The organism is Micromonospora sp. NPDC047620, assembly GCF_043205005.1.
Classification (GTDB): Bacteria; Actinomycetota; Actinomycetes; order Mycobacteriales; family Micromonosporaceae; genus Micromonospora.
The window spans coordinates 1-56,610 of the sequence record NZ_JBIDDG010000009.1 but is presented as its reverse complement, the minus strand read 5'-3'; the positions used below and the strand labels follow the sequence as shown (position 1 = coordinate 56,610).

At 74.1% G+C, this 56,610-nt stretch carries 49 protein-coding genes and 1 pseudogene (1 of these 50 only partly in view); 28 read left to right on the top strand and 22 right to left on the bottom strand.

Features of this window, described 5'->3' with window-relative positions:
* Positions 1-789 carry the 3' portion of a biotin-dependent carboxyltransferase family protein gene (locus tag ACGF5C_RS12880; RefSeq protein WP_393300596.1) on the top strand. 72 nt of this gene lie to the left of the window's left edge, so only the last 789 of its 861 coding nucleotides appear in the window; its start codon lies beyond the left edge, outside the window; the stop codon is at positions 787-789.
* On the top strand, positions 773-1,522 hold the full coding sequence (locus ACGF5C_RS12875; protein WP_393300593.1) for a LamB/YcsF family protein: 750 nt from the start codon (positions 773-775) through the stop codon (positions 1,520-1,522). The genes ACGF5C_RS12880 and ACGF5C_RS12875 overlap by 17 nt, the downstream gene beginning before the upstream one ends.
* Positions 1,523-1,608: 86 nt before the next feature.
* Here ACGF5C_RS12875 and ACGF5C_RS12870 read toward each other — a convergent pair whose 3' ends face one another.
* From ACGF5C_RS12870 to ACGF5C_RS12840, 7 genes are all read right to left on the bottom strand, one after another.
* Positions 1,609-3,441 carry an NHL domain-containing thioredoxin family protein gene (locus ACGF5C_RS12870; protein ID WP_393300590.1) on the bottom strand — a complete coding sequence of 611 codons (1,833 nt, stop codon included), beginning with the start codon at positions 3,439-3,441 and terminating at the stop codon, positions 1,609-1,611.
* 124 nt (positions 3,442-3,565) lie between these two features.
* Positions 3,566-6,133: a hypothetical protein gene (locus ACGF5C_RS12865; protein ID WP_393300587.1), complete on the bottom strand. Its 2,568-nt coding sequence runs from the start codon at positions 6,131-6,133 to the stop codon at positions 3,566-3,568.
* Between the two features lie 344 nt (positions 6,134-6,477).
* Positions 6,478-6,615: a hypothetical protein gene (locus ACGF5C_RS12860; protein WP_165947779.1), complete on the bottom strand. Its 138-nt coding sequence runs from the start codon at positions 6,613-6,615 to the stop codon at positions 6,478-6,480.
* 222 nt (positions 6,616-6,837) lie between these two features.
* Positions 6,838-8,316, bottom strand: a complete 1,479-nt coding sequence (locus ACGF5C_RS12855) for a dihydrolipoamide acetyltransferase family protein (RefSeq protein WP_393301071.1) — start codon at positions 8,314-8,316, stop codon at positions 6,838-6,840.
* Between the two features lie 5 nt (positions 8,317-8,321).
* Positions 8,322-9,311 (bottom strand): alpha-ketoacid dehydrogenase subunit beta, encoded by a 990-nt coding sequence (locus tag ACGF5C_RS12850; protein WP_393300584.1) that lies wholly within the window; start codon positions 9,309-9,311, stop codon positions 8,322-8,324.
* Positions 9,311-10,486 carry a pyruvate dehydrogenase (acetyl-transferring) E1 component subunit alpha gene (pdhA, locus tag ACGF5C_RS12845; protein ID WP_393259716.1) on the bottom strand — a complete coding sequence of 392 codons (1,176 nt, stop codon included), beginning with the start codon at positions 10,484-10,486 and terminating at the stop codon, positions 9,311-9,313. Before pdhA ends, ACGF5C_RS12850 begins: the two co-directional genes overlap by 1 nt.
* A 793-nt stretch (positions 10,487-11,279) precedes the next feature.
* A complete protein-coding gene (locus tag ACGF5C_RS12840) occupies positions 11,280-11,813 on the bottom strand; it encodes a hypothetical protein (RefSeq protein WP_393300581.1) in 534 nt (177 codons plus the stop codon).
* Positions 11,814-12,073: 260 nt separating this feature from the next.
* Between ACGF5C_RS12840 and ACGF5C_RS12835 the strand changes: the two genes are divergently transcribed.
* Positions 12,074-12,664, top strand: a complete 591-nt coding sequence (locus ACGF5C_RS12835; protein WP_393300578.1) for a phosphatase PAP2 family protein — start codon at positions 12,074-12,076, stop codon at positions 12,662-12,664.
* A 41-nt stretch (positions 12,665-12,705) separates the two neighbouring features.
* On the opposite strand, the gene ACGF5C_RS12830 is transcribed toward ACGF5C_RS12835, so the two are convergent.
* From ACGF5C_RS12830 to ACGF5C_RS12820, 3 genes are all read right to left on the bottom strand, one after another.
* Positions 12,706-13,929, bottom strand: a complete 1,224-nt coding sequence (locus tag ACGF5C_RS12830) for a hypothetical protein (protein ID WP_393300575.1) — start codon at positions 13,927-13,929, stop codon at positions 12,706-12,708.
* 112 nt (positions 13,930-14,041) lie between these two features.
* A complete protein-coding gene (locus ACGF5C_RS12825; protein ID WP_393300572.1) occupies positions 14,042-15,727 on the bottom strand; it encodes a GTPase in 1,686 nt (561 codons plus the stop codon).
* Positions 15,724-17,565 carry an ABC transporter gene (locus ACGF5C_RS12820; protein WP_393300569.1) on the bottom strand — a complete coding sequence of 614 codons (1,842 nt, stop codon included), beginning with the start codon at positions 17,563-17,565 and terminating at the stop codon, positions 15,724-15,726. Before ACGF5C_RS12820 ends, ACGF5C_RS12825 begins: the two co-directional genes overlap by 4 nt.
* A 221-nt stretch (positions 17,566-17,786) precedes the next feature.
* Between ACGF5C_RS12820 and dnaK the strand changes: the two genes are divergently transcribed.
* From dnaK to ACGF5C_RS12795, 5 genes are all read left to right on the top strand, one after another.
* Entirely contained in the window at positions 17,787-19,649 is a 1,863-nt protein-coding gene (gene dnaK / locus ACGF5C_RS12815; RefSeq protein WP_350702240.1) for a molecular chaperone DnaK, read from the top strand.
* A 47-nt stretch (positions 19,650-19,696) separates the two neighbouring features.
* On the top strand, positions 19,697-20,425 hold the full coding sequence (grpE, locus tag ACGF5C_RS12810; protein ID WP_393300565.1) for a nucleotide exchange factor GrpE: 729 nt from the start codon (positions 19,697-19,699) through the stop codon (positions 20,423-20,425).
* A gap of 83 nt (positions 20,426-20,508) precedes the next feature.
* Complete coding sequence (gene dnaJ / locus ACGF5C_RS12805; RefSeq protein ID WP_393300562.1) at positions 20,509-21,702, top strand: molecular chaperone DnaJ; 1,194 nt, start codon at positions 20,509-20,511, stop codon at positions 21,700-21,702.
* A 46-nt stretch (positions 21,703-21,748) separates the two neighbouring features.
* Complete coding sequence (locus ACGF5C_RS12800; RefSeq protein ID WP_357693427.1) at positions 21,749-22,189, top strand: heat shock protein transcriptional repressor HspR; 441 nt, start codon at positions 21,749-21,751, stop codon at positions 22,187-22,189.
* 193 nt (positions 22,190-22,382) lie between these two features.
* Positions 22,383-22,592, top strand: coding sequence for a hypothetical protein (locus ACGF5C_RS12795; protein WP_393300558.1), 210 nt, complete (start codon positions 22,383-22,385; stop codon positions 22,590-22,592).
* 338 nt (positions 22,593-22,930) lie between these two features.
* Here ACGF5C_RS12795 and ACGF5C_RS12790 read toward each other — a convergent pair whose 3' ends face one another.
* The 3 genes from ACGF5C_RS12790 to ACGF5C_RS12780 form a co-directional block, all read right to left on the bottom strand.
* Entirely contained in the window at positions 22,931-23,362 is a 432-nt protein-coding gene (locus ACGF5C_RS12790) for a hypothetical protein (RefSeq protein ID WP_393300556.1), read from the bottom strand.
* 178 nt (positions 23,363-23,540) lie between these two features.
* A complete protein-coding gene (locus ACGF5C_RS12785; RefSeq protein WP_393300553.1) occupies positions 23,541-24,746 on the bottom strand; it encodes a cation:proton antiporter in 1,206 nt (401 codons plus the stop codon).
* Positions 24,747-24,753: 7 nt separating this feature from the next.
* On the bottom strand, positions 24,754-25,254 hold the full coding sequence (locus tag ACGF5C_RS12780; RefSeq protein WP_350702229.1) for a TrkA C-terminal domain-containing protein: 501 nt from the start codon (positions 25,252-25,254) through the stop codon (positions 24,754-24,756).
* A 233-nt stretch (positions 25,255-25,487) separates the two neighbouring features.
* Here ACGF5C_RS12780 and clpB point away from each other — a divergent pair, with 233 nt between their 5' ends.
* The 9 genes from clpB to ACGF5C_RS12735 all read left to right on the top strand — a co-directional run bounded on the left by clpB (position 25,488) and on the right by ACGF5C_RS12735 (position 34,114).
* Positions 25,488-28,079, top strand: a complete 2,592-nt coding sequence (gene clpB / locus ACGF5C_RS12775; protein WP_393300550.1) for an ATP-dependent chaperone ClpB — start codon at positions 25,488-25,490, stop codon at positions 28,077-28,079.
* 112 nt (positions 28,080-28,191) lie between these two features.
* A complete protein-coding gene (locus tag ACGF5C_RS12770; protein ID WP_393300548.1) occupies positions 28,192-28,572 on the top strand; it encodes a hypothetical protein in 381 nt (126 codons plus the stop codon).
* Positions 28,573-28,641: 69 nt separating this feature from the next.
* Entirely contained in the window at positions 28,642-29,607 is a 966-nt protein-coding gene (locus tag ACGF5C_RS12765; protein ID WP_393300546.1) for a hypothetical protein, read from the top strand.
* Positions 29,608-29,712: 105 nt separating this feature from the next.
* Complete coding sequence (locus ACGF5C_RS12760) at positions 29,713-30,336, top strand: DUF4178 domain-containing protein (protein ID WP_393300544.1); 624 nt, start codon at positions 29,713-29,715, stop codon at positions 30,334-30,336.
* On the top strand, positions 30,336-30,842 hold the full coding sequence (locus ACGF5C_RS12755; protein WP_357693443.1) for a DUF2617 family protein: 507 nt from the start codon (positions 30,336-30,338) through the stop codon (positions 30,840-30,842). Before ACGF5C_RS12760 ends, ACGF5C_RS12755 begins: the two co-directional genes overlap by 1 nt.
* Positions 30,839-31,264 (top strand): DUF4247 domain-containing protein, encoded by a 426-nt coding sequence (locus ACGF5C_RS12750; RefSeq protein ID WP_393300541.1) that lies wholly within the window; start codon positions 30,839-30,841, stop codon positions 31,262-31,264. Before ACGF5C_RS12755 ends, ACGF5C_RS12750 begins: the two co-directional genes overlap by 4 nt.
* Before the next feature lie 35 nt (positions 31,265-31,299).
* Entirely contained in the window at positions 31,300-31,722 is a 423-nt protein-coding gene (locus ACGF5C_RS12745; protein ID WP_393300539.1) for a DUF350 domain-containing protein, read from the top strand.
* Positions 31,722-32,546, top strand: a complete 825-nt coding sequence (locus ACGF5C_RS12740; protein ID WP_393300536.1) for a hypothetical protein — start codon at positions 31,722-31,724, stop codon at positions 32,544-32,546. The genes ACGF5C_RS12745 and ACGF5C_RS12740 overlap by 1 nt, the downstream gene beginning before the upstream one ends.
* Positions 32,543-34,114 carry a polyamine aminopropyltransferase gene (locus tag ACGF5C_RS12735; RefSeq protein ID WP_393300533.1) on the top strand — a complete coding sequence of 524 codons (1,572 nt, stop codon included), beginning with the start codon at positions 32,543-32,545 and terminating at the stop codon, positions 34,112-34,114. The genes ACGF5C_RS12740 and ACGF5C_RS12735 overlap by 4 nt, the downstream gene beginning before the upstream one ends.
* Positions 34,115-34,263: 149 nt before the next feature.
* Here the strand turns inward: ACGF5C_RS12735 and ACGF5C_RS12730 are convergent, their stop codons facing one another.
* Positions 34,264-34,557: a hypothetical protein gene (locus ACGF5C_RS12730; protein ID WP_393300530.1), complete on the bottom strand. Its 294-nt coding sequence runs from the start codon at positions 34,555-34,557 to the stop codon at positions 34,264-34,266.
* A gap of 348 nt (positions 34,558-34,905) precedes the next feature.
* On the opposite strand from ACGF5C_RS12730, the gene ACGF5C_RS12725 reads away from it, so the two are divergent.
* The 5 genes from ACGF5C_RS12725 (at position 34,906) to ACGF5C_RS12705 (ending at position 38,471) form a co-directional block, all read left to right on the top strand.
* Complete coding sequence (locus ACGF5C_RS12725) at positions 34,906-35,745, top strand: hypothetical protein (RefSeq protein ID WP_393300527.1); 840 nt, start codon at positions 34,906-34,908, stop codon at positions 35,743-35,745.
* Between the two features lie 72 nt (positions 35,746-35,817).
* The gene (locus ACGF5C_RS12720) at positions 35,818-36,522 is read left to right on the top strand and encodes a hypothetical protein (RefSeq protein ID WP_393300524.1); all 705 of its coding nucleotides are present in this window, start codon (positions 35,818-35,820) and stop codon (positions 36,520-36,522) included.
* Positions 36,519-37,328, top strand: a complete 810-nt coding sequence (locus tag ACGF5C_RS12715; RefSeq protein ID WP_393300521.1) for an SDR family NAD(P)-dependent oxidoreductase — start codon at positions 36,519-36,521, stop codon at positions 37,326-37,328. Before ACGF5C_RS12720 ends, ACGF5C_RS12715 begins: the two co-directional genes overlap by 4 nt.
* A 168-nt stretch (positions 37,329-37,496) precedes the next feature.
* The gene (locus ACGF5C_RS12710) at positions 37,497-38,036 is read left to right on the top strand and encodes an orotate phosphoribosyltransferase (protein ID WP_393300519.1); all 540 of its coding nucleotides are present in this window, start codon (positions 37,497-37,499) and stop codon (positions 38,034-38,036) included.
* Positions 38,037-38,093: 57 nt separating this feature from the next.
* Positions 38,094-38,471: a helix-turn-helix transcriptional regulator gene (locus tag ACGF5C_RS12705; RefSeq protein ID WP_007073957.1), complete on the top strand. Its 378-nt coding sequence runs from the start codon at positions 38,094-38,096 to the stop codon at positions 38,469-38,471.
* A 58-nt stretch (positions 38,472-38,529) separates the two neighbouring features.
* On the opposite strand, the gene ACGF5C_RS12700 is transcribed toward ACGF5C_RS12705, so the two are convergent.
* The 4 genes from ACGF5C_RS12700 to ACGF5C_RS12685 all read right to left on the bottom strand — a co-directional run bounded on the left by ACGF5C_RS12700 (position 38,530) and on the right by ACGF5C_RS12685 (position 45,200).
* A complete protein-coding gene (locus ACGF5C_RS12700; RefSeq protein ID WP_393300516.1) occupies positions 38,530-39,243 on the bottom strand; it encodes a DedA family protein in 714 nt (237 codons plus the stop codon).
* 138 nt (positions 39,244-39,381) lie between these two features.
* Positions 39,382-41,907 carry a polynucleotide kinase-phosphatase gene (locus tag ACGF5C_RS12695; protein ID WP_393300512.1) on the bottom strand — a complete coding sequence of 842 codons (2,526 nt, stop codon included), beginning with the start codon at positions 41,905-41,907 and terminating at the stop codon, positions 39,382-39,384.
* A complete protein-coding gene (locus ACGF5C_RS12690) occupies positions 41,904-43,334 on the bottom strand; it encodes a 3' terminal RNA ribose 2'-O-methyltransferase Hen1 (protein WP_393300509.1) in 1,431 nt (476 codons plus the stop codon). Before ACGF5C_RS12690 ends, ACGF5C_RS12695 begins: the two co-directional genes overlap by 4 nt.
* A gap of 318 nt (positions 43,335-43,652) precedes the next feature.
* Entirely contained in the window at positions 43,653-45,200 is a 1,548-nt protein-coding gene (locus ACGF5C_RS12685; protein ID WP_393300507.1) for an LPXTG cell wall anchor domain-containing protein, read from the bottom strand.
* A gap of 180 nt (positions 45,201-45,380) precedes the next feature.
* On the opposite strand from ACGF5C_RS12685, the gene ACGF5C_RS12680 reads away from it, so the two are divergent.
* Both ACGF5C_RS12680 and ACGF5C_RS12675 read left to right on the top strand, forming a co-directional pair.
* Positions 45,381-45,866, top strand: coding sequence for a SigE family RNA polymerase sigma factor (locus ACGF5C_RS12680; protein WP_350702198.1), 486 nt, complete (start codon positions 45,381-45,383; stop codon positions 45,864-45,866).
* On the top strand, positions 45,863-46,924 hold the full coding sequence (locus tag ACGF5C_RS12675) for an LCP family protein (RefSeq protein WP_393300504.1): 1,062 nt from the start codon (positions 45,863-45,865) through the stop codon (positions 46,922-46,924). The genes ACGF5C_RS12680 and ACGF5C_RS12675 overlap by 4 nt, the downstream gene beginning before the upstream one ends.
* 4 nt (positions 46,925-46,928) lie before the next feature.
* Here ACGF5C_RS12675 and ACGF5C_RS12670 read toward each other — a convergent pair whose 3' ends face one another.
* Complete coding sequence (locus ACGF5C_RS12670; protein ID WP_393300501.1) at positions 46,929-47,141, bottom strand: hypothetical protein; 213 nt, start codon at positions 47,139-47,141, stop codon at positions 46,929-46,931.
* A gap of 127 nt (positions 47,142-47,268) precedes the next feature.
* Here ACGF5C_RS12670 and ACGF5C_RS12665 point away from each other — a divergent pair, with 127 nt between their 5' ends.
* Entirely contained in the window at positions 47,269-47,652 is a 384-nt protein-coding gene (locus ACGF5C_RS12665; RefSeq protein ID WP_393300498.1) for a phage holin family protein, read from the top strand.
* Between the two features lie 152 nt (positions 47,653-47,804).
* Positions 47,805-48,830, top strand: coding sequence for a class II fructose-bisphosphate aldolase (gene fbaA, locus ACGF5C_RS12660; protein ID WP_393300495.1), 1,026 nt, complete (start codon positions 47,805-47,807; stop codon positions 48,828-48,830).
* Between the two features lie 66 nt (positions 48,831-48,896).
* Here the strand turns inward: fbaA and ACGF5C_RS12655 are convergent, their stop codons facing one another.
* Positions 48,897-50,153, bottom strand: a complete 1,257-nt coding sequence (locus tag ACGF5C_RS12655; RefSeq protein ID WP_393300492.1) for an LOG family protein — start codon at positions 50,151-50,153, stop codon at positions 48,897-48,899.
* A gap of 364 nt (positions 50,154-50,517) precedes the next feature.
* On the opposite strand from ACGF5C_RS12655, the gene ACGF5C_RS12650 reads away from it, so the two are divergent.
* Entirely contained in the window at positions 50,518-50,946 is a 429-nt protein-coding gene (locus ACGF5C_RS12650) for a DUF3151 domain-containing protein (protein WP_350702186.1), read from the top strand.
* Between the two features lie 58 nt (positions 50,947-51,004).
* Here ACGF5C_RS12650 and ACGF5C_RS12645 read toward each other — a convergent pair whose 3' ends face one another.
* Both ACGF5C_RS12645 and ACGF5C_RS12640 read right to left on the bottom strand, forming a co-directional pair.
* Complete coding sequence (locus tag ACGF5C_RS12645; protein ID WP_393301068.1) at positions 51,005-52,882, bottom strand: chromosome partitioning protein; 1,878 nt, start codon at positions 52,880-52,882, stop codon at positions 51,005-51,007.
* Positions 52,883-53,737: 855 nt separating this feature from the next.
* Positions 53,738-54,655 (bottom strand): annotated as a pseudogene (locus tag ACGF5C_RS12640) (hypothetical protein); the annotation flags it as partial.
* Positions 54,656-55,153: 498 nt separating this feature from the next.
* Here ACGF5C_RS12640 and ACGF5C_RS12635 point away from each other — a divergent pair.
* Complete coding sequence (locus ACGF5C_RS12635) at positions 55,154-56,443, top strand: adenylosuccinate synthase (RefSeq protein WP_357449811.1); 1,290 nt, start codon at positions 55,154-55,156, stop codon at positions 56,441-56,443.
* Positions 56,444-56,610: the final 167 nt, after the last annotated feature.

Genomic DNA, 56,610 nt, shown 5'->3' with positions numbered 1-56,610 from the left:
TGGGCGCACCTGGGCGTGCCCCGGTCGGGCGCGCTCGACCCGGCCGCGCTGCGGCTGGCCAACCGCCTCGTCGGCAACCCGGAGTCCGCCGCCGGCCTGGAGATCACGTTGACCGGCTGCGACCTGCGGTTCCCCCGCGCCGCGACGGTCGCGGTGACGGGAACGGCCACCGCCGTCCGGGTCGGCCGCCGGTTCGGTGACGTGGGACGGCCGCTGTCGGTGCCGGCGGGCGCCGTGCTGCGGATCGACCCGCCCCGCGACGGCCTGCGCAACTGGCTCGCGGTCGGCGGCGGGATCGCCGTCGAGCCGGTGCTCGGCAGCCGGGCCACCGACACGCTCTCCGGGCTCGGCCCGCCGCCGCTGCGCGACGGCGACCTGCTGCCCCTGGGCGCGCCGACCGGGCCACCCGCCCCGGTCGACACCACCGTCGTGGCGCCGACGCCGACCGAGCTGCGGCTGACGCTGCGCCTCGGCCCCCGCGACGACTGGTTCACCCCGGCGGCGCTGGACCGTCTGCTCGGCACCACGTACGCGGTGAGCCCGGTGAGCAACCGGGTCGGCGCCCGACTCACCGGCGCGGTGCTGCCCCGCGCGGTGGCCGGGGAACTGCCCAGCGAGGGAATCGTGCTCGGCGCGGTGCAGGTGCCGGCGGACGGCCAGCCGCTGATCTTCCTCGCCGACCATCCGACCACCGGCGGGTACCCCGTCGTCGGGGTGGTGGACGACGTGACCCCCCTCGCGCAGGCGCGCCCAGGGACTACGGTCACGTTCCATGGACCTCAACGCTGACCTCGGCGAGGGATTCGGCATCTGGCGGCTCGGCGACGACACCGCGCTGCTGGACCTGGTCACCTCCGCCAACGTCGCCTGCGGATTCCACGCCGGCGACGCGTCCACGATGCGCCGGGTCTGCGAGGCCGCCACCGGACGCGGGGTCGCCGTCGGCGCCCAGGTCGGCTACCGCGACCTCGCCGGCTTCGGCCGGCGACACATCGCGTACGCCTTCGCGGAGCTGCGCGACGAGGTCACCTACCAGCTCGGCGCCCTCGACGCGTTCTGCCGGCTGTTCCGCAGCCGGGTCCGCTACCTCAAGCCGCACGGGGCGCTCTACCACGCCGCCGCCTGCGACGAGGCCCAGGCGGCGGCGCTGGTCGCGGCGGTCGGCGACTACGACGACCGGTTGCCGCTGCTCTGCTCGCCCGGCTCGGTCCTCGCCCAGCTCGCCGCCGGGGCGGGCCTGCGGGTGGTCGCCGAGGGCTTCGCCGACCGGGGCTACCTGCCCAACGGCTCGCTGGTGCCGCGCACCGCCCCCGGCGCGCTGGTCACCGACCCGGAGGAGGTGGCGGCCCGGGCCGTCCGGATGGCCACCGAGCGGACCGTCGTCGCCGTCGACGGCAGCGTCGTCCCGTGCCCGGTCGAGTCCATCTGCCTGCACGGCGACGCCCCCGGCGCGGTCCGCTGCGCCGAACTGGTCCGCGCCGCCCTGGTCGACGCGGGTGTCACGCTCACTCCGTTCGCGTGAAAGGAAGGGCACCTTCCTAACGCTTTTTGTAGAGGAAGGTGCCCTTCCTAACGCGAGCAGCGCGGCGGGCAGCGGCCGGGTGGCCGTCAGGCGTCGAGGCCGCGGAGGACCAGCGGGAGCCGGGCGGCGGCGCCGTCGACCACCCGGACCGGGACACCCCAGTCCTGGCGGGTCAGGTGGCAGGCCGCGTGCTCGACGTCCGCGTCGCAGGTCGCCGCCTGGGCGGTCACCTGGAGCACGCCGCCGGCCACGTCGCCGTTCACCACCAGGCGGCGGGACAGCTCCGTGCCGGTGCCGGCGCCCTCCAACAGCAGTTCGGGCGGGGACGCGGAGACCACCAGCCGCGTCGACGGGCCGTACGTCTCGTCCAGCTTCTGCCCCGGCGCGGGGGTGAAGACGACGTCCAGCGTCACCTCGCCGGCGGCCAGGTCGGTGGGCTTGCGCTCGGTGCGGTGCCGAGGGCCGTCCACAGTGCTCGCCCCCGCGGCGGAGAGCGCGCCCGGCGCCAGCCGGGTCAACCGGTGCGCGGCGGACTCCACCACCAGCACCTCGCCGGCCGGCGTCAGCACGAGGTCGCTCGGCTCGGCGAGCCCGTCGGCGACCGTCGAAACCCGGTCGCCCTCCGGGTCGTAGCGGCGGACCGCCCCGTTGTACGTGTCGGCGATCAGCACGGAGCCGTCCGGCAGCGCGCACACCCCCAGCGGGTGCTGGAGCAGCGCCGAGGACGCCGGCCCGTCCACGTGGCCGAAGTCGAAGAGCCCCTGCCCGACGGCGGTGCCCATGACGTCGTTCTCGACGTACCGGATCGCGCTGGTCTCGCTGTCGGCGACCCAGAGCCGCGCGCCGTCGGCCGAGACCGAGAGGCCGGACGGCTGCGCCATCCACGCCTCGGCCAGCGGGCCGTCGCGCAGCGCCTCCACCGTCGTGCCCGCGTACATGCCGGCGGTGCGCTTCACCGGGTCGAACCACCAGAGCTGGTGGATGCCGGCCATCGCGATGACGATCCGGTCGTCGTACCAGGCCAGGTCCCAGGGGGAGGAGAGATCGACCGAGAGCGCGTCGTGCGCGTGGTCGTCGACCGTGGAGCGCCACTGCCGACCGGTGCCCGCGACCGTGACCACCTCCCCGTCCGCCAGGCGTACGCCCCGCAGCAGGTGGTTGACCGTGTCGGCGACGACCAGGTCGTAGCCGGCCACCTCGGCGGCGTGCGCGGGCAGCAGGCAGAGCCCCTGCGGTTCGGAGAAGGTGGCCGCCCCGGCCGGACCGTCGACCCGCCCCCGGGTGCCGGCGCCGATCCGGCGGACCAGCGTCTCCCCGTCCGGGGCCAGCTCGGCCAGCGAGTGCCGGGCCGAGTCCGACACCAGCAGGTTGCCGTTCTCCAGCAGCACCGCCTTGCCGGGGAAGCGCAGCGTGGTCACCGGCTCGGCCGGCGGCACGTACGGGCCGTCGCCCCGGTGCAGGGTGCCCTTCGCCTCGTGGGTGGCGATCAGGTCGTCGACGAGACGCGCGAGCCCCTCGGCGTGGCCCTCGCCGGCCATGGTCGCCACCACGTAGCCCTCGGGGTCGATCACCGACAGGGTGGGCCAGGCGCGGGCCGCGTACTGCTGCCACATGTCCAGCTCGGGGTCGTCGAGCACCGGGTGGTGGACGCCGTACCGCTCCACGGCGGCGGCCAGCGCGTCCGGGTCCTTCTCGTGCTCGAACTTGGGCGAGTGCACGCCGATCACGACGAGCACGTCGCCGTACTTCTCCTCGAGCGGGCGCAACTCGTCGAGCACGTGCAGGCAGTTGACGCAGCAGAAGGTCCAGAAGTCGGCAATCACGATCTTGCCGCGCAGATCGGACAGCCTCAGGTCCCGCCCGCCGGTGTTCAGCCAGCCTCGACCGCGCAGCTCGGGGGCCCGTACTCGTGCGCTCATGAGCCCAGTCTGCCGGACGCGGCGGGTCGGGCCGGGCGGCACCCCGCGCGGGCTCGATCACATCCCACTGGCGAAACGGGGGCGGGGCCCACGGTCTCCCGTGGGCCCCGCCCCCGTGCTGTGGCTACTTGCCGGCCGGCTTCAGGCAGAGCACCCGGTTCGCCCCGTCGCCGGGGAGCACCACGTGCGGCTGGGCCGGGTCGGCGCACTTGTCCTTCGCGTCCACCTTGGAGACCACGGTGAAGGCACCCGCCTCACCGCAGTTCGCCGCCGCCGCGCCCTCGCCCGACTGCTTGACGCAGCTGCCGACCGCCGGATCGAAGGCCGGGGCCTCCTCCGTGCCGCCGACCTTGCCGAGCAGCATGAGCAGGCCCAGCGGCACCGCCAGGATCAGCACCGCGGCGACGAGTACCGCGGCGAGCACCCGCCCGTTGCGCACCTTGGGCGTGGGCGCCTCGGTCTTCGGCTCCGCGATGGGCTTGAACGAGTCGAACCGGCCCTGGTCCTGTTCCGGAGCGCCCTGGTCCCAGGAGGACGGGCCGGGCTGCTGCCCGGGCGGCGGGAACGCCGGCGGGAAGGCGCCGCCCGGTGCGGGGTCGGCCATCGGGGCAGACCCGTAGCCGGGTGCCGCGCCGCCGGCGGCCGGGGCGCCGAAGCGCTCGGCGGGGCGGTCCGCGCCATCGTGCGGCCGGACCCCGTTGACGGGCCGGCCGTTGGCCGGCGCGTCGACGAAGGACGGCACGCCCGGCGGGAAGGCCGGGGGCGCGGCCGGCGACGCGGGCGCGACCGGAGCGGCGGCGCCGAAGGCGGCCGCTCCCCGGTCCCGGTCGTCGAAGCGGGGCTCCGGCCCCTGGTCGAAGTGCGGCTCGGGAGCCCGGTCGAACCGCGTGTCCTGGTCGAACCGGGCGTCCGGGCCCTGGGCGAACCGCGTGTCCTGGTCGAACCGCGTCTCGGGCCCTTGGTCGAACCGGGCGTCCGGGCCCTGGGCGAACCGCGTGTCCTGGTCGAACCGCGTCTCGGGCCCCTGGTCGAACCGCGGCGGTGGCGCGTGGTCCGGCCAGTGCCCGTGGGGCTCGTCCTGGGCGGGTTCGTCCGCTGGCTCCGGGCGGGCCGGCCGGCCGTACACCCGGGGCTGCGGCGCGGGGGTGCCACCCGGCTGCAGGGCCTGGTCGGCCGGCGGCATCACCCGGCTGGCCAGCGGCACCGCGGCGCTCGCCGAGACGCTGCCGGCCGCCTCGGCACCCTCCGGCGAGGTACGCGGAGCGGGCACCACCGGCCCGGCGGTGGACTGCGGCTCCTCGTGCAGGGAGCCGGCCTGCGCCCAGCCCGGCTGCTCCTGCCCGTACGCCGGCACACCGCCCTCCCGGGCGGACTGCTCGGGCGCGAACTGGGCCGGCGGTACGTAGTCGGCCGGCGGGGCGGCGGCCAGGCTGGCGCCGGGCACCCGCTGCTCCTGGGGCGGCAGCGGCATCGCGTTGGCCGGCGAGATGCCGGGGCCCGGGGCGGGCTGGTAGATGGGCGGCTCCTCGGCGCGGTCCGCCTCCCAGCCGTTGCCGGCCCGGTTCGCGGCGGGCTCGCCCGCCCCGGCGCGGCCCCACGCCTCGTCCGCCGACCACGGCTCGACGTCCGGTACGGCCGGCCCGCCGACCCGCTGCGGCAGGCTCTCGGCCGCGGGGCCCCACGGCGGCGGCCCGCCGTCGCCGGACGCGGGAACGGCCGCCCGGCCGGGCGGGGTGGAGGTCGGTGCATGGTTCGGGTCGTCCTGCTGCCCGGCAGCGGTCCAGCCGCCGGAGCGGGTGGGGTCCTGCGGGGGCTCGGTGTTCCAGCCGCCGGAGCGGGCGGGGTCGTCCTGGGCGGGCCAGGGCTGCGGGGCCGGGGCGGCCTGCGGGACCTGGGCGGCGCCGCGCGCGGCGGGCTCGGGCTGCGCCCACGCCGGGGACGCCTGCTCGGGCTGCTCGTCCTGCTGGGCGCCGCCGACCCAGCCACCGGAACGGTTCGGGTCGTCCTGCTGGGCGGCCCAGCCGTCCTGTCGGGGCCGGTCGTCCGGGGCGGCGTCGCTGGAGCGGGCCGGGTCGTTCTGCTGTCCGGCCGTCCAGCCGCCGGAGTGGTTCGGGTCGTCCTGCTGCCCGGCAGCGGTCCAGCCGCCGGAGCGGGTGGGGTCCTGCGGGGGCTCGGTGTTCCAGCCGCCGGAGCGGGCGGGGTCGTCCTGGGCGGGCCAGGGCTGCGGGGCCGGGGCGGCCTGCGGGACCTGGGCGGCGCCGCGCGCGGCGGGCTCGGGCTGCGCCCACGCCGGGGCGGGCTGCTCGGCCTGGGCCCAGGCGGGCTGGTCGGGGGCGGCGTGCGGCGGGGCGGCGGCGGCCCATGCGGGACCGGGCTGCTCTCCCGGCGCGCCGGCCCACGCCGGCTGTGGGGACCCGCCGGGGGGTCCCCAGGAGGCGGGCGGGGCGGGGTCGGCCTGCTGCGGAGCCTGGCCGGTGCCCCAGGCGGGGGCCGCCTGCTGCTCGTTCTGGTTGGCCCAGGCGGGAGGGTTCGGCTGCCCGGACGGTGGCGGGGGCGCCCAGCCCAGGTCGGGGGCGCCGCCGTAGCCGTTGCCCTGCTGCGCCGGGCGGTCGCCGTACGGCGCCGGTCCGCCGGCGCCCGGCGACACCTCGTCCGGCTGCTGGCCGGGGTGGTGTGTGCCCTCGGACGTCATGCGTGCGCCTCCTCCATCACCTGTCGGCCGCCGCTGCCGATCGGTCTGCTCGGCAGGGTGGCCGGCGTCGCCGGTGTACCGACCGTGCCGGCTCCCCGCACCGTATCCGGTGACTGCCCGAGGGCTTCCGGGGAGCACCGGCCGTCACTCCCTGTGGCCGGGTGGTGTCGAGCGGCTTCTATCGACTCGACCTGCTCCCGGTCGGCGGGCGACGACCGAAGCCCACCGTACCGGGCGCTGCGGCGGGGTGGAATCCCGGTGTCAATGGGTGTGAAACGCCGATGGCCCGCCCGGGCGGACCGGGCGGGCCATCGATCTGGAGGAGGTGAGGAACGATCTGGGCGTCAGCTCATGTGACGCTGGGCGATGGCGAGGATCTCTTCGCGGACCGCGGGCGAGTTGGCGGAGCGCAGCGCGTGCTCGATGGCACGGGCGCGGCGGTTGGCGTCGCGGCGGTTACGGATTCGCTCGATCATGCTCATGGTGGTCTCTCCTCCTGGCTATTCGGTTGTCAGCCCCTTGATGTCTCTATTGAACCGCAGAACGGCCCCAACTTCCATCGATTATTAGGTGAGCTGGGACACGAGCCGAATAATCGAAGGTCAAACCGGCCCGGGAGCCGATGTTTCTGTATCCCAACGGACACGGCCGGTGTGCCGGGCGTTCACCCGAGGCACACCGGCCGTGGCTGGTGTCGAGACCCGTCAGGTCCAGGCGAGCAGCGCCGCCTCCGGGTCGGCCAGGAAGTCCCCGATGTCGCGCAGGAACTTCGAGCCCAGCTCGCCGTCGATGATCCGGTGGTCGAACGACAGGCCCAGCGTGGTGACCTGGCGCGGGCGGACCTTGCCCTTGTGCACCCAGGGCATCTCGCGTACGGCGCCGAAGGCCAGGATCGCCGACTCGCCCGGGGGCAGGATCGGCGTGCCCGTGTCCACGCCGAAGACACCCACGTTGGTGATCGTCAGCGTGCCGCCGGACATGTCGGCCGGCGAGGTCTTCCCCGCCTTGGCCGTCTGCACCAGGTCGGTCATCGCGTCCGCCAACTCGCGCAGCGAGAGCCGGCCGGCGTCCTTGATGTTCGGCACGATCAGGCCCCGCTCGGTGGCCGCCGCGATGCCCAGGTTGACGTAGTCCTTGACCACGATCTCGTCGCCGGCCCAGGTCGAGTTGACCATCGGGTGGCGCCGGACCGCCAGCAGCACCGCCTTGGCGACCAGCAGCAGCGGCGAGACACGCACGTCGCGCCACTCCCGCCGGCCGCGGAGCCGGTCCAGGGCCTTCATCGCCCGGGTCACGTCGACGGTCAGGAACTCCGTCACGTGCGGGGCGGTGAACGCCGAGCGGGACATGTTCTCGGCGGTGAGCTTGCGTACCCCCTTGACCGGGATGCGCTGCTCGCGGTCCGCGCCGAAGCTCGCCGCCGCCGTGGCCGGGGCGGCCACCGTCAGCGGCTCGGCCGCCGCCGGGGTCCCACTCGCCGCCCGCTGCACGTCCTCCCGGGTGATCGAGCCCAGCGGGCCCGAGCCGGTCAGCGTGGACAGGTCGACGCCGAGGTCCTTGGCGAGCTTGCGGACCGGAGGCTTGGCCAGCACCGGGCCGCCGGCCCGGCCGTGGCCGTTCGACGGCGCGCTCGGCACCGGCGCGACCGGGGCCGCCGAGGCTGGCGGAGCCGCCGGAGCCGCCGGAGCCGCCGGAGCCGCCGCCTGCGCCGGCACCGCGGCGCCGCCCTTGCGCGGGCGCCGCTTGGCGGCCGTGGTCCGCGGGCCGTAGCCCACCAGCACGGCGGTACGCCCACCCGGGGCCGGACCGCCGATCAGGCCCGGCTCGACCGCGCCCTCGGCCGGCGCCACCTCGACCGCGGCCAGCGACGCCGCCGACGGGGCGGGCAGGCCGGCGGCCGGCGTACCGGTCGTCGACGCCTCGATCGGCCCGGCGCCCGGGTCGGTGTCGATCGCGATGATCGGCGTGCCGACCTCGACCGTGGTCCCCTCCGGGTGGAAGATCGCCTGCACCTGGCCGGCCCACTTCGCCGGGATCTCGACGGCCGCCTTGGCCGTCTCCACCTCGACGATCGGCTGGTTCAGCTCGATGACGTCGCCGACCTTGACCAGCCAGGCGAGGATCTCGCCCTCGGTCAGGCCCTCGCCCAGGTCGGGAAGGTTGAACTCCTTGATCCGCGACATGCCGCTCACCAGCCGAAGGTGCGGTCGACGGCGTCGAGCACCCGGTCGAGGTCGGGAAGGTACTCCTCCTCCACCCGGGAGGCCGGGTAGGGAGTGTCGAAGCCCGTCACCCGCAACACCGGCGACTCCAGGGAGTAGAAGCACTCCTCGGTGACCCGGGCCGCGATCTCCGAGCCCAGGCCCAGGTTGCCCGGGGCCTCGTGCACGACCACGCAGCGGCCCGTGCGCTTCACCGACTCGTACGCGGCGGTCAGGTCCAGCGGGGAGAGCGTGCGCAGGTCGATGACCTCCAGCTCGCGGCCGTCCTCGGCCGCGGCCGTCGCCGCGTCCAGGCAGGTCCGCACCATCGGCCCGTACGCCAGCAGGGTGGCGTCGGCGCCGGCCCGGGCGACCCGGGCGGAGTGCAGCGGGTACGCCTCGGACAGCGGGGCGTCCAGCTCGACCGAACCCTTCTCCCAGTAGCGCCGCTTCGGCTCCATGAACACGATCGGGTCGTCCGAGGCGATGGCCTGCTGGATCATCGTGTACGCGTCCTGCGGGCTGGCGCAGCTCACCACCTTGAGGCCGGCGGTGTGGGCGAAGTACGCCTCCGGCGACTCCGAGTGGTGCTCGACCGCGCCGATGCCGCCGCCGAAGGGGATCCGGATGACCATCGGGATCTTGACCTTGCCCTGCGAGCGGTAGTGCATCTTCGCCACCTGCGACACGATCTGGTCGTACGCGGGGTAGACGAAGCCGTCGAACTGGATCTCGCAGATCGGGCGGTAGCCGCGGATGGCGAGGCCGACGGCGGTGCCGATGATGCCGGACTCGGCGAGCGGGGTGTCGATCACCCGCTGGTCGCCGAAGTCCTTCTGGAGGCCGTCGGTGATCCGGAAGACGCCGCCGAGCTTGCCGACGTCCTCGCCCATGATGACGACCTTCGGGTCGTTCTCCAGGGCCTTGCGCAGGCCGATGTTGAGGGCCTTGCCGAGGGTGAGCGTCTCCGTGGCCATCAGTGCGCGCTCCCCTCGAACGACTCCATGTACCTGCTGAACTGCGCCCGCTGCTCGTCGAGCTCGGGGGACCCGGTCGGGTAGACGTGGTCGAACATCGTCACCGGCTCCGGGTTGGGCATGGCGAGCACCCGCTCGCGCAGGTGCACCGACTCGGTGCGGGCCTGCTCGTCGACGTCGGCGAAGAAGTCCGCGTCGGCGATCTGCTGCCTGGTCAGGAACGCCTTCATCCGGGCGATCGGGTCCTTGGCCTGCCAGGCCTCGACCTCGCTGGCGATCCGGTAGCGGGTCGGGTCGTCGGAGGTGGTGTGCGCGCCCATCCGGTAGGTGTAGGCCTCGATCAGGCTGGGGCCCTGGCCGAGCCGGGCGTTGTCCAGCGCGTGCCGGGTCACCGCGTACGACGCGAGCACGTCGTTGCCGTCCACCCGCACCCCGGGGAAGCCGAAGCCGCCCGCCCGCTGGTAGAGCGGGACACGGGTCTGCCGCTCCAGCGGCTCCGAGATGGCGTACTGGTTGTTCTGGCAGAAGAACACCAGCGGGGCGTTGAAGACGCTGGCCCAGACGAACGCCTCGTTGACGTCGCCCTGGCTGGTGGCGCCGTCGCCGAAGTAGGCGATCACCGCCTCGCCGTCCTCGGTCCCGGTCTTGCCGTCCATGCTGACGCCCATGGCGTACCCGGTCGCGTGCAGGGTCTGTGCCCCGATCACGATCGTGTACATGTTGAACTTGAACTCGTTCGGGTCCCAGCCGCCCTGGTCGACGCCCCGGAACAGGCCGAGCGGCATGATCGGGTCGATGCCCCGGCAGTAGAGGACGCCGTGCTCCCGGTAGGTCGGGAAGGCCATGTCCTGGGTGCGCAGCGCACGCCCCGAGCCGACCTGCGCGGCCTCCTGGCCCAGCAGGCTGGCCCACAGGCCCAGCTCGCCCTGGCGCTGCAGCGCGGTGGCCTCGGCGTCGAGCTTGCGGACCAGCACGAGGTCGCGGTAGAGCCCGCGGTACTCCTCGTCGGTGAAGTCGACGCGGTACTCCGTCCCGTCCGGGCCGGTCGCGCTCTCGATCCGCTCACCCTCCGGGGTGAGCAACTGCACCAGCTGCGGGTCGCCGGTCGCGCCCTTCCTGGAGCGGGGTGCGGCCCGCCGGCCGCGGCTGGAGACCCCGGGGTCGCCCTTTGCCATCCGTCTCTCCCTGTCTGTCTGCGTCGGCACCGGGGGGTCACCCGGCCGCGCAACTCGTGCGCCTGTCCGGCTGGTGCCGGACCGGTTCCTGGCGGCCGCGCCTAGCCCCGGTGGGGGTTGCCGCGCGGCGTGAAGCCGGATTCTTGGCCGAACCCGGTTCGGGAGCGCCGGCGCCCAGCCGCGCCTGCCGCGGGGGTGCGCGGAGGTCGAGGCTGCGTTGCCGTCGTGGTCCATATTCGCATCACACGTGAGCGCGCCCACAGTACGCCCGCCCCGCACCGGGAGGACGGCCCGCTTCGTTACACGAAGCGCCGGGTGCCCGCTACATCGACGCGCGGCCGATCCGGCGATGGTTCGTCACCGTTCGGGCAGATACGCGTGTCGACACGCGGTAGGGGGTTGGCTGACGGAGCGTCACTGGGCAGGCTGATTGCCGGGGGGATGGCCAGGTCGAGCGATTTGCCGCTTCCTCGCGGCGATCCGGGTGCCGCCGGGCGGTTCGGGTCGGACGCTGTCGCGGTGTCCCGCTGATCGTCGGGCCGGCGAACGGTCGCGAAGCCGACGGTCGTCCGGCAGGTCGTCGTGGTGCCGGAGTCGACGATGCGGCCGTGGTCGCGGGCGGAGTCGGGCGACCGCTGCCCGGCCGGCGGGAGACCAACGAGGAGGAGTGCGCGGTGTCCGATCCAGGAGAAGGCCCCGGTGCCCCGTTCCTCGGTCGGCACCGTGCGGCTGGTGGCTACCGCCGACTGGTGGGCGCGCACCGGGCGCCCGGGTCCGGCGGGCCGCCCCGGGGCTACCTGTTCACCGTGGCGCTGCTCGCCGGCACCGCGTCGATGCCGATCCTCGCGGCGATCAGCACCGGCTCCGCCACGGTCGGCAGCACCGCCCTGCCCGACAGCGGCACCCCGTTCCTGCCCACGCCCTCCGTGGGCCCGGTGGTGATCCCGGTGCCGGCGACGAACCAGCCGGCGGTCGCCCCGTCGACCCCGTCCCCCGCCGTGGCGACCCCGAGCACCTGGCGGCCCGCCGCGCCGGCCCCGCGTACGCCGGTCGTGGCGGCGCCGGGCCCGGGGTCGGTGGTGCGGCCCGCGCCCCCGCCCGCGGTGGTCCCGTCGCGCCCGCCGGGCGGCCGGCCGGTTCCGCTGCCCTCACCCAGCCCTTCCCCGTCCCCTTCCCCGTCCCCGTCGCCCTCGCCCGAGCCGACCCTCTCGCCGAGTCCGTCCCCGGTGATCACGGCGACCGGCTCGCCGACCCCGGGACCGTCGGCGGAGCCCACGAGCACGGGCTCGCCGCCGCCCGCCAACCCCACGCCGAGCGTCGACCCCACGCCGACCTCGTCGCCGACCGGCCCACGGCCCGCCGAGGCTTCCCGCCTTACGGTCGAGCCCGCCGGAGTGCGGGCCGGCGCCGGGCGGCCACGGGTACGGTGACGGCCGACGGCAGACGAGCCGCCCAACGGCGCAGCGCGGGTCGGGCCGCCGGTGGGTGGACAGGGGTGGCTCCGGGCGCGGCCCGGGGCGGAGCAGAGGCGGAGCGCTGAGCGGAGCGGACGGCACGGGCGCAGGGCCCTCGACCCGCCCGGACGCCGTGCCGCGTCCCGGTCCCACGCTGCGGCTCGCCCGGCTCGTCACCGAGCTGACCGCACCCGCGGTGCTGGTCTCCCTGCTGACCGTGGCGGTCGGCTGGCACAGCACCCGGGGCGCGCACGGGCTGGCCTGGGGGCTGCTCGCCACGCTCTTCGTCAGCGGCATCCCGTTCGCGTACATCGTCGGCGGGGTGCGCCGGGGCCGGTTCACCGACCACCACGTGGGCGTCCGCGAGCAGCGCCGCGTCCCGCTGCTGTTCGGCCTCTGCTCGGTGGCCGCCGGCCTGGCCCTGCTCGCGGCCCTCGGCGCGCCCCGCCCGGTGCTGGCCCTGGCCGCCGCCGGGCTGCTCGGCCTGGTGGTCGCCGTGGCCGTCAGTCACTGGTGGAAGATGTCGATCCACTCGGCGGTGGCCGCCGGCACGGTGGTGGTGCTGGTGCTGACGTTCGGCGCCGCGCTGCTGGCGACCGCGCCGCTGCTCGCGCTCGTCGGCTGGTCCCGGGTCCGCCTGGGCGACCACACCGTGCCCCAGGTGGTCGCGGGAGCCCTGCTCGGCGCCCTGATCGCGGGCGTCGTCTTCGCCACCCTCCGCTGAAACCGCCCCGCGCCCGTCCTCCGCCCACCGCCCCGGGTGGGTCAGGCGCCCTCGTCGGCCAGGCGGTGGCGGTTGGCCTCGATCCAGGCGTCCAGGGCGGCCGGGTCGTCCGGGTCGACGCCGTCGGCCATCAACTGCGCCACGGCGGCGGTGGCGGGGCTGCGCCGCTCCCCCGTGCTGTAGAGGCGGGCGAACTCCGGCACCATCTCCTCGATCGCCGTGTCGGTCTGCGCCGCCGCCCGCTCCGGCAGCCCGCGCTTGCGGGCGGCGTACGCGGCCCAGCCGCGCAGCACCCGGGGCAGCAGGGCGGCGTCGTCCATGTCCAGCACCGCCCGCCGGTGCACCCAGTCCAGCAGGAACAGCCCGGACACGGTCGGGCTCCACCGCATCGGGTCGGCGTCGGGGAAGCTGGCCGCGTGGTCCAGCAGCAGGCTGAGGCAGAAGTGCAGCGAGGCCAACTCCGCCCCGTCGACGGCGTCCAGGCCGAACCGGGCCGCCTCCGGCGAGGCGAGGAACCGGCGGACCAGCTCCGTACGCTCGGCGGCGGAGAGCGGCTCGACGGCGGGCGCGGGCACGGTGCGGGTGGGGTGGGGCAACCGCGCCAGCCGGGCACCGAGCAGGGCCCGGTCGGTGGCCAGCGAGCCCTCCCCGGGCAGCTCACTCAGGCCGTCGGTGATCGTCAGGTGCCGGCCCACCTCGGCGTGCATCCGGGCCGGCTCCTCGTCGCGGAACCAGGTCAGCTCGTCCCCGGCGCACATCTGCCGCACCTGGTCGAGGATCCGGTCGGGCGGCCCGCCGACGAAGACGTCCTTGGTGATGCCGATGTTGTGGTCGAGCAGCGTCACCACCGCGTGCGCCGGCCCGCCGGCCGGGTCGTCGTACGCGAAGGTCGCCAGGTAGGAGGTCTGGTCGCCGTACACGTCGCCGTAGGACCAGCAGCCGGTGAGGTGGACCCGGCCGAGGTGGGCGGCCCAGGCGGGGGTGGCGGCGCCGGGGCGGACCCGGGCGGCACCCTCGGCGTCGGGCACCAGCGCGGCGAAGACCGAGCGGACGGTGGTCGCGGCGGCCGAGCGGCGACGGGAGGTGGCGGCCAGGAAGCCGGCCACGAATTCCCGCACCGCGCTGTCACGGTCGGTCTCCGCGACCGCGTAGACGCTGCCGAGCAGGGCCGCGCCGAGCATCTCCGCGTCGAGGGCGTTCTCCAGCTTGGCCACGTCGCGGGCGGCGTGCAGCACCGCGTCGTACGGGGTCTGAGGCGTTCCCATCCACCGACCCTACGCTGCCGCCCGGCTCCGGACGGCACGAGCGGCCCGAGCATCGCCCGCGTCGCGGGCACCCACCACCGCCGACCTGCGGCTGCCGCCGACGAGTGCCCGGTCAGCGGCCGGCGGCGTCCCGCAGGGCGGCCCGGGCCTCGGCGTAGGAGGCGAGCACCGCCCGCACCGGGGCCAGCACCTGCTCCTCGCCGACCGTCGTCACCCGCTCGGTGAGCCGGTGCTCGGCGCGGCGGCGGGCGCGGCGGGCCGCCCACCGGACGGCCGGCCTGGTCAGGGCCGCCACCAGCAGCCCGGCGAGCAGGCCGCCGAGGAGCAGCAGGGTGGGCAGCGGCACCTCGCCGACGGCCGGGTCGGCCAACTCCGGCAGGCCCAGCGCGCGCAGCCCGTAGCCGAGCGCCAGCCAGGCGAGCCCGGCCAGCGCGGCCAGGGTCACCAGCCACTGGAGGCCGCCGACGATCCGCCACCAGAGCGGCCGCCGGTCCATGCCGAGGTCGGTGCCGGCGACCGCGCGGTCCAGCGCGTCCGGCAGGTCGCCGAGGCGGGACCGGGCGGCGGCGGTCACCGCGGCGGGCCAGGAGGCGGGCAGTTCCGCCCCGGCCCGGTCGGCCACGGACCGGATCGCCAGCCCGAGCGCGGAGCGTTGCGCGGCGGTGGGGTCGGGCACCGAGGTCGCGGCGACCAGGCTCTCCGCCGGGTCGTCGCGCTCGCCGGCCGGGCCGGGCAGGTGCAGCCGGCGCAGCGGGTCGGGCCGCAGCCGCCGCCAGCCCCGGACCAGCGGCCAGCCGGTGGCGGCGGCGCCCCGGTGCCGGTACGCCTGCTCGACCGCCTCGGCGACCGTCGGCACCCCGGCGGCGCCGGCCAGCGCCCGGTGCAGCGCGGCGACGGCGGCGTCGTCCGGCCCGGCGGCCGGCGACCCGCCCCCGACCAGCTCGTCGAGCCCGGCCACCACCGTGTCCACGTCACCCTGGAGCCGGCGCAGCGCGGCCTGCCGCCCGGCCACCGTCCGTTCCAGCGCCTCCCGGAGCCCGACCATGCCCGCCGGGTCCACGGCGGTGGTGGCCTGTAGCGGCACGCCGGCCAGGCCGTCCGCGTCGAGCAGGCGGCGCAGGTCGGCCAGCACCCGGGGCAGCTCGGCCGGGGGCAGCCGGTCGGCCTGGTTGAGCACGACCAGCGTGACGTCCCTGTGCCGGTGGAACTCGCGCAGGTAGCTGGTGTGGATGACGCGGTCGGCGTACTTCTGCGGATCGACCACCCAGACCACGAGGTCGACCAGGCCGAGCAGCCGGTCCACCTCCAGCCGGTGGGACCGCTGCACCGAGTCGAAGTCGGGCAGGTCGAGCAGGATCAGCCCGTGCAGGGCTGACTCGTCGTCGCCGTCGAGCACACTCTCCCGGACGAACCGGTGCCGGGGCAGCACGCCGACCCAGTCGAGCAGCCGGTTGCCGCCGTCGAGCGGCCCCCAGACGCAGGCGTGGGTGACGCCGGTGGTGGGGCGGCGCACCCCGACCGGGGAGAGCTCCATCCGGGCGAGCGCGTTGAACAGGCTGGACTTGCCGCTGCCGGTCGCGCCGGCGAGGGCCACCACGGTGTGGTCGCGGGAGAGCGCCAGCCGGGCGCCGGCCCGCTCGACCAGGGTGTGCGCCGGCACGAGTCGCGAATCCGGCAGGTGACCGTCGACGACCGCGAGGAACCGGCGTACGGCGTCGAGGCGGGCGATCAGCGCGTCGGCGTCCACCCGTCGGTCACCACGGAACGCCTCGCGCATCCGCCCGACGATGTTCGTCATGATCCCCCGCCCTCGGTGCCGGGGAGGCGCGCGGCGTCCGCGTCGGCGAGGCCGCTGCGGTGCCGGGCCATCTCCACCCCGTTGCCGGCCCCGCGCAGGGCCTCCGCGGTGTCCGGGGCGGGCCGGGCCTCCGCCGTCCTGGCCAGGTAGCGGGCGGCCTCGTCGTCCAGCAGGGCCCGCACCCGGTCCAGCAGGTCGGCCCGGGCCTTGGCGGCGAGCGTACGCACGGCCTGGTCGCCGAAGACCGCCTGGAGCACGGTCTGCGCGGCGACCGTGGTGCCGGCCCCGGTGGCGACCTCCAGCCCGGTCGGGATGAACGCGGTCGAGGCGAACACGGCGATCATCACGGCGAGCCCGGTGGCGTTGACGGCGTACGCGGCCGTGCGCGCCACGAAGCGCCGGTCGCCGCCTTCGACCCGTACCAGCTCCAGCACGCCGCGCTGCCACTCCCGGACCAGGCGCTCGGCCCGCTCGGGCAGGTCGCCGGCGGGGTGGGCGAGCCCCGGTTCGAGCAGCGCCGCCCCGGCGGGATGGGCCTTCCACCCGGTGTACGCGTTCTCCGCCGCCTCGGCGGCGACGCCGCGCAGCAGGGTCACCAGCTGGGATTCGATCGCCTCGCGCAGCTCCGAGGCGGGCGCGGGACGGCCGGTGACGGCGGCCACCATCCGGTCGCGGAGCCGCCCGATCCGGGCCTCCAGCGTGCGGAAGAACTCCCCGGTGCCGACGAACTCCTGCCAGCGGGCGAGCACCTCGCCACGGAGCAGCCGACCGTCCTTCAGCCCCTGCTCGACGGTCCGGTGCGCCCCCCGGTACGCCGCCCGCACCCGCTCGTCGAGCGCGTCCGCGGCGGTCACCTGCTCGTCGGCGGCGTCGGCGAGCCCCTCGACCGCCGGGCGCAGCGCGGCGAGTGCGCCGTCGAGGGTCTGCCGGACCACGGCCGCCCGGGCGTCGGCGTCGGCGGCCAGCCGGGCGAACCAGGCGGAGAGCGGCGCGGTCACCCGGTCGGGCAGCAGGCCCTGCCCGTCGACCGAGGTCTCCGGCAGCACGAACAGCGGGGCCGCGCCGAGATCCTGCGCGGCGAGCATCTCCGACAGGTGGGCGGCGATCTCGTCGGCCGCCTCCGGGGGCACCCGGTCCAGCACCATGGCGATCACCGCGCCCCGGGCCCGGGCGCCGCGCAGCAGCTCCCAGGGGACCGCGTCGGCGTAGCGGGCGGCGGTGGTGACGAAGAGCCAGAGGTCGGCGGCGGCCAGAAGCTGGCCGGCCAGGGCCCGGTTGGCGTCGACCACCGAGTCGATGTCGGGGGCGTCGAGGAAGGCCAACCCGGGCGGCAGGGCGGGGGCGGTGACCAGTTGCAGGGTGTGCGGGTCCTCGCTGGGCTCGTTGCTGCGGGTGAGGCCGGGCAGCAGCTCGCCCTGGCGGAACCAGCCGGAGTCGGCCGGGCTGCACACCAGCACCGGGGAGCGGGTGGTGGGCCGGAGCACCCCGGCCGCGCTCACCCGCGCCTGCACCAGGCTGTTGACCAGGGTGGACTTGCCCGCGCCGGTGGACCCGCCGACCACCACGAGCAGCGGCGCGTCGAGCCGGCGCAGCCGGGGCAGCAGGTAGTCGTCGAGCTGGTCGGTGAGGCTCCCGGCGGCCCGTCGGGCGGGCTCGGCGGAGGGCAGCGCCAGCGGGAACCGGGCCGCCCCGATCGCGGCGCGCAGGCCGGCCAGCGCGGCGGGCAGGCTGTCGTCCCCGGTGGTGGCGGGCCGGTCCTCCCCGGCGTCCGTGGAGCCGGTGCGGGCTGCGACGGTGGGCGCGTCGGCCTGGGTGGCGGAGTCGCCGTGCGTCGTCACCGCTAAAGCGTGCCCGACCGACGCAAGGGAAGACAACCGGCCGGTAGTATCCGTGACTTGCGTCGGGTCGGCTCAACCTCGACTTGACGATTTCCGGGGGCGTGGCACTATTGAGTCAAGTTCACTCAACTTGTGGTGGGGTCGCTGCGGGCGACGCCCGCCACGCAGCTCAGGGCGGTGCCCACGAGCGGCTCACAACGTCACGAAGCGAGGAAGCGAAGATGGCACGTGCGGTCGGTATCGACCTCGGCACGACGAACTCCTGCGTCAGCGTCCTGGAGGGCGGTGAGCCCACCGTCATCGCCAACGCTGAGGGCTCGCGGACGACCCCGTCGATCGTCGCGTTCGCCCGCAACGGCGAGGTGCTCGTCGGTGAGGTCGCCAAGCGCCAGGCGGTGACCAACCCGGACCGGACGATCCGCTCGGTCAAGCGGGAGGTCGGCACCAACTGGTCCGTCGACATCGACGGCAAGAAGTACACCCCGCAGGAGATCTCGGCCCGCACGCTGATGAAGCTCAAGCGGGACGCCGAGGCGTACCTGGGCGAGCAGATCACCGACGCGGTGATCACCGTCCCGGCCTACTTCAACGACAGCCAGCGCCAGGCCACCAAGGAGGCCGGCGAGATCGCCGGCTTCAACGTGCTGCGGATCGTGAACGAGCCGACCGCGGCGGCCCTGGCGTACGGGCTGGACAAGGGCTCCAAGGAGCAGACCGTCCTGGTCTTCGACCTCGGCGGCGGCACCTTCGACGTGTCGCTGCTCGAGCTGGCCGAGGGCGTCATCGAGGTCAAGTCGACCAGCGGTGACAACGACCTCGGTGGTGACGACTGGGACCAGCGCATCATCGACCACCTGGTGAAGACCTTCCGGGGCGAGCACGGCATCGACCTGGCCCAGGACAAGATGGCCCTGCAGCGGCTCCGCGAGGCGGCCGAGAAGGCCAAGATCGAGCTGTCCGCCGCCACCACCACCAACATCAACCTGCCGTACATCACGGCCGGCGCGGCGGGCCCGCTGCACCTGGACGTGACGCTCAGCCGGGCCGAGTTCCAGCGGATGACGCAGGACCTGCTGGACCGCTGCAAGGGCCCGTTCGAGCAGGCCGTGAAGGACGCCGGCATCAAGGTCTCCGACGTCGAGCACGTCATCCTGGTCGGCGGCTCGACCCGCATGCCGGCCGTGACCGACCTGGTCAAGCAGCTCACCGGCAAGGAGCCCAACAAGGGCGTCAACCCTGACGAGGTCGTCGCCGTCGGCGCCGCCCTGCAGGCCGGTGTGCTCAAGGGCGAGGTCAAGGACGTCCTGCTGCTCGACGTGACCCCGCTGAGCCTGGGCATCGAGACCAAGGGCGGCATCTTCACCAAGCTGATCGAGCGCAACACCACCATCCCGACCAAGCGCTCCGAGGTCTTCACCACGGCGGACGACAACCAGCCGTCGGTGCTGATCCAGGTGTTCCAGGGCGAGCGGGAGATCGCGGCCTACAACAAGAAGCTCGGCACCTTCGAGCTGACCGGCCTCCCGCCGGCGCCGCGCGGCGTGCCGCAGATCGAGGTCACCTTCGACATCGACGCCAACGGCATCGTCAACGTCCACGCCAAGGACCTCGGCACCGGCAAGGAGCAGAAGATGACGATCACCGGCGGCTCCTCGCTGCCGAAGGACGACATCGAGCGCATGCGCCGCGACGCCGAGGAGCACGCCGAGGACGACAAGCGTCGCCGCGACGAGGCCGAGACCCGCAACCTGGCCGAGGCGCTCCAGTGGCAGACCGAGAAGTTCCTGGCCGAGAGCGGCGACAAGCTGCCGTCGGAGTCCCGTGACCAGATCAACGAGGCGCTCGGCGAGCTGCGCGGCGCCCTCGGTGGTCAGGACATCGAAAAGATCAAGTCGGCGCACGAGCGGCTGGCGCAGGTCTCCCAGCAGGCCGGTTCGCTGCTCTACAGCCAGCAGGGCGAGCAGCCGGGCGAGGCCGGTCCAGGTGCGGCGGGCGCGGCGGGCGCCGGGGCGACCGGTGGCGCGCAGGCCGGTGGCGCGGACGACGTGGTCGACGCGGAGATCGTGGACGAGGACAAGAAGTGACGGCCCGTCCCGGACACGGCACCACGGCAGAGGGATGAGGTAACCCCATGACGGAGAAGCCACGAGCCGCCGACCCGGGTGCGACCGGGTCGACGCCGGGTGGCTCCGCGCCCGCCGAGCAGGCCGGCGACGGGCCGCGGGTCGTCATCCGCAACAACCGCAAGATCAGCGAGACCAACGAGCCGGCCGCCGCCGACGCCGGGTCGGACGCCCCGGCCGAGGGGCTGGTCGAGGAGGCCGAGGTCGTGGTCGACGAGATCGAGGTCGAGGCGGCCGAGGTGGCCGGCCCGCCGGTGGTGGACGCCCCGGCACAGCCGGCCGACGGCGCCGGGACCGCGCTCGGCGCCGAACTGGAGGCGCTGCGCAAGGACCTCGACGAGCGGACCCGGGACCTGCAGCGGGTGACGGCGGAGTACGCCAACTACCGCAAGCGGGTGGACCGGGACAAGGGCCTGGTCACCGAGCAGGCGACCGGGGCGATGCTCGCCGCGCTGCTGCCGATCCTCGACGACCTGGACCGGGCCCGCGAGCACGGCGACCTGGTCGGGCCGTTCGGCACGATGGCCGAGCAGCTCACGGCGGCGCTCGGCAAGTTCGGGCTGACGGCGTTCGGCGAGCAGGGCGACCCGTTCGACCCGACCCGGCACGAGGCGGTGGCCCACCAGACCTCGGCCGACGTCACCGAGCCGACCTGCGTGCAGGTGATGCGTCGGGGCTACCAGGTCGGGGAGCGGCTGCTGCGACCCGCCATGGTCGCGGTCGCCGACCCGGAGTAGTGCGCAACGACAACCGGATCGTCCCGCCCACCCCGAACGGGTGGGCGGGACGGTCGGTCCCCAGGTAGGGAGGGGGTGGACCGGTGAGTTCCAAGGACTGGATCGAGAAGGACTTCTACGCCGTGCTGGGCGTGGACAAGGCCGCCTCCGGCGACGACATCAAGAAGGCGTACCGGAAGCTGGCGCGGGATTCGCACCCGGACCACAACCCCGGTGACCCGAAGGCCGAGGAGCGGTTCAAGGCCGCCTCCGAGGCGTACGCGGTGCTCGGCGACGACGCCAAGCGCCGCGAGTACGACGAGCTGCGCTCGCTGTTCGGCTCGGGCGCGTTCCGGCGCAACGCCCGTGGCGCCGGCCAGCCCGGCGGCATGCCGTTCGACGTCTCCGACCTGTTCGGGGGCGCGGCCGGTGGGGGTGGCGACCGCCGCTTCGGCGGGGCCGGCTTCCAGGACCTGTTCAGTTCGATCTTCTCCGGCGGCGCCGCTGGTCCCGGCGGCGGGCCGGCGACGCGTGGCCCGGCGCGGGGCCGGGACGTCGAGGCCGAGGTGGCCCTCGACTTCGACGACGCCGTACGCGGGGTGACCGTCCCGTTGACGCTGCGCGCGCCGGGGGTCTGCGACACCTGCCACGGCAACGGGGCCAAGCCCGGCACCCAGCCGCGCACCTGCCCGGTGTGCCACGGAGCCGGGGTCACCACCCGCAACCAGGGGTCGTTCAGCTTCTCCGAGCCGTGCCGCAACTGCCAGGGCGTGGGCACGATCGTGGAGGAGAAGTGCCCGGAGTGCCAGGGTACCGGCGGGGTCACCAAGACCCGCACGCTGAACGTCCGCTTCCCGGCCGGGGTGGCCGACGGCCAGAAGATCCGGCTGGCGGGGCGGGGCGAGCCCGGCGCGCGGGGCGGCCCGGCCGGCGACCTCTTCGTACACGTCAAGGTGCGACCGGACGAGCTGTTCGGGCGTACGGGCGACGACCTCACGCTGACCGTGCCGATCACGTTCGCGGAGGCCGTGCTCGGCACGGACCTGCGGGTGCCCACCCTCGACGGCGCGGTGACCCTGCGGGTGCCGCCGGGCACGCCGAGCGGCCGGATCCTGCGGGCCCGCGGCAAGGGGGTGGTCCGCCGTGACGGGCAGGCGGGTGACCTGCTGGTGACCCTCGACGTGGTGGTGCCCGCGCGGGTGTCCGACGAGGCGCGTACGGCGTTGGAGAGCTTCGCCGCGCAGACCCCGCCGGCCGCTCGGGAACATCTCGACGCGCGGGTGCGTCGATTCAGTTGACCCGGTGTTCAGTCGGCTCGGTGGAGTGCACGCGGAGGTGAGCGGGATGTCGGACGAGTTCGTCGGTTCGGGTGACCCTGCCTACGAGGCCAAGGTGCTGATGATCTCGGTGGCGGCGCGGATGGCGGGGATGCACCCGCAGACCCTGCGCCAGTACGACCGGCTGGGCCTGGTCCAGCCGGGTCGGGCGGCCGGCGGTGGCCGCCGCTACAGCGTGCGGGACGTGGTGCTGCTGCGCGAGGTGCAGCGGCTCAGCCAGGACGACGGCATCAACCTGGCGGGGGTCAAGCGCATCATCGGGCTGGAGCGGCTGCTGGAGCAGGCCCAGCAGCGGGTGGCCCGGCTGGAGGCGGAGCTGGACGCCGCGTACCGCCGGATTGCCGAGTTGGAGGCCTTGGCCCGCTTCCCGGGCAGCGACCTCGTCCCGACCAACCGCACCTCCACCGCGCTGGTGGTCTGGCGTCCCCGGCGGGGCCCCGACCGCTGACGACACCTCACCGCGCCCGGCCGCCCTCCCGCGGCCGGGCGCGGTCGCCTTTCCGCCCCCGCCCCGCCCGGGACGTGCGTCGTCTCCGCAAGCGCCCACGGTTGCCGGTTTGCCGGCGGGGACGGCGCCGGATCCGCTAGCCTCAAAATCAGGTCCAACCATCTCAATCCGGACTCCGATGGCAGGGGGAGCCATGACGGAAGCGGCGAGGAAGGTTGCCCAGCAGACCGAGGAACGGCTTGACGAGGTGGCGAAGAACGTCCGGGAGAGATTCGACCGGTTCACCGAGACCCGCTTCACCGACGAGATCAAGAACGGCAGGTTCGCCGACCAGGTTGACCACGGCGTCGACCAGGGACGCGACGAGGCGAGACGCCGGAAGCAGGGCGGATCGGAACACTGACGATCCGCCGACGTGCGGGCCGGGACCCACGGGGGGTCCCGGCCCGCACGTCGTCCACAGGGTGGGGCCGGGACGCCGGAGGTCCCAGAGCGGGGGTCCCGGCCCGCACGTCGTCCACAGGGTGGGGCCGGGACGCCGGAGGTCCCAGAGCGGGGGTCCCGGCCCGCACGTCGTCCACAGGGTGGGGCCGGGACGCCGGAGGTCCCAGAGCGGGGGTCCCGGCCCGCACGTCGTCCACGGGGCGGGGCCGGGACGCCGGAGGTCCCAGAGCGGGGGTCCCGGCCCGTTCGCCGTTGTGGAGTGCGGGCCGTCCCGCCGGGCGCGGGTGCGTGGGGCGCTCAGGCGATGCGGCGGTTCGCCCGGACCAGGCCGCCCTCGCACCAGTCCCGGTAGACGAAGAGCTCCGGCTGGGCCAGCAGCGCCCGGCTGTTGTGCGCCCAGGTGCGCATCAGGTCGTCGCCGTTCCGCTCGGCCTGCTCGATCAGCTTCCGGAAGCGCCGCTTCGGGTGGGCGCGGAAGTTCGTCCGGATGCCGTCGGCGGCGTAGATGTAGAGGCAGTGCAGGGCGAAGCGGCGGGCCGGGCAGGCCGGGTCCATCGCCAGGTCGAAGAGCACCGCCACCAGCCGGTCACCGGATACCAGCAGGTCCCAGTCCGGCGGCATGGAGGTCAGCGGCACGGAGTCGGGCTGGAAGGCCCACGCGCGCAGCTCGGCGGGGGTCGGATCGACAGGGTTGGCAAAGCCGTGGAACGTCGACTCCTGCACGCTCACCGGCCAACCTTCCGCTCTCGTCCGCGGGGGCTCAGGCCGTCCGCGAGCTCTGGCTGCTGGGGCGAAACGGTAACCCGGCGCGTCGACCGGCGGTAGGCCCCGCCGGAGGCAATTCGACAACCGTTGGACGAGGGCCGGGCCGACCGTACGGTCGACCCGGCCCGGACGGTGACGTCGGTCAGTCGTGCGCCGGCACCGGTTGGGCCCGCTGGGCCGCGCCGCGCTTCCGCAGCCAGCGCTTGAACCACGCGAAGTCGGGCAACCGCGCCAGCATCGGCCCGGTCACGACCGTGATCAGCACGTACGCCGTGGCGAGCGCCGCCAGCTTCGGGTCGACGCTGCCGGCGGCCACCGCGAGCCCCGCGATGACGATGGAGAACTCTCCCCGGGGCACCAGGGCCAGGCCGGCCCGCCAGCGACCGGGTTCGGCGATGCCGACCCGGCGAGCCGCCAGGTAACCGGTGAGCGTCTTCGTCGCCATGGTGATCACGGCCAGCGCGAGCGCGGGCAGCAGCACCGGCGGGATGTCCCGCGGGTCGGTGACCAGACCGAAGAAGACGAAGAAGACCGCCGCGAAGAGGTCCCGCAGCGGGGTGAGCAGCTCGGTCGCGTGGTGCGCCACCGGCCCGGACAGCGCGATGCCGACCAGGAACGCGCCGACCGCCGCCGACACCTGGAGCTTCGCCGCGATGCCCGCCACCAGCAGGGTCATCCCGAGTACGCCGAGCAGCAGCGCCTCCGGGTCCTTCGCCGACATGGCCGTGGAGATCAGGTTGCCGTACTTGATCGCGACCACCAGCACCAGCAGCACGGTGCCGACCGCGACACCGAGCGCGATGCCGCCGCCCAGCAGGCCGCTGCCGGCGAGCACCGCGGTCGCCAGGGGCAGGTAGAACGCCATCGCCAGGTCCTCGATCACCAGGACCGAGAGGATCACCGGGGTCTCCCGGTTACCGAGGCGGCCCAGGTCGGCGAGGACCTTGGCGATGACCCCCGAGGAGGAGACCCAGGTGATGCCGGCGAGCACCAGGGCGGCGACCCAGTCCCAGCCGAGCAGCAGCGCGAACGCCGCCCCGGGCAGCGCGTTCAGCAGCCCGTCGATCAGGCCGGCCGGGGCCGCGGCGCGCAGGTTGCCGACCAACTCGTTGGCCGAGTATTCCAGGCCCAGCATGACCAGCAGCAGGATCACGCCGATCTCGGCGCCGACCGCGAAGAACTCCTCGCTGGCGGCCAGGGGCAGCAGGCCGCCGTGCCCGAACGCGAGCCCGGCGAGCAGGTAGAGGGGGATGGGCGAGAGGCCGGTCCGGCGGCTCAGCCGGCCGAGGAGGCCGAGCAGGAAGAGCAGTGCGCCGACTTCGATGAGCAGTGTCGTCGTTTCGTGCATCCGCGCCTCAGCCGTCCGGGTCGCTGTCGGCAAGGATGGCTGTCACCCCGTCGAGGCCCTGGCGGGTCCCGACCACAACCACCACGTCACCGGCGGCGAAGCGGAAGGAGGGCTCCGGCGAGACGATCACCTCGCCGTGGCGCAGCACGGCCACGATCGAGGCGCCCGTGCGGGAACGTGCCTGCGTGTCCCCGAGCTTCCGGTTGACGTACTTCGAGCCGGCCGGAATGGCGATCTGCTCGGTGAGCAGGCCGGCGGCCTGCTCCCGCAGCCCGGACAGCTGACCGAGCATCAGCGACGCGCCGAGGATGTCGGCGAGCGCCTCCGCCTCGTCGTCCGTCAGCGGTATGTCGTGCTGACATGAGTCGGGATCGTCCGGGTCGTACAGGACGAGGTCACGACGGCCATTGCGGTGGGAGACCACACCGAGGCGGCGACCGGACTCCGTCAACAGATCGTGACGGACCCCGATTCCCGGCAGGGCGGTCTGTTCAACACGTACGCGCACATGGCCAGGCTACCCCTGGTCGGCCCGCGCAGATCTTGGCAGCGAGCGCCGTTCCGCTGTGTGGTCGCTCAGCGCTTCTCCTCCACCAGAACGGCCCGTCCAATCGATCACACAGACACCTCTGGACACGTCGGGACGGCGAGAGTGATCCAGCTCACACCATCAGGGTTGAGCGGAATAGGCTCAACTCTGGTTGTGTCCTTCCCAGTGGACACGCCGATCCGGGGGAGCCCATGAACACGGAACGACTCACCACCAAGAGCCGCGAGACCATCACCGGTGCCGTCGCGATGGCGAACCAGCGCGGTCACGCCACCGTGGAGCCCTGGCACCTGCTGCTGGCGCTGCTGGACACCGAGGGCTCGACCGCCGCCGGCCTGCTGCGCGCCGTCGGGGCCGACCCCGCCGAGCTGCGTCGGGTCGCCCAGCGCTCGGTCGACGCCCTGCCCGCCGCGCGCGGCTCCAGCATCGCCGAGCCGACCCTGGCCCGCGAGTTCGTCAACGCCATCGGGGCCGCCGAGCAGATCGCCCGGCCGCTCGGCGACGAGTACACCTCCACCGAGCACCTGCTCGCCGGCCTGGCCCGGGTGGGTGGCGCGGTGTCGGGCGCGCTGAAGTCGGCCAGCGCCACCGAGGAGAACCTCGTCGCCGCCTTCCCGACCGTGCGCGGCGGGGACCGGCGGGTCACCACCGCCGACCCCGAGCAGACCTACCAGGCCCTGGCCAAGTACGGCGTGGACCTGACCGCCAGCGCCCGCGACGGCAAGATCGACCCGGTCATCGGCCGGGACTCGGAGATCCGCCGGGTGATCCAGGTGCTGTCCCGGCGTACCAAGAACAACCCGGTGCTGATCGGCGAGCCGGGCGTCGGCAAGACCGCGATCGTCGAGGGTCTGGCCCAGCGGATCGTCGCCGGCGACGTGCCCGAGTCGCTGCGCGACAAGAAGTTGGTCTCGCTCGACCTCGGCGCGATGGTCGCCGGCGCGCAGTACCGGGGCCAGTTCGAGGAGCGGCTGAAGTCCGTCCTGGAGGAGATCAAGAACTCCAACGGGCAGGTCATCACCTTCCTCGACGAGCTGCACACCGTCGTCGGCGCCGGCAAGGGCGAGGGCTCGATGGACGCCGGCAACATGCTCAAGCCGATGTTGGCCCGCGGCGAACTGCGGATGGTCGGCGCGACCACCCTCGACGAGTACCGCGAGCACATCGAGAAGGACCCGGCCCTGGAGCGCCGCTTCCAGCCGGTGCTGGTCGGCGAGCCGACCATCGAGGACACCATCGGCATCCTGCGCGGCCTCAAGGAGCGCTACGAGGTGCACCACGGCGTACGCATCACCGACGCCGCCCTGGTCGCCGCCGCCGCCCTGTCCGACCGCTACATCACCGACCGGTTCCTGCCGGACAAGGCGATCGACCTGGTCGACGAGTCCGCCTCCCGGCTCCGGATGGAGATCGACTCCCGGCCCGTGGAGGTGGACGAGATCGAGCGGGCGGTGCGCCGGCTGGAGATCGAGGAGATGGCGCTGGCCAAGGAGCCCGACGCCGCCTCCGCCGAGCGGCTGGAGCGGCTGCGCAAGGAGCTGGCCGACAAGCGCGAGCAGCTCACCGCCCTCGCCGACCGCTGGAAGCTGGAGAAGGACCACATCACCAAGCTCTCCACCGCCAAGGAGGAGCTGGAGCGGCTCGGCGGCGAGGCCGAGCGGGCCGAGCGCGACGGCGAGCTGGAGCGCGCCGCCGAGCTGCGCTACGGCCGGATTCCCGCACTCAAAGCCGAGCTGGCCCGGGCCGAGGAGGAGCTGGCCCGGCTCCAGGCCGACGGCGCGATGCTCAAGGAGGAGGTCGGCGCCGACGACATCGCCGCCGTGGTCGCCTCCTGGACCGGCATCCCCGCCGGCCGGCTGCTGGAGGGCGAGACCGCCAAGCTGCTGAGGATGGAGGAGTCGCTGGGCGCCCGCGTGGTCGGCCAGGCTGAGGCCGTGGGCTCGGTCTCCGACGCCGTACGCCGTGCCCGGGCCGGGGTCGCCGACCCGGACCGCCCGACCGGCAGCTTCCTCTTCCTGGGCCCGACCGGCGTCGGCAAGACCGAGCTGGCCAAGGCGCTCGCCGAGTTCCTCTTCGACGACGAGCGGGCCATGGTCCGCATCGACATGAGCGAGTACGGCGAGAAGCACTCCGTCGCCCGCCTCGTCGGCGCCCCGCCCGGCTACGTCGGCTACGAGGAGGGCGGCCAGCTCACCGAGGCGGTGCGCCGCCGGCCGTACTCGGTGATCCTGCTGGACGAGGTCGAGAAGGCCCACCCGGACGTCTTCGACGTTCTGCTCCAGGTGCTGGACGACGGCCGGCTCACCGACGGGCAGGGCCGCACGGTGGACTTCCGCAACGCGATCCTGATCCTCACCTCCAACCTCGGGTCGTCGGTGATCGGCGACCTGACGCTGGCCGAGGAGCAGCGCCGGGAGGGCGTCCTCGCGGTGGTCCGGTCGCACTTCAAGCCGGAGTTCCTCAACCGGCTGGACGACATCGTGGTCTTCGCCGCGCTGCACGGTGACGACCTGCGGGCCATCGTGGACATCCAGCTCGACCGGATGCGCAGGCGGCTGGCGGACCGCCGTCTCGGCCTGGACATCACCGACGCCGCCCGGGGGTGGCTCGCCGAGCACGGCTACGACCCGATCTACGGGGCCCGGCCGCTGCGCCGCCTGGTCCAGACGGCAATCGGCGACCAGCTCGCCAAGGCCCTCCTGGCCGGCCGGATCCGCGACGGCGACACAGTTCGCGTCGACCTGTCGGACACGAAGGACGCCCTCTCGGTCTCGACGGCCTGACCCCGCCCGAGCCGCGCCGATCATGAGGTTGGCGGCGAGTTGGATCTCGGCAACTGCCGCCAACCTCATGATTCAACGAGTCGGGCGGGGCGCGGCGGGGAAGGAGATGGGCATGTTCGGGATCGGGAAGAAGCGGGACCGGGAGGTCGAGGCGGCCCTCGACGAGCTACGGCAGGCCGACACGGTGGCGTTCGGCGGGGTCGGGATCGCCGGCACGCTGCTGCCCGTGACCGAGGCGTACCGGCGGGTCGAGGCGGCGCTCGCCGACGACCCCGAGGGCGTACGCGGGCAACTCGACCGGCTGCTCGCCGAGGGCACCCCGGCGGGCCGTGTCTACGCCGCCACCCTGCTGGAACGGCTCGACCCGGCGGCCGGTCGGGCGGCCTGGACGGCGCTGCGGGACGACCCGGCCGAGTTCGGCACGTTCACCGGCTGCGTCATGGGCCGCGCCACCCTGGGCGGCTACGCGTCGGAGCGGCTCGCCGGAGCATGATCCGTTCGCCGGCCGGGCCCACCCGATCGGCCCTGCCGGCCGGCGTCGGCCATCCGTAGCTTCCGTCCCATGACGCCGCCCGCCGACGCGCCGCTACGCCCGCCCCGTCCCGCCACCGTCACCATCGCCTTCTGGTTGCAGCTCGTGGCCGTGCTCGTCCTCCTCGGGCTGGTGGCCCTGGTGGTCACCCAGGCCATCCAGTGGGACGGCCAGATCGACCGCGCGGTGCGGGCGGTCCCGGACGCCGATCCCGACGAGGTGCGCGGCGAGCGCTGGAGCAACGTCGTCGGGGCGGTGGTGCTCGGTCTGCCCGCCCTGCTGCTCGCGCTCTGGCTGGCCGCCACGGCGCTGCCGGTGCGGCGCGGCGGCAACGTCGCCCGGATCCTGGTCTTCGTGGCCGGCGGCATCCAACTCGTCGTCTGCTGCGGCCAGAGCTTCGCCGGCGTGCTCGCGTTCCCCCTGCTCCTCGGCCTCGGCCTCGGCTTCGACGAGCCGTACGCGGAGGGGGAGTATCCCGCCGACGGGTCGGTCGACCCGGAGGCCGACTTCTGGGCGGAGTCGAAGTTCGTCGAGACCCTCTACTCGGAGTCCGACCCCTTCGACGCGGTGCTGTTCCCGCTGGCCGGCCTCGGGGTGTTGACCGTGCTGCTGCTCACCCTCGCGGTGGTGCTGTTGCTGGCGCTGCCGCCCGCCCACCGGTGGTTCGTGCCCCGGGCCGCTTTCCCCGCCGCGCCGCTGCCGCCGGCCGGGTACGCCGTGATCCCCGTCGCCTACGCCCCGCCGGCCGGGCCCGGCGCCTACGCCCCGCAGGCCTGGACCGGCGGACACGTTCCGCCGGCCTGGCCCGGTGCCTACGCCCCACTGGCGGGGCCCGGCGCCTACGCCCCGCCGGCCGGGCCCGGCGCCCACGTTCCGCCGGCCGGCTCCGGCGGTCCCCAGGCCGCCCCGCCCGGCCACCTGATCTGTCCCGATCCGGCGGCACACCAGGCCGCGTCCGGGCCGGGCGACGCCGAGACGGGGACCGCGGACGACTGAACCGCCAGCACGTCACGTAATCGGTTCCTCACCCGAACGACAGCAGGTTTCCCCAGGTGCGCGGGGTTGTTACCGTCTCCGCCGACGTACCTGGGGAGGTGGTCGGTGGACGGGTCGGTGGCGTACCTGCTGACGGCGGCGGGCTGTCTGGTGGGGGTGGCCGGAGTGGTGGTCGCCGTGGTGGCCCTGCGCCGGGGTCGGTCCCGGCCGCAGCGCCCCAAGGACCCGGGCGATCCGCTGCGGGACCGGGACTCCGACGCGCTGCGCGGCGACCCCCGCCGTCTGAAGCCCGGCGACATCGTCGAGATCCGCGGGACGTCGTACGCCGTCCGCGGCTCGATCCGCCTGGTCGAGGGCGGCTGGAGCTGGGCCGAGCATCTGCTCGACGACGCCGCGGGCGTGCGCCGTTGGCTCTCCGTGGAGGAGGACCCGGAGCTGGAGTTGGTGCTCTGGGCCGCCGAGCCGGGCACCACCGTCACCCCGGGCGCCCCGACGATCGACTTCGCCGGCCGTCGCTACAACTGGGACGAGTCTGGCCAGGCCCGCTACACCGCGACGGGCACCACCGGCCTCGACCCGACCGGCACCATGCGGTACCACGACTACCAGGCGCCCGGCGGGGCCCGGCTCTCCTTCGAGGCGTACGGCGAGGCGGGCTGGGAGGTGGCGCTGGGCGAGGTGCTGCACCGCGCCGACGTGATGATCTACCCGCAGGCCGAGGTGGACTGATGCTCGTCACCCTCGACGCCCCGTACGTCGACACCAGCGCCGCCGACCTCAGCCTGGCCCTCGGCGACGACGAGTTGCCCGCGCTGCACGTGCTCGACCTCGACCTGCCCGGCGGCGTCCGGCTGCGGCTGCGCCTGCTCGGCGCCTCGCACCAGGTGGTTTTGCGCGCTGGAGGCACCACGCTGACCGAGACGGTCGCCTGCCTGCCCGGCCGCCCGCCCGAGCTGCCGCAAGCGGTGCAGGACGAGGCGAACGGCTACCGCTTCACCGCGACCGTGCTGCGGCCCGCCGGCACCGGGCTGAGCGACCGGGTGGCCGCCCTGCGCGCCGACCTGGCCGACGACCCGTACGCGCTGGTGGGGGTCTTCCCCGGCGACGCCGACGCGGTGACCGCGCTGTCGGTGCGCCCCGACCCGCCGGACGGCGCCCTCGGCTGGCGCACCTGGCACGCGTATCCCCAGACCAACGAGCTGGTCCTGACCGAGACGGTGGTGGCACTGCGATGACGTACCGACGCTGGTTCGTGGTGGGGGTGGCGTTCGCCGTCATCGGCGCGCTGGTCGCCGGCTTCGCCATCTTCTACGGCAACTTCTCGCCCCGCGGCTTCGTCGAGGACAAGTACACCCGGACGGCGAGCCGGGACATCGGCCGCGACGCGGTCGCCTACACCTCGAACCGGTCGCCCAGCCAGGTGGCGAAGGAGGTCACCGACGCGTGGCGGCCGGCCGACCAGTACGTCGACGGCAGCGGCGTCTACCTGCGCTACGACGACGACTCGGTGGTGATCGTGCCGATCGCCGCCGGCTCGGTGATCCTGCTGGAGCGCATGGGCACGGCGTACCCGCGCTACCACTCCACCGTGGGCAACCACTGGGGCTGGGGCCGGGGCAGCACCGTGCGCGGCGGCGGCCCGGGCTCCGGCAAGTAGCCCATCCCTCACCCCGACGAAACCCTGGAGTCCCCTTGCAGACGCTGGTCACCGATCTGCTGGTCACGCTGGCCTACGGCGTGGTCGGTGTCGTCCTGATGGCCGTCGGCTACGCCCTCGTCGACGTGGCCACCCCCGGAAAGCTCCACGAGCTGATCTGGGCCGAGCGTAACCGCAACGCCGCGCTGCTGCTCGCCTCCAACCTGGCGGGCGTCGGCATCATCGTGGTCGCCGCCATCGCCGCCAGCGCCGACGACTTCGTGCTCGGCATCGTCGGCGCGGCCGCGTACGGCATCCTCGGCCTGGTCATCATGGCGGCGGCGTTCCTGCTGCTCGACGCGGCCACGCCGGGCCGGCTCGGGGAGATCCTGGTCGACCCGCAGCCGCACCCGGCGGTCTGGGTCTCCGCCGTCGTCCACCTGGCCACCGGCGCGATCATCGCCGCCGCTATCAGCTGATGGCCGGCACGAAGGCACCCGCCGCGCAACCGGCCGGGAAGCCGTCGACGGGAGTCTGGGTCTTCTGGCTGGTCACCGGCCTGGTCGTCCTCGGTTGCGTGGTGGCCGGGATGGTCAACAGCGGTTCGGGAGACGACGACGTGCCGTCGCCGACCGCGCAGGAACGCGGCGACACCGTGCCGATCCTCCAACGCTCCACCGACAGCCAGGGCATCTGCTACGGCTGGGTGCTCCAGGACTACTACAGCTACAGCGACCCGCTGAGCGTCGGGTCAAACCTCGGCGACGGGGTCGCGGTCGAGGAGAACCCGGCCTGCCCGCGGTGGGTGCAGGTGGACGCCCTGGTCGCCTGGACCTCGGAGAGCAGCGAGAGCAACGACTTCGCGCGTGTCGACGTGACCGGCTCCGCCGACATCTCCACCAGCCAGCTGCTGAGCATCGAGCGGGGGCTGGAACGGTTCGGGCTGACCGATGACGTCTTCATCGACGATCCGGGCTGGGCGGTCACCCGGGCTGCCGTGACCCTGCCGCTGCTCGCCGCCGAGGCGGGACTGGTGGAGCCGGCCGCCATCCCGGCGACCGGGACCGCCACACCGCCGCCGCTGCCGGACGCCGGCAACGACCTGTGGCGGGACCGCTGGGGCTACCTGCTGGGCGCGCTCGGCCTGCTGCTGCTCACCGGGCTGCTGGTCGCCGTCGGCCTGTGGCAGCGCCGCCGCCAGCTCCGCAAGGAGGACGAGAAGGGCACGGCCAGCGGGCGGACGCCCACGGCTCCCCGGCAGTCCGGCAAACCCGACGCACGGCGTACGCCGGAGGGCCGGTGACCGTCGAGGCGCCGGCGCCGCCCGCGCGGTGGCGGCTGTCCCGCGCGGCGGTGCTCGTCGCGGTCTTCGTCTGCGCCGCCTGCGGCCTGGTCTACGAGCTGGCCCTGGTCGCCCTGGGCAGCTACCTGATCGGGGACACGGTCGGGCAGGCGTCGATCGTGCTGGGCGTGATGGTGTTCGCGATGGGCGTCGGCGCGCTCGCCGCCAAGCCGCTGCAGCCGCGCGCCGCCGCCGCGTTCGCCGCGATCGAGCTGGCCCTGGCCCTGCTCGGTGGTCTCTCCGTCCTCGGCCTCTACGCGGCCTTCGCGTGGCTGGACCTCTACGGGCCGGCGCTGGTCGGCACCGCGTTCGTGCTGGGCCTGCTGATCGGCGCGGAGATCCCGCTGCTGATGGTGCTGCTGCAACGCATCCGGGAGCAGGCCGCCGGCAGCGCGGTGGCGGACCTGTTCGCCGCCGACTACGTCGGTGCGCTGCTCGGCGGGCTGGCCTTCCCGTTCCTGCTGCTGCCGGTCTTCGGGCAGCTCAAGGGCGCCCTGGTGGTCGGCGCGGTGAACGCCGTGGCCGGGCTCGCGCTGGTCTGCACGGTCTTCCGGCGCGAGCTGAGCCGACGGGCCCGCGTCGCGCTCGGCGCCGGCACCGTCGTGGTCTTCCTCAGCCTCGGGTACGCGTGGGTGACCGCGCACGACTTCGAGCTGACCGCCCGCCAGCAGCTCTACCGGGACCCGGTGGTGCACGCCGAGCGCAGCCGCTACCAGGAGATCGTGCTCACCCGCTCGGTCGCCGAGACCGGGCGCGCCGGCACCGACCTGCGGCTCTTCCTCAACGGCGACCTCCAGTTCAGCTCCGTCGACGAGTACCGCTACCACGAGGCGCTGGTGCACCCGGTGCTGAACGGCCCGCGTGGCGAGGTGCTGGTGCTCGGCGCCGGCGACGGCCTCGCCGTACGCGAGCTGCTGCGCTACCCGGACGTCCGGCGGGTCACGGTGGTGGACCTGGACCCGGCGGTGGTGGCACTGGCCCGCAGCGAGCCGCAGCTGCGCCGGCTCAACGGCGGGGCGTTCGACGACCCCCGGGTCCGGGTGGTGCACGCCGACGCGTTCTCGTGGCTGCGTACCGCCACGGACCGGTTCGACGCGGTGGTGGCCGACCTGCCCGACCCGGACGAGACGGCCACCGCCAAGCTCTACACGGTCGAGTTCTACGCGCTGGTGCGCGCGGTGCTCGCCGAGGGCGGCCGGCTGGTCGTGCAGTCCGGCTCGCCGTACTTCGCGCCCCGGTCGTACTGGTCGATCGAGGCGTCGCTGCGCGAGGCGGGCTTCGCCACCACGCCGTACCACGTGGACGTGCCGTCCTTCGGCGACTGGGGCTTCCTGCTCGCCGCCCCCGGCGCGACCGCGCCCGCCCTGACCCTGCCGCCGGACGCGCCGGCGCTGCGCTTCCTCGACGCGGCGACGCTCTCCGCCGCCGGGGCCTTCCCCGCCGACCGCCGCCGCGTGGACGTGCCGGCCTCCACCCTGCTCCAGCCCCGGGTGCTGGAGTACGCGCGGGCGGAGTGGCGCGGCTACTGACGCTGGAAGCGCGGTCAATGGCGTGGACAGCACATAGCTCCTAGCCTCACCCGAGTTCGTATCCTGGAATGACAAGTTGTCCGAGGTCGACTAATTGACTCACCCGGGCCGGCCTATTCAGGGCCGACCCGGGTGAAGTCATCGCAGTCTCAGTTCACCAGACCGAGCAGTGCGTGAGGGTAGCTGGGGCCGGTAAAAATCGTGGCCGGTACACAGATGAAGTCGCGAAGAACCCCCGCGCTCTTCAGGCTGACGCCCTCGGCAACACAGTTTGCGAGATTGCTGTAGATTCCCCAGGTCGGCCAAGCCTGGGGGGTGACCGTCGCCGCTTCCGCCGCTGGAGCCGGCACCGGGCTGGCTGCCTGGGCGGGTGCTGCGACGGCGAGCGAACCAATGGCGAGCGCTCCGACAGCGATAGTCGTTCGTGCGATCTTAGGCAGCACGCAGTTCTCCTTTTGGCGATTGTTATCCGTTGTTCCGCAGGCCCACGGAGAATGCCTCGGTCCAAGTCGATTGGGCTTCGGCTGAATCCCATACAAGCAGGCTTAGATGCGGTGAGCAACCCCTTACGCAGCGCAATGAAGCGTTTTCGCAGGTAGGCAGCGGAAGATCTGATTTGAGAGTACGAGCGCGCCGCAGCGTGGCATGCCAGTGCTCGGCGGTGCCGGCGAGGAACTTCAGAGTCCGGGCGTGGCACGCGAGCAACCACCAGTTCGGCAACGTGTCGTCATGCCAGCATGGTGGTGCCGGTGCCGATACTGTGTGGACCTGATCTAGTGAAGGAGAGGATCATGACGGAGTCCTCCCAGGCGTCGGCCCGTACCCGGCCGGGCGTGGTGACCACCTCGACGTACCTGCTGTGGCTGTTTGCGGTTACGCAGTTGATCGGACTGATAATCACGCTCGCAACCCTCGGCACCGTCTCCGAGGTGCTCGACGAAGCCTACCGGGGCACCGAGGCCAACGGCGTACAGAACCTGGCGCAGATCACCACCTTCATCGCCATCGGTGGCGCCATCGTCATGCTTCTGCTCGCGGTGGTGCTCGCCGTACTGGGCGTATTCAACAACCGGGGCAGCAACGGGGCACGGATCACCACCTGGATCCTCGGCGGCATCCTGGTCTGCTGCCTAGGTGGCAACGTGCTCACCGGCCTGGCCGGCGGTGGCTTCGGCGGCACCGGCCAGACGACCGGCGACGCGCCGAGCCCGGAGGAGATCCAGCGCCGTCTCGAGGAGGCGCTGCCCGGCTGGGTCACCCCGGTCACCACGCTGCTCGCCGTGATCGGGCTGCTCTCGCTGCTCGCCGCGCTGATCCTGCTGGCGCTGCCGAAGGCCAACGAGTTCTTCCGCAAGCCGAAGCAGGCGTGGGAGCCGCCGGTCCCGGGCGCGGCCTACCCGGGCCACCCGCAGACGTCCGGCGAGCCCGGCTACCCGCAGACGCCGGGGTATCCGCAGGCACCCGGCCAGCCGCAGGCACCCGGCCAGCCCGGCTACCCGGCTCCGGGCGGCCAGCCACCGTCCTCTCCGTACGGCGGGCACCAGGGGCAGCCGGGTCAGCCGGGGGCGACCCCGGGAGGCGAGCAGCCCGGCTCGGACCGCCCCGGTCCGACGCCGCCGCCGGTGAGTTGACCGGTCGATAACAGCGACGCCGACGGTCCCTCCGAGTAGGTTGCATCCCGACGCCTACCGGAGGGACTCGTCGTGTCGTACCCCGATCGGGCACCGGCCCGTCGCCCGGCCGTGGTCACGCTGGCCGTGGCGGCGCTGGTGCTGATGGCGGTCGCCGCCCTGGCGTACGCCGTCGCCGGCGCGGCGACCCTCGGGGGCACCGTGGACCGGTTCCGCGACGCGGCCGGGGAGACTTCGGCGGGCCCCGACCAGGTCGACCGCATCGTCACCCTGCTGCGCGTGTCCACCGTGCTCACCGTGGTGGTGAGCACGGTGGCGGGGCTGCTCCTCGCCGGCCTGGCCCTCGGCCTGCGGGCCGGCCGCTCCGGCGCGCGCACCGCGACCTGGGTGGTGTCCGGTCTGGGCCTGATCCTCGGCTGCTGCGCGCTGGCGGTGCTGGTCGGCCAGCGCGCCGCCCCGCTACGACTCGGCGAGGACGACCGGGCGACCGGGGAGCTGCTGGGCCTCGTCGACGACGCCCACCCCTCCTGGTGGATTCCGTTGGGCGCGGGGCTTTCCGTCGGCCAGGTGCTCGGTTACCTTGTGGTAGCAACGCTGCTGGCCCTGCCGGCGGCGAACGCCTGGTTCCGCCGCCGACCAGCGGCGCCCGCCCCGCAGCAGCCCACGACGCCGCCCGCACCGCCCGCCGACCCGCAGCCGCCCGCACCGCCGCCCGCCCAGGCCCCGTGGCACCAGCCGCCCGCGCCTTCGTACCCGCCGAGTGAGGATCGCCCGTGACGCTCGACCAGCCGACCACCGGGCGGCGGGCCCTGATCACCGGTGCGACCGCCGGCATCGGCGCCGCCTTCGCCCGCCGGCTGGCCTCAGACGGCTGGCACCTGGTGCTCGTGGCGCGGGACGCCGCCCGGCTGGCCGACACGGCGGCCGAGCTGACCGCGCGGCACGGCCGGGAGGTCGAGACGATCCCGGCAGACCTGTCCACCGACGACGGTTGCGCGGCCGTGGAGCGGCGGCTGGCGGAGGGGGCGCCGGTCGAGCTGCTGGTCAACAACGCCGGCATCAGCCTGAACACCCCGTTCCTGCGGTCGTCCGCCGAGGACGAGGCGCGGCTGCTGCGGCTCAACGTGCACGCGGTGATGCGGCTGACCCTCGCGGCCCTGCGTCCGATGACGGAGCGGCGTCACGGGGCAGTGATAAATGTCTCTTCCGTGGCGGGTTTCGGGGCAGTCATGCCGGGCTCGACCTACTCGGCCAGCAAGGCGTGGGTCACCAACTTCAGCGAGTCCGTCGGCCAGTCCGCGCGGCCGTTCGGCGTCCGCGTGATGGCGCTCTGCCCCGGCTACACGCGGACGGAGTTCCACGAGCGGGCCGGCATCAACATGTCGAAGACCCCGGAGTGGATGTGGCTGCGGGCCGACGACGTGGTCGACGAAGCGCTGCGTGACCTGCGCAAAGGCAAGCTGGTCAGCGTCCCCGCGTGGAAGTACAAGCTGGCCGTCGCCGGTTTGCGGCACGCGCCCCGGCGGCTGCTGGAGGTGGTGGCCCGCGACACCCGGGGCCGCATCGGCCGCGACGACGGCTGACCACCGTAGCGGGGCCGCGCCGCGCCGCCGGCCGGCGGCGATTGCCCGCCCCACCGGCTGAACGGTCGCTCAGCGTAGCCGGCCATCGCCATCCATCGGTCGTTCCCCCGGCTGATCCGGGTGGACCCGGCACGCGGCTCCCAGACTTGCGCAGTACCCTCTACCCCCATGGGGGACCACGACGACCTGCGTAAATTCATTACCGACCTGGCGGTGGTCCACGGCCGGGTGGTGCTCTCCTCCGGGCGCGAGGCGGACTGGTACGTCGATCTGCGTCGCGTCACGCTCCATCACCAGGCCGCCCCGTTGGTGGGCCGGGTGATGCGCGAGCTGACCGCCGACTGGGACTACGACGCGGTGGGCGGCCTGACCCTGGGCGCCGATCCGGTGGCGATGTCCATGCTGCACGCCGCGTCCGCGACTGATCATCCGTTGGACGCGTTCGTGGTCCGCAAGGCGGGCAAGGCGCACGGGCTCCAGCGGCGGATCGAGGGGCCGGACGTGGCCGGCCGGCGGGTGCTGGCGGTGGAGGACACGTCCACCACCGGGGGGAGTGTGTTGACCGCGGTCGAGGCCCTTCGTGAGGTCGGGGCCGAGATCGTGGGTGTGGCGGTTATTGTTGATCGAGGCGCCGGCAACGCCGTACGAGCTGCCGGACTGCCTTATCGGGCGGCCTATACGTTGGCTGACCTCGGCCTTGTGGCGTAAAAGTCTGCCGATTCGGATCTGCTGATATGCAGGCGGATCGATGCTGCTGGTGGAAGGATGGAATACGTGGGAACTGCGTTGGCTGAAATGACCATGCCTCAGATCTCGCCGCTTGCCGGCGAGCCGATCGAACGTGCCGATGCCGAGCGTCTCGCCGGGGTCCTCAAGGCCCTCGCCGACCCCGCTCGACTGCGGCTGCTCAGCCTGATCCAATCGGCGCCCGAGGGCGAGGCGTGCGTGTGCGACCTGACCGCGCCGCTCGGCCTCTCGCAGCCGACGGTCAGTCACCACCTGCGCATCCTCACCGAGGCCGGCTTGCTGGAGCGGGAGAAGCGCGGTGTCTGGGCCTACTACCGGCTGGTGCCGACCGCGATCGCCACGATCGCGGATCTGCTGACCCCGCCGCGCAAGCGCGCCACCAAGAAGGCTCGCTGACCCGTACCGATCGTCCGGTGCCATCCCCCACCGGGGGCGGCACCGGACGGCCGGCCGCTCAGTGCTTGCCGTAGTGCTCGCGGGTCTCCCGGATCGCCTCCTCGGCGGCGGCCCGCTCCTGCGCGGTGGTGCCACGCTTGGCGGCCATCCGCGCCCGCAGCAGCTCGACGGCGATCGGGACGACCGAGATCGCCACGATGGCGATCAGGATCATCTCGATGTTCGCCTTGACGAACGGGATCTGGCCCAGGAAGTAGCCGAGCACGGTCACGCCCGTGCCCCAGAGGACGCCGCCGATCACGTTGTAGATGACGAAGGTGCGGTAGTTCATCCGGCTGACCCCGGCCACGATCGGCGTGAACGTCCGCACGATCGGCACGAAGCGGGCCAGCACGATGGAACGCGCGCCGTACTTCTCGAAGAAGTCGTGCGCCTTCAGCACGTTCTCCTGCTTGAACAGCTTCGAGTTCGGCCGGCGGAACAGCGCCGGGCCGACCTTGCGGCCGAACGCGTACCCGACCTGGTCGCCGGCGATCGCCGCGAGGGTGATCAGCAGGCAGACCAGCCACAGCGGGTAGGTGATGTACTTCCCGTCGGCGGTGAGCAGACCCGCCGTGAACAGCAGCGAGTCGCCCGGCAGGAAGAACCCGATCAGCAGGCCGGACTCGGCGAAGACGATGACCAGGATGCCGATCAGCCCGAACGTCGAGATCAACACCTCTGGATCGAGCCAGCTCGGCCCCAGGGCCAGGGTGGTGGTGGGCGTCGGCACGAGGTGACCTCCGATGGATGCCGGTCGGGGACGGAACGTCCGTAGTCTAGGTGCCTCCCCGGCGTGCCGGTGCTCGACGTCACACCCGCGTCCGCCCGCCCGCCGCCCCGACCGGGGCCGGGACAGCGGGGACCGCGCCTACAGCCGGGGGTCGACCGGCTCGGACTCGCAGGCCAGGATCGCGAAGACCAGCTCGTGCCGGCGCCACAGCGGTGCGCCGGCGACCAGCGCGTCCAGCGCCGCCAGCCCCAGCCCGTGCTCGCGCAGCGCCAGCCCCCGCTTGCGTCCCAGCGACCGGCGGCGCAGCGCGGCGAGCTGCTCCGGCTCGTCGTACCCGGGGCCGTAGATGATCCGCAGGTACTCCCGGCCCCGGCACTTGATCCCCGGCTGGAGCAGCGAGCCCCGCTCGGAGCGGGCGGCCGGACCGGCGTACGGCTTGACCACCATGCCCTCGCCGCCGGCGGCGGTCAGCTCCAGCCACCAGTCCGTGGCCGCCGCCTCGGCGGCGGGATCGGCCAGGTCGACCACCTGTCGACGGGTCGGGGTGAAGAACTCCGGGTCGGCCGCGCAGAGCCGGTCGGCCAGCCCGAGGTGCCAGCCGTGGTCCCGGTCGGCGTAGCTGGCCTTGGCACCGGCGAGCACCGCGAACGGTGCCAGGGTCACCCCGCGCAGCCCGTCGGTCGGCCCCACGTACGCCCGGTAGGCCTCCGAGTAGGCCACGACCTCGTCGCGTCGGCGGGCCATCCGGTCGCGCAGGTCGCCCACGGGCAGGCCCCGACCGGCGGCGGCCTCCAGCGCGGCCAGCGCCGCGGGCAGCGCGGCCCGGCCGGCGGCGCCGACCCCGGCGTACTGCTCGCGGATCAGCCCGCCCGCCTTCGCCGACCAGGGCAGCAGCTCGCAGTCGAGCAGCAGCCAGTCCGTCTCCAGCTCGGCCCAGAGCCCCGCCCCGCCGACCGCCCCGCGCACCCGGTCGAGCAGCCCGGTGTCGAGCGGATCGCCGAAGAAGGGCCGGCCGGTGCGCGTGTGCACCACCCCGCCGCCCGGGCCGAACGGACCGCCATCGGGCTCCCGGCAGACCAGCACCACCGCCCGCGAACCCATGTGCTTCTCCTCGCAGACCACCCGGTCCACGCCCGCCGCGCGGTAGTCGGCGAACGCCTGCGCCGGGTGCTCCAGGAAGCCGCCCACCGTCGCCGTCGAGCAGGGCGCCATCGTCGGCGGCAGCCAGGCCAGCCAGCGCGGGTCGACCGCGAACCGGCTCATCACCTCCAGCGCCGCCGCGGCGTTCTCCGCCGGCACGGTCAGCGACCCGTACGCGTGCTCGACGTGCCGCCGGCCGGCCACGTCGGTCAGCTCCAGCACCTGGTCGGGTCGGGCCGGAGCGGCGGTCAGCGGGCGGGCCGGGGCGTACCACTCCCGCTCCGCCGGCACCGAGAGCAGCTCCTTCTCGGGGTAGCGCAGCGCGGTGAGCCGGCCGCCGAAGACGCAGCCGGTGTCGATGCAGATCGTGTTGTTCACCCACTCCGGCTCCGGGGTGGGCGTGTGCCCGTAGACCACCATCGCCGAGCCCCGGTACTCCCGCGCCCACGGGTAGCGCACCGGCAGCCCGTACTCGTCGGTCTCGCCGGTGGTCTCGCCGAACAGCGCGAAGGCCCGCACCCGGCCCGACGCGCGACCCTGGTACGCCTCCTTCAGCCCGGCATGCGCGACCACCAGCCGGCCGCCGTCCAGCACGTAGTGGCTGACCAGGCCGTCGACGAACGCCGCCACCTCGGCCACGAAGCTGTCCGGCTCCGCCGCGAGCTGGGCCATCGTCTCGGCCAGGCCGTGGGTGAGCCGCACGTCCCGGCCGCGCAGCCGGCGCAGCAGCTTCTGCTCGTGGTTGCCGGGCACGCAGATCGCGTGCCCGGCGGCGACCATGCCCATGACCAGGCGGAGCACGCCGGGGGAGTCCGGGCCGCGGTCGACCAGGTCACCCACGAAGACGGCGGTACGCCCCGCCGGGTGGGTCGCGTCGACCGGCCGGCCGTGCTCGTCGCGGCGCAACTCCCAGCCGAGCCGGGTCAGCAGCGCCTCCAGTTCGGCGCGGCAGCCGTGCACGTCACCGACGACGTCGAACGGCCCGGTCAGCTCCCGCCGGTCGTTGAACAGCCGCTCGTAGCGGATCTCGGCGGCGTCGATCTCGTCCACGCCGCGCAGCACGTGCACCTTCCGGAAGCCCTCCCGGGCCAGCTGCCCGTACGACCGGCGCAGGTCACGCTGCATCCGGGCGAGCACCTGCCGGCCGAAGGTGCGGTCGGCGCGGCCCTCGGTGCGCTCCCACGCCAGTGCCTCCGGCACGTCCAGCACGACGGCCACCGGCAGCACGTCGTGCTCGCGGGCCACCCGCACCAGGGCGGCCCGGGCGTGCGGCTGGAGGTTGGTCGCGTCGACCACGGTGAGCCGGCCCCGCCGCAGCCGCGTGGCGGCGACGTGGTGCAGCGCGTCGAACGCGTCGGCGGAGGCGGACTGATCGTTCTCGTCGTCGGCGACCATCGCCCGGAACGCGTCTGAGGAGAGCACCTGGCTGGGCGCGAAGTGCCGGCGCGCGAAGGTCGACTTGCCGGAGCCGGAGACGCCGACCAGCGCGACCAGGGCCAGCTCGGGGATGTCGAGGGTGGTCACGGGATCTCCTTCCGAGTCAGCACGGCGAGCTGGGTGGGGGCGCCGACCTCGGGATCGTCGTCGCCGACCCCGCCGATCGCGGCCGAGTAGCCGTAGGTCGCGGCCACCCGGTCGACCCACGCCGCGAACTCCGCGCGGGTCCACTCGAACCGGTGGTCGGCGTGCCGGAACCGCCCGGCGGGCAGGCCGTCGTAGCGGACGTTGTACTCGACGTTGGGCGTGGTCACCACGACGGTGGCGGGGCGGGCGTGACCGAGGACGGCGTCCTCCAGCGCCGGCAGCCGGGGCGGGTCGACGTGCTCGATCACCTCCATCAGCACCGCCGCGTCGTAGCCGCGCAGCCGGTCGTCCCGGTAGGTCAGCGCGGACTGCCAGAGCCGGACCCGGTCCCGCTGCCGCTCCGGCAGGCGGTCTAGCCGCAGCCGCCGGGCGGCCAGGGTCAGCGCGTGCGAAGACACGTCGGTGCCGACGATCTCGGTAAACCGGCGGTCGCCGACCAGCGCGGCGAGCAGGGCGCCCCCGCCGCAGCCCAGGTCCAGCACCCGGCTCGCGCCGGACTCGACCAGTGCCGCGAGGACGGCCTCCCGCCGCCGCGCCGCCAGCGTCGGCTGGCGGAGGGTGGGCTCGTCCACCGTGTCGGGCTCGGCGGCGGCCGGCTCGTCGGTCAACCGCTGCTCGGCGAGGCGGGCGAGGGCCAGCCCGGCCAGCGCCCGCCGGTGCGCCAGGTAGCGGCGGGTGATCATGCCCCGCTCCGGGTGGCCGGCCAGCCAGCCATCGCCGGCCCGGAGCAGCTTGTCCACCTCGTCGGGCGCCACCCAGTAGTGCTTGGCGTCGTCCAGGACCGGCAGCAGGACGTAGAGGTGGTTGAGCGCGTCGGCGACGCGCAGCGTCCCGGTCAGGGTCAGGTCGACGTACCGGCTGTCGCCCCACTCCGGGTGCCGCTCGTCGAGCGGGATCGGGGTCGCGGTCACCGCCCAGCCGAGCGGGCCGAACATCCGGGCCGCCACGTCCGCGCCGCCCCGGCAGCGCAGCACCGGCACCCGCACCTCCAGCGGGATCGGCGTACGGGCCAGTTCGGGGCGCTCCCGGGACTCGCCGCGCAACGCGGAGCGGTACACCTTGGACAGCGCCGAGGAGAGCAGGCTGGACGCGGCGTACGGCCGGTCGTTGACGTACCGCCCGAGGGTGAAGCCCTCCGGGGGCGCCGCCTGCTGCCGGCTGCGGCCCTTGCCCCGCGCGCCGGCCAGCCGCAGCGGGTCCACGTCCAGCAGCAGGGCGGCCGTGCAGCGCTGCTCGCCCGCCTCGGGGTAGAACACGTGCGCGGTGCCGACCGGCACGTCGAAGGAGTGCGCACGGTCGGGGTGCTTGACCAGCAGGTGACCGAGGTCGGTCGCCGGGCGGTGGGTGGTGGTCAGGGTGAGCAGCACGCGCCCATGGTGTCAGTGTCTTCGATCTTGCGTCGTCCCGTTTTTGCTCTTGTCCTGGGTGGTTTTCCGGGGGAGCCCCACCCGCTCCGGGCGGTCAGGCTTGATCCCTGCGCGGGTGGGGCTCCCCCGGAAAACCGTGGTGGTCCAGCGCCGTCCGGCGGCATCAGGTGGCCGCTCGTGGGGTGGAGGCGCGTGCTGTCGGGTCGGGGGACGGTTGCCGGGCCGGGGTCGGCTGCCGGGTCGGGGGATCAGGGGCGGGTGGAGACGGCGGTGCCCCGCCGACCGGGGGTCGACGGGGCACCGGCGGTGCGGGGAGGATCAGGCGACGAAGCGGGTCCGGCGGCGCTTGGCCACCAAGTAGCCGCCGACGCCCGCCACGAGCAGCAGACCGCCGATGCCGGCGATCAGGCCGGTGGACTCACCGGTGATCGGCAGTTCGGGGTCGTCACCGCCACCACCGCCCTCGCCACCGGTCGCGGCCTTGACGACCAGCGCGGCAGTGTCGTTCCTGGGCTCCAGGTCGACGACCTGCCCTGGCTCGCCCGGACCGAAGTGCAGCAGCTTGACCGAGCCCGGCGCGCCGCCCACCTTGTCGATTCGTAGACCGAACTCGAAGACGGCCGCCTCGCCCTTGCGGCGCAGCTCGAACCACTCGCAGTAGTAGACCCGGCCGCCCGGCTCGCCGTACCAGCCGGTCGGCTCCTCGGCGGTGCCCGGCGAGCACTGATCGGGCGCGTCCACCACGGTGGCGCCGGCGGGAACGGTGACCAGGGCGCCGGTCAGGAGTTCGCCCGGGTTGTACGAGTTGATCGCCGCGGGCCCGTTGTTGACGAAGCCGACCTTGGCGGTGACCGTCCCGCCGGCTGCGCCGGTGACCTCGCCACCAGTGGCGGCGACGTCGGCCCGCTGGTCACCGGTGACGGTGGCGTCGATCCAGGTGGCGTTGTTCGTCGTGTCCTTGTCGGTCTGCTTCACCGCGCGGGCCCGCGACGCCGGTGCCGGCACCAGCGTCATCGCGCTTCCGCTGCCCTTCTCCCAGTCCGCACCGGAGAAGTCACCGATGAACTCCTCCCAGTCGCCCTTGGCGAACCAGATCGCCTGGCCGTACTGCCGGCCCGGCGCCCAGGCGTCGGAGGCGATCGTCAGGGCGGACGAGTCGTCGAGCTGGAGAGCGGCTCCCGGCGGAAGCTCATCGTCGAAGTGGCACTGGGCGAGGTTGCTGCCGAACTCCGAGAGGTAGGAGCAGTTCGAGTGCCGCCGCGCCGGGGCGAGACCAGGGGTCATGGCGAGGAGCAGCACCGTGCCGCGTGCGGGTCGGTCGCCGACGTTGGTCACCGTGAGCGGCGCCTTGACCGTGGCGCCGGGGCCGCCGGCGAACTCCAGGGAGCGCTCCGTCTTCAGGTCGACGCCCTCGCCGACCTCGATGGTGGATCGTGCGGTGGCGGTGGGGCTTCCCTTGGCCGCCACGCTCAGGACGAGCTCGCCCTTGTCGCCGGGTGCGGCGGAATCCTTGGCGGTGACGGTCAGGTTGACCAGGTAGTCGGTGATCTCGGTGCCGTCGAGGGCACAGGTGATGACGGCGTCGGCCTCCTTGCAGCTCGACACCCGGTCGCCGAGGACGACCGTGGCGAAGCCGTCGACGTCGCTGCGGTCGATGGTGAGGGTCAGCTTCTCGGGCAGCGTCTCCGCAAACGCGTACAGGGTGACGGACTTGGCCTCGCCGCCCGGCGCGACCAGCGCGTTGTTGGCGTAGAGGAGAAGCTCGTCGCCGGGCTCTTCGGCGACGGCGGGGGTGGCGGAGGCGGCGACGAGCGCGCCTGCGACGCCCAGCCCGGCCAGCCAGCGCCGGGTGGAGTGCTTGAGCATGTGGGGGTTCCCTCCCGTGGGGGGTGCCAGGAGTGGCCAGCGGATCTTAAGGAAGCCTTAAGGCGGGCCGCTGTCCCGGTCGCCTCCGGCGGGCAAACATCGACCGAACGGCTGACCAGGATCGTCGCAACGTTCCGCCCGCCCGGACCCGTCATCTGAGACAGGAGCCCGGGAGGTGCAGTGACGTACGAGGAGTTCGCCGACTCGCGGCTGGCCGCGCTGCTGCGGTACGCGGTCATGCTGACCGGCGACCCGCACCAGGCGCAGGACCTGGTGCAGGACACCATGGTCCGGGTCCAGCTCAACTGGCGTCGGGTGGCTCGGGCCGACTCGCCCGAGCGCTACGTCCGCCGGATGCTGACCAACCAGTACGTCGACTGGCGGCGGGGCTCCTGGATGCGCCGGGTGCTGCTGCGCGCCGAGCCCGACGACGCGGTGCCGGTGCCGGCCGACCACGCCCAGCACGCCGTGGACCGGGACCAGGTCTGGTCCTGGCTGTCCGGGCTGCCGCGTCGGCAGCGGGCCACCCTGGTGCTGCGCTACTACGAGGACCTGCCCGACGCGGAGATCGCCGACATTCTCGGCTGCGCCGTCGGGACTGTCCGCTCGTCCATCTCGCGCGCCCTGGCCACGCTGCGGGCGGAACACGTGGAGGCCTGCTCATGATCGAGGACGACCTGCGTGCCGCCTTCGCCCGGCACGAGGCCCTGACCCCGCCCGTCGGTCCGCTGCGGTCCGCGATCGACCGGCTCGCGGCTGCCCGTCGCCGTCGCCGGCTGCGGCTCCGAGCCGGCGGTGCCGCGCTGGCCCTGCTCGGCGTGCTGGCGGTCGGGATACCACTGTTCACGCCCGACCGGGTCGCCGAGGACGCCACCCTGCTCGCCGAGCCCGCCGGCCCGGCACCGACGGGCGCGCTGAACATCCTGCTGCTCGGCGTGGACGGCTCGGCGAAGGAGCTCGCCCGGCTGGCGGACTCCGTCCTGCTGGTGCACATTCCGGCGGACCGCAGCCGGCCGTACCTCATCTCGCTGCCCCGCGACCTGGCGGTGCCGATTCCCGGTCACGGGACCGACAAGCTCAACGCCGCCTTCCGGCACGGTGCCGGCGACGGCCGGCCCGACCTGGGGCGCGGCTACGAGCTGACCCGCCGGGTGGTCACCGACCTGACGGGCGTACGCGTGGACGCCGGCGCGGTGCTCACCTACCCGGTGTTGCGCCGGCTCACCGACGAGGTCGACGGCGTGGAGGTCTGCCTGCCGCGCGAGGTGCGCTCCATCCACACGAAGCGGGTCTTCCCGGCCGGCTGCCAGCGGCTCGGCGGCGCCGCCTCGGTCGACCTGCTGCGGCAGCGGCGGGGACTGCCCGAGGGCGGGCTCGACCGGGACCGGCACGCGCAGCTTTTCGCCGCCGGGCTGATCCGTCGGGCCGGCGAGCAGGGGGTGCTGACCAATCCGGTCAGGCTCTTCGCCCTGGTCGACACCGTCGGCGCGGACCTGGTCGTGGGCGGCGGCGGTTCGCCACTGGTGGACCTGCTGAAGGTGCTTCCGGATCTGAAGTCCGTCGACCCGGTCGGGCTCAGTCTCCCGGTCGGGCCGCCGGAGGGCCTCGGCTGGCGGCTACCACCGGATCCGAAGGAGGCTCCGGCGTTCCTTGCCGCGTTGCGGGAGGACCGGCTGGCGCAGTGGGCGGCGCGGAATCCGGGTCAGGTCAACCGCACCCGTTGACGGATCAGCGGTAGTCCTCCTCGTCGGGGGCGACCACCCGGGCCTGCTCCATGGCGTCCCAGTCGTTGATCTCCAGGCCGCGATGCGGCTCCACGTCGGCCTCGCCGGGGTCGACCACGGCGGCCTGCTCGACCGCGTCGGCCGGTTCCGCCTCCATGTCGCGCTCCTCGGGGCTGAGGTGGTCGCTGGGGGCGAAGTCCTCTTCGGGCTGACCCATCAGTCCCTCCCGGGGTCTCGGCGGACGGTTACCCCACACACCGTACGGGCTGCGCCCGCCCGCCGCTCGGAAGCCGAGTCGACCGAATCGCCCCACCGGTCGCCGCCCCCGGTGCCAGGATGATGCCGTGGGCTTCCTGATCAGGCTGGCGATCACCGCGGTCGCGCTGTGGATCACCACGCTGATCGTGCCCGGCGTCGAGGTGACCGGCCGCTCCGGCGCCGACGACGCGCTCACGCTCGTCGTCGTGGCGTTGATCTTCGGCGTGGTCAACGCGGTGCTCAAGCCACTGATCAAGGTGTTCGGCTGCGTCTTCTACCTGCTTACCCTCGGCCTGTTCGCGCTGGTGGTCAACGCCCTGCTGTTCCTGCTGACCGACCGGATCGCCCGGGCGCTGGACCTGCCGTTCCACGTGGACGGCTTCTGGGCCGCGTTCTGGGGTGCCATCGTGATGGCCGTGGCCACCTGGCTGATCAGCGTCGTCGTGCCCGACAGGTGGGGGGAGCGGTGAGCGCCGCGACCGGCCGTCGGGCGCGTACCGGGTCGGTTGTGCCGGCGCCCCTCTTCTACGGGATACTTCCGACGGTGGACAGCGCGGTCCGGCGCACCCAAGGACAACAGCGGCCGGCGACGGCCGACAGCGGTAAGTAAGGAGCGTTCGACATGCCCATCGCTTCCCCCGAGACCTACGCGGAGATGCTGGACCGCGCCAAGGCCGGCCGGTACGCGTACCCCGCGATCAACGTGACGTCCTCGCAGACCCTGAACGCGGCGCTCAAGGGCTTCGCCGACGCGGAGAGCGACGGCATCATCCAGGTCTCGACCGGTGGCGCGGAATACCTCTCCGGACCTTCGATCAAGGACATGGTCACCGGCGCGGTGGCGTTCGCCGCGTACGCGCACGAGGTGGCCAAGAAGTACCCGGTCAACATCGCCCTGCACACCGACCACTGCCCGCAGGAGAAGCTGGACAAGTTCGTCCGCCCGCTGATGGGCATCTCGCAGGAGCGGGTGAAGCGCGGCGAGGAGCCGCTGTTCCAGTCGCACATGTGGGACGGCTCGGCCGTGCCGGTGGCGGAGAACCTGGAGATCGCCGCGCAGCTCCTCGACGAGGCCGCCAAGGGCAAGATCGTCCTCGAGATCGAGGTCGGCGTGGTCGGCGGCGAGGAGGACGGCGTCGAGAACGCCATCAACGAGAAGCTCTACACCACGGTCGAGGACGGCCTGGCCATGGTGGAGGCGCTCGGCCTGGGCGAGAAGGGCCGCTACATGGCGGCGCTGACCTTCGGCAACGTGCACGGCGTCTACAAGCCGGGCAACGTCAAGCTCCGCCCGGAGATCCTCAACCAGATCCAGGAGGCGGTCGGCGCCAAGTACGGCAAGGAGAAGCCGCTCAGCCTGGTCTTCCACGGCGGCTCCGGCTCGCTGCTGTCGGAGATCCGCGAGGCGCTCGACTACGGCGTGGTGAAGATGAACATCGACACCGACACCCAGTACTGCTTCTCCCGCCCGGTCGCGGACCACATGTTCCGTAACTACGACGGCGTGCTCAAGATCGACGGCGAGGTCGGCAACAAGAAGATGTACGACCCGCGGGTCTGGGGCAAGGCCGCCGAGGCCGGCATGGCCGCCCGCGTCGTGGAGGCCTGCGAGCACCTGCGCTCGACCGGCACCACGCTCGCCAAGTGACGCGCTGACGCGTACCGCCGGCGGCCGGCTCCCCACCGGGGGCCGGCCGTCGGCGTGTCCGGCCCGTCAGGCCGTCGCGGTGAGCACCCGGACGGCCTCGTGGACGTCGTCGGTGAGGTGCACGGTGGCGGACAGGTCGCCGAACGGCGAGGCGCCCAGCAGCGGTCGCAGCAGCGACTCCACCGGCAGCTCCCGCGTCCAGTACGCGCGGTCCAGGAAGACGTACGCGCCGCTGGCCCCGTCGGTGCCGTAGTAGGTCTTGGTGGCCGCCTGGAACACCTCCTGCACGGTGCCGGCCCGGCCGGGCGCGAAGACGATCCCGCCCCGGGCCAGCCGCAGGATGGTGTCCTCCCGGATGGCGTTGGAGAAGTACTTCGCGATCCGGCCGGCGAACAGGTTCGCCGGCTCGTGCCCGTAGAGCCAGGTCGGGATGGCCAGCCCGCCGGCGCGCGCCCAGTCCACGTCGCCGCCGGCCAGCACGGCCGAGTCGACGCGGGAGACGCTGGCCGCGTCGGCGGCCCGGGGTCGGGGCGGCGGCACCGGCTGGCCGTAGCGCTCCCGGACCAGCAGCGCCGCCGCCGTGTAGCGGTCGTGGTCGGTGAAGTCCGGCGCCCCGGCGAGCAGGTCGATCGCGGCGTCCAGGTCCTCGACCGGCCGCAGCGCCAGGAACGCGCCCAGGTTGGCGGCCTCCATCACCCCGGGCCCGCCGCCGGTCACCACCAGCCGGTCGGCCCGGGCCAGCTCCCAGCCCAGCACGGCCGCCATCCGGTACGGCGCGCTGCCGCGCGGCACCGCGTGCCCGCCCATGATGCCGACCACCGACTGCGGCCCGTGGGTGGCCAGCCAGGCGCGGGTGGCGTCGGCGAGCGCGTTGTCCACGCCGTGGTCGTGCAGCCGCTGGCCGAGCGCCTCCTTCACCTCCGGCAGCGCCCCGCCGTGCGCGCGGAAGTGCTCGTAGACCCGGGTGTCGTACATCCCGGCGAAACCGCCCTCGGCGAAGCCGGCGGCCAGGTCCTCCGGGGTGTAGAGGTGCGAGGGCTGGGTCGGGTAGGGCAGCCCGGAGAACGGCGGCACGACGTTCGCGCCGCGCCGGACCAGGTCGGCGCCGACCTCGCGGGAGGCGAAGCGGCACCCGACGAACAGGGTGCCGGTCACCTCGATCCCGGTGAGGTCGGGAACGGGTGCGAGGTCGAGCCGCAGCCCCTGCACGGTCAGCCCGACCAGGCTGCCCGTGGCCAGTCGCCGGTCGAACTCGGCGCGGGTCTCGATCTCGTCGGTGCAGGTGTGCGGCTCGATGACGTCCGCGGGTGGTGGGGTCGGCACCCTCGCCATCCTGCCCCGCCCCGGCAACCGGCCAAACCTGCGGGGTGGCCGGGCGGTCGGCAGACCCGGCCCGGCGGCCGGGCGGTGCGGACGCCGCGCGGTGCCGGTGGCGACGTCGGCGGCACGGGGCCGCTCGGCTCGTCGGGGAACGCGCCGGGTCTGCCCGGAACGGACAGGAGCCCGGCGACCGCGGCCACCGGGCTCCTGCATAACCCGGTCCTGGGGAGGCTCCGGACCAATAGTTGTAGTGGAAAACATCTGCCGGTGGCATAGGCCGCAGGCGTGACCAACTCCTCAGCCGTTCAGGCAACCGGCTCGCCCAACCCCCTCGCGCACCCGCGGGCGAAGCGGGTTGAATGGGACGATGCAGAACCTGTTGCCGGAACCACCGGCCACCCTCCTCCCCGCGCACGACGAGGCCGACGCCGCCCTGGCCGCCGCCGAGCAGGCCGGCAGCGACGAGGCGTACGCCGAGGTGGCGGCGCGCTTCCCGACCTACAGCGCCGGCTGGGGCGCGCTGGCGGCTCGGGCTCTCGCCGCGGGCCAGGTCGTCCCGGCGTACGCCTACGCGCGCACCGGCTACCACCGGGGGCTGGACCAGCTGCGCCGCAACGGCTGGAAGGGGCACGGCCCGGTGCCGTGGTCGCACGAGCCGAACCAGGGCTTCCTGCGCTGCCTCTACGTGCTGTCCCGCGCCGCCGACGCGATCGGCGAGGCCGACGAGGCGGCCCGCTGCGCCCAGTTCCTCCGGGACTGCGACCCGGCCGCCGCGGACGCGCTGGCCAGCAACTGACGCCGCTCCGACGGCCGGCCCGACACGCTGCGGGCCGGCCGTCGGGCTGTCCCGGTCCCTACAACCCCTCCGCCACGGAAGCGGCGATCTTCAGCCAGGCGTCCCGCGTGGCCGAGGAGAGCGCGGCGTACCGGATCGGCTCGCCGGTGTCGATGAGCCGCTCGTACGGCGCGAGCAGCACCGCCCGGGTGCGGGCCGCAAAGTGTTCCTGGATCGCCGGCAGGTCGATCTCCTTGCGCGAGGGCGGCATGGAGACCACGGTGACCGCCTGCCGGACCAGCCGCTGCCGGCCACTCTGCTCCAGGTGGTCCAGCATCCGGGCGGCCGTCTCCGCCGAGTCGTTCCGGGCCGACATGGTGACCACGAGCTGGTCGGTGGCGTCCATCGCGGCCTGCCAGTTCTGGGCGCGCACGTTGTTGCCGGTGTCCACGAAGATCAGCTTGTAGAACCGGCTCACCACCTCGCGGATCTCGGCGAACGCGGCGGCGGTGAGCATCTCGCCCCCGGTCGCCGACTCGTCCGAGGCGAGGACGTCGAACATCCCCTCGCCCTGCGACCGGACGTACTGCGACAGGTCGCCCACCCGCCCGTGCGCGCCCTGGAACTGGCCCAGGTCGCGCAGCATGTCCCGCACCGTACGCGAGTGGAAGTCCTGCTGGGCGCGCATCCCGAGGGTGCCCTGGGTCTCGTTGTTGTCCCACGCCAGCACGTAGCCGCCGCGCTTCTGGCCGAACGTCATCGCCAGCAGCAGGATGGCCACCGTCTTGCCGGCACCGCCCTTCGGGTTCACCACGGTCACCTGGCGCAGCCCGCCGAAGTTGCGGCGCACCATCTCGATGTCCCGCCGCAGCTCCTGCTCGTGCCGCCCCGGCGGGAGCCGCAGCCCCATCCGGTTCGCCACCGCCCGTACGCCCATCGTGGCCACCGGGTCGGCGGGCCGGACCTGCCGGCGGCGGGCGAAATCCTCGGCGGTCGGCGGCGCGGTGATCGCCGGGTTCCAGTTCGGGTCGGGCTGGCCCGGCGGCACGGCGGTCACCCCCTCGGCCGCCTGGTACGCCTGCTGCGGCACCGGGCCGGCGACCCCCGGCGTGCCCGGCGGCCAGGCCGGCGGATACCACCCGGGCTGGGGCGGGTACGGGCCGGGCGGCGGCGTCGGGCCCGCCTGCTGCGGCGGGTACGGGCCGGTCATCTGCGGCGGGTACGGGCCGGGTGGCATGGCCCGCACCGGTGCCCCCGCATCCGGCCCGGGGCCCCCGGCCGGCCCGGCCGCGCCGCCCTGCCCGGCCGCGCCGCCCTGCTGCGGCATGCCCTGCCCGGCGCTGCCCTGCTCGTCCGTGCCCTGCCGGGCCGAGCCCTGCCCGGCCGTGTCTGGCCCGGCTGTGTCCTGCGGGGGCATGCCGTGCCCGGCTGTGTCCTGCGGGGGCATGCCGTGCCCGGCTGTGTCCTGCGGGGGCATGCCGTGCCCGGCCGTGCCCCGCTGGGGTACGTCGGGACCGGGCGCGGCACCTCCGCTCGTGGGCGTCGGCTCGGCGGCACCGTGGTTCGTCACGGCTGCCGGCCGGGCGGTGCCGGCCGCCGACGTGGATTCGACGGCGGACGGGGCGGGCCGCTGCGGCGGCTGTGCCCACGGGGACTCGGCCGATCCGCGGGCCCCGCCACCGTGGGCCGCGCCGCCGTTCGTCGAGACGCTGTGGGCCGCGCCGCCGTTCGCCGAGCCGCGGATCGCCGCTGTGCCGCCCGCCGGTGCGCCGCCTCCGCTGTCGGTGCTGCCGGCAACCCCGCTCGGCGCCGGCCCGACGCCGGTCGCGTCCGAGCCGGCGGCGACCTCCGGCGACCGCTCGCTGGCGGCGGCCCGGTCGGTGGCCGAGGGCTGCGGAATCGGGGCCGGGCGCGTGACCGGGACCGGTGCGGCCGGCTGGTCGAGGCTGAAGGGCATGTCGAGGTCGACCCGGGCGGGGGCGGGCTGAGGAGACCGGGGAGCCGGCACGCCGGCTCCGACGCCCTCGGCCGGGGCCCCACCCGCCCCGACCGCCGACCTGGTTCCGTTCCCGGCGACGCCCGGGGCGCTCGTGCCCTCACCGGCCAGGGCGGAGGTGCCCCCACCGGGCGGAACAGCCCCCACCGCGCCGGGCGGAACGGCCGCGCCCCCGGGAGGTACGACTGCGCCCGAGACCGGCGGGGCGACTGAGCTTGCCGGCGGAACGGCTGCGCCCGAGTCCGGCGGGGCGGCTGTGCCGATGCCCTGCGGGGCGGCTGTGCCCGAGTCCGGCGGGGCGGCTGTGCCGATGCCCTGCGGGGCGGCTGCGCCCGAACCGGCGGGCGGGGCGGTCGGGTCGCTGGGCGGGACGGCAGCGCCTGCGGCGGGCGGGGTGGTCAGCCCTGCGGGGGGCGTCGGCGGCGCCCAGCCCTGGCCCGACGGTCCGGGCCCCCATCCGGAGGCCGCAGCCGGCGGGGGCGCCCAGCCGGTCGCCGGGTCCGGCGGCGCGGGTGTCGCCGGGCCGCCCGGCAGGCCGCCGGTCAGAGACGGGTAGTCGGCGGGCGAGGGCGGTGCGGCCGGCCGGCCCTGCGGGGGGACGGGCGACGCCGCGGCGGTCGACGCCCACGGCGGTGCGTCGGCACCGTCGATCTGGTCGGGCGGCCAGAGTGGTTCGATGTCCCGCTCCGGCACCGGCGGCTGGCCGGGTACGTGGACCCGGTCGGCGTTCTCGTCCACCACGGTTCCTCCCCATTCCTTCTGCCGAGGATAGGCCCAGTGGCCGGCCGCGGTCGGCCGTCGCGGGGGACGCCGAGGTCAGCTCGTCCAGACCGCCCAGGCGCCCGGCTCGGTCCACCAGGACCGCTTCCGGCTCAGCTCGCCCTCGGCCCCGTCGTCGAGGAACGGGACCTTCCCCTCGCGGGGCAGCACGGACACAGCCCGCCCCCGGGCGCGGCGTACCTCCAGCCGCATTCGCTTCCTGCCCAACGCCGAGCGGGTGACCACGGGCACGGCCACCGCAACCTCGACCCGCCCGTCCGTCGGGTCCGGGTCGCCGAGCAGTGTCACGTCGTCGAGTCGGGCGTACCCGCCGGCGTTGCCGATCGCGCAGGCCAGCAGCGGGTCGTCGCCGTTGGAGAGGACGGCGTCGTCCACCTCGACCCGCCCCCGCCAGTGCAGCGGCCGGCCGCTGTCGTCGGCGGCGCCGATCAGCGCGCCGTCCAGGGTCACCGAGCCGCCGTCGTTGCGCAGCAGGTCGAGCCGGCGGGCCGTGCCGTCCAGCACCGCGGCGGCCACCGCCGCCGGGTCGCGGGGCAGCCCGAGCTGCGCCGCCAGGTCACGGTGCGTCGTGCTCCGCGCCGGATCGAGCGGGAGTACGCCGATCGGCGGCAGGTCCGGCACCGTACGGTTGCCGGGGAGGTCGTCGGGACGGCGGCTGGGCGGTGGGGCGTACCGCCGGACGAGCCGGCGCACGACGGCGCGTAACTGCGCGTCGCTGGCGGCGGCGACCACCAGCCGGATCTTGGAGTCCGGGTCGGGCCAGGTGAGGCCGTCCGGGCGGGGCGGCCCGTCGAACCGGGCCAGCACCTCGTCGATCTCGGCGTCCGAGCGGGCGGTGACCGTCTCCACCCGGGCGCCCCGGGCGGTGAGCGCGTCCGCGCAGGCCAGCACCGGCACCCGGGGGGTGTCGCAGCCGGCCTTCCCGTCGTGCCGGTCGCCGGTCCCGCAGACGTCGGCCGCGTCACGTGCCGTCGCGTCCCCGTCCGCCGTCGCCCCGGCCCCGGTCTCGGCTCCGTCCGCCGCAGCCCCGGCCCCGGTCTCGTTCGTCGTCGCCTCGGCGTCGCCCTCGTTCGTCGTCGCCTCGGCGTCGCCCTCGTTCGTCGTCGCCTCGGCGTCGCCCTCGTTCGTCGTCGCCTCGGCGTCGCCCTCGTTCGTCGTCGCCTCGGCGTCGGCCTCGTGCGCCGCAGCCCCGGCGTCGCCCTCGTGCGCCGCAGCCCCGGCGTCGGCCTCGTGCGCCGTCGCGCCGCCGCAGCAGGCACCGCCGCTGCCGCAGGCCCCGCCGGGCGCGTCGCGCTCCGAGCCGAGGGTGAGCAGCACCACGTCGTACACGGAAACGGCCTCCTGCCTCTCGACGCGACCCCTGCCGGCCGCGCCGTCACTACTTGTTAGCCTGACACCCCGGGCTCGCTGACCGGTCGCCACCTGGCACCCGAGCCTTCTGGAGGCGAGAAGATGCCAGCGATCGTGCTCCTCGGCGCCCAGTGGGGCGACGAGGGCAAGGGCAAGGTTACCGACCTGCTGGGTGAGCGGGTCGACTACGTCGTGCGCTACTCCGGCGGCAACAACGCCGGCCACACGGTGATCACCCCGGACGGCCAGAAGTACGCGCTGCACCTGATGCCGTCGGGTGCCCTGTCACCGAGCGCGATGATCGTCATCGGCAACGGCGTGGTGGTCGACCCGAAGGTGCTGCTGGCCGAGATCGACGGGCTCGCCGAGCGGGGCGTGGACGTCAGCCGGCTGCGGATCTCCGGCGACGCGCACCTGATCATGCCGCACCACCGGGCCCTGGACCGGGTCGTTGAGCGCTACCTCGGCAGCTCCCGGATCGGCACCACCGGCCGGGGCATCGGCCCCGCGTACGGCGACAAGGTCGCCCGGATGGGAATCCGGCTGCAGGACCTGCTCGACCCGGGCATCCTGCGCAAGAAGCTGGAACTGGCGCTGCGCGAGAAGAACCAGCTCCTGTTCAAGGTCTACAACCGCAAGGCGATCGACGTCGACGCGACGATCGAGGAGTACCTGGAGTACGCGGAGCGGCTCAAGCCGTACATCGCCGAGACCCGGGTCATGCTCTGGGACGCGCTGGACCGCGGCGAGACGGTCCTGCTGGAGGGCGCCCAGGCCACCATGCTCGACATGGACCACGGCACGTACCCCTTCGTGACCTCGTCGAACCCGACGGCCGGCGGGGCGTGCGTGGGCGCCGGCATCCCGCCGACGGCGATCAGCAAGGTGATCGCGGTCAGCAAGGCGTACACGACCCGGGTCGGCTCCGGGCCGTTCCCGACCGAACTCTTCGACGACAACGGCCAGCACCTGCGCAAGGTCGGCCACGAGTACGGCACCACCACCGGCCGGGAGCGCCGCTGCGGCTGGTTCGACGCCGTCGTCGCCCGGTACGCCTGCCGCCTCAACGGGGTCACCGACCTGGTGGTCACCAAGCTGGACGTGCTGACCGGCCTGCCCAAGGTGCCGATCTGCGTCGGTTACGAGATCAACGGCAAGCGTTACGACGACATGCCGATGACCCAGACCGACTTCCACCACGCGACTCCGATCTACGAGGAGCTCGACGGCTGGTGGGAGGACATCACCGAGGCGAGGACCGAGGCGGAACTCCCGGAGAACGCCCGCCGCTACATCGCCCGCATCGAGGAACTCTGCGGCACCCGCGTCAGCGTGGTCGGCGTGGGCCCGGGCCGCGAAGAAAACGTCCTCCGCCACCCCCTCCTCCCCTAACCCCCTCCCCCCTCCCCTCCCTCCCCTCCCCCCGGACCACCCCGTTGATCATGAAGTTGTTGCCTTCGGTGTCGGGGCGGTGTCAAGTGGTGAGTGCAATCGTCAGGGCGCGATGAGTTGAGCGAGACGCTGGGTTGGGGTTGCCCAGCCCAGCGTCTGGCGGGGTC

Bases quoted from the DNA above. Each gene is read 5' to 3' on its own strand.
- ACGF5C_RS12875 (WP_393300593.1), top strand. From the start codon at position 773: ATGGACCTCAACGCTGACCTCGGCGAGGGATTCGGCATCTGGCGGCTC.
- ACGF5C_RS12870 (WP_393300590.1), bottom strand. From the start codon at position 3,441: ATGAGCGCACGAGTACGGGCCCCCGAGCTGCGCGGTCGAGGCTGGCTG.
- ACGF5C_RS12865 (WP_393300587.1), bottom strand. From the start codon at position 6,133: ATGACGTCCGAGGGCACACACCACCCCGGCCAGCAGCCGGACGAGGTG.
- ACGF5C_RS12860 (WP_165947779.1), bottom strand. From the start codon at position 6,615: ATGAGCATGATCGAGCGAATCCGTAACCGCCGCGACGCCAACCGCCGC.
- ACGF5C_RS12855 (WP_393301071.1), bottom strand. From the start codon at position 8,316: ATGTCGCGGATCAAGGAGTTCAACCTTCCCGACCTGGGCGAGGGCCTG.
- ACGF5C_RS12850 (WP_393300584.1), bottom strand. From the start codon at position 9,311: ATGGCCACGGAGACGCTCACCCTCGGCAAGGCCCTCAACATCGGCCTG.
- pdhA (WP_393259716.1), bottom strand. From the start codon at position 10,486: ATGGCAAAGGGCGACCCCGGGGTCTCCAGCCGCGGCCGGCGGGCCGCA.
- ACGF5C_RS12830 (WP_393300575.1), bottom strand. From the start codon at position 13,929: ATGGGAACGCCTCAGACCCCGTACGACGCGGTGCTGCACGCCGCCCGC.
- ACGF5C_RS12825 (WP_393300572.1), bottom strand. From the start codon at position 15,727: ATGACGAACATCGTCGGGCGGATGCGCGAGGCGTTCCGTGGTGACCGA.
- dnaK (WP_350702240.1), top strand. From the start codon at position 17,787: ATGGCACGTGCGGTCGGTATCGACCTCGGCACGACGAACTCCTGCGTC.
- grpE (WP_393300565.1), top strand. From the start codon at position 19,697: ATGACGGAGAAGCCACGAGCCGCCGACCCGGGTGCGACCGGGTCGACG.
- ACGF5C_RS12800 (WP_357693427.1), top strand. From the start codon at position 21,749: ATGTCGGACGAGTTCGTCGGTTCGGGTGACCCTGCCTACGAGGCCAAG.
- ACGF5C_RS12795 (WP_393300558.1), top strand. From the start codon at position 22,383: ATGACGGAAGCGGCGAGGAAGGTTGCCCAGCAGACCGAGGAACGGCTT.
- ACGF5C_RS12785 (WP_393300553.1), bottom strand. From the start codon at position 24,746: ATGCACGAAACGACGACACTGCTCATCGAAGTCGGCGCACTGCTCTTC.
- clpB (WP_393300550.1), top strand. From the start codon at position 25,488: ATGAACACGGAACGACTCACCACCAAGAGCCGCGAGACCATCACCGGT.
- ACGF5C_RS12770 (WP_393300548.1), top strand. From the start codon at position 28,192: ATGTTCGGGATCGGGAAGAAGCGGGACCGGGAGGTCGAGGCGGCCCTC.
- ACGF5C_RS12765 (WP_393300546.1), top strand. From the start codon at position 28,642: ATGACGCCGCCCGCCGACGCGCCGCTACGCCCGCCCCGTCCCGCCACC.
- ACGF5C_RS12755 (WP_357693443.1), top strand. From the start codon at position 30,336: ATGCTCGTCACCCTCGACGCCCCGTACGTCGACACCAGCGCCGCCGAC.
- ACGF5C_RS12750 (WP_393300541.1), top strand. From the start codon at position 30,839: ATGACGTACCGACGCTGGTTCGTGGTGGGGGTGGCGTTCGCCGTCATC.
- ACGF5C_RS12740 (WP_393300536.1), top strand. From the start codon at position 31,722: ATGGCCGGCACGAAGGCACCCGCCGCGCAACCGGCCGGGAAGCCGTCG.
- ACGF5C_RS12725 (WP_393300527.1), top strand. From the start codon at position 34,906: ATGACGGAGTCCTCCCAGGCGTCGGCCCGTACCCGGCCGGGCGTGGTG.
- ACGF5C_RS12710 (WP_393300519.1), top strand. From the start codon at position 37,497: ATGGGGGACCACGACGACCTGCGTAAATTCATTACCGACCTGGCGGTG.
- ACGF5C_RS12705 (WP_007073957.1), top strand. From the start codon at position 38,094: ATGGAATACGTGGGAACTGCGTTGGCTGAAATGACCATGCCTCAGATC.
- ACGF5C_RS12685 (WP_393300507.1), bottom strand. From the start codon at position 45,200: ATGCTCAAGCACTCCACCCGGCGCTGGCTGGCCGGGCTGGGCGTCGCA.
- ACGF5C_RS12675 (WP_393300504.1), top strand. From the start codon at position 45,863: ATGATCGAGGACGACCTGCGTGCCGCCTTCGCCCGGCACGAGGCCCTG.
- ACGF5C_RS12670 (WP_393300501.1), bottom strand. From the start codon at position 47,141: ATGGGTCAGCCCGAAGAGGACTTCGCCCCCAGCGACCACCTCAGCCCC.
- fbaA (WP_393300495.1), top strand. From the start codon at position 47,805: ATGCCCATCGCTTCCCCCGAGACCTACGCGGAGATGCTGGACCGCGCC.
- ACGF5C_RS12650 (WP_350702186.1), top strand. From the start codon at position 50,518: ATGCAGAACCTGTTGCCGGAACCACCGGCCACCCTCCTCCCCGCGCAC.
- ACGF5C_RS12645 (WP_393301068.1), bottom strand. From the start codon at position 52,882: ATGCCCTTCAGCCTCGACCAGCCGGCCGCACCGGTCCCGGTCACGCGC.
- ACGF5C_RS12635 (WP_357449811.1), top strand. From the start codon at position 55,154: ATGCCAGCGATCGTGCTCCTCGGCGCCCAGTGGGGCGACGAGGGCAAG.